The organism is Streptacidiphilus pinicola, from assembly GCF_003258295.1.
Classification (GTDB): domain Bacteria; phylum Actinomycetota; class Actinomycetes; order Streptomycetales; family Streptomycetaceae; genus Streptacidiphilus; species Streptacidiphilus pinicola.
The window spans coordinates 203-44,687 of sequence record NZ_QKYN01000128.1 but is presented as its reverse complement, the minus strand read 5'-3'; the positions used below and the strand labels follow the sequence as shown (position 1 = coordinate 44,687).

Below are 44,485 nucleotides of genomic sequence, written 5' to 3'. Positions count from 1 at the left end.
GACGCCGCCGCGCGCGGCGCGCGGCGGCGGGGGCAGGGGCGCGCCGTCCACGGGGGCCGGGCGCGCGCTGCCGGGGGTCCAGGCCTCCCCGTCCCAGTAGCGGACGAATCCGGGGATCGAGGGGTCGGGGTAGTAGCCGGGCGCGGGGCGCTCCGCGGGGGGCTGAACCGTCATAGAGTGCTTTCCCGCTTCATCCGCTTCGGGGGTGCCTGCCGGCGGCGCGTCCGCCGAGGGCGGCCAGCGGCACGCCCGGTCCGAACACGACGCGTCCTCGCCGTGTCACAAAGCGTAGTACCGCGCTCACGGAACTCACGTGAAAAACCTCGCGAAACCGGTGTAAGAGCGGGAAGCGATCGCTGTCTCTCCGTGTAGACCCCGCCCGCAGGGGCGTGCGCACGAACGAGAGATCGAGAGAGGGAGCCCCCCATGGCCGCCGCCGACCGCAACGAGCGTCACGACGACTACACCGCCGACCTCCGCGCCGAGCAGGCCGCGCACGCCGAGCGCGCGGAGCTGGACGGGCACGCCTGCGTGCAGCAGGAACTGACGGTGCACCTGGTGCTGTCCCCGGAGCGGAGCCTGCCGGTGCCGGCCCTGCTGGCGTACTGCTCGGAGGACCCGTACGCCGTCCACGTCACCTTCCACCTGGGGCAGGACTCCCCGGTGGCCTGGGTGTTCGCCCGCGAGCTGCTGGTCGAGGGGGTGTTCCGCGCCTGCGGCACCGGCGACGTGCGGATCTGGCCGACCCGCGCGGACGGGCGCAGCCTGATCTGCATGGCACTCAGCTCGCCCGCCGGCGAGGCCCTGCTGGAGGCGCCGGCCTCGACGGTCGCGACGTGGCTGGAGCAGACGCTGCGCGTGGTGCCGACGGGCACCGAGAGCGCCGCGATGGATCTGGACACGGAGCTGGAGGCCCTGCTGGGCAGCGCCTGAGGAGGAGGCTCAGCGCCGCGCCGTGGCGCGGGGCCGGTCGCCGGCAGCCGAGGCTCCGCGCCCCGCGGTCGCGCCCGTCGTCCCCTCGGGTGCGGCCCGGAGCCGGCGCAGCACCCGGACCGCGACCAGCGTCAGGAAGGCCAGCCCGAACAGCGGATACAGCGAGGCGAAGGGCTCGAACCAGTACGACAGCTTCACCACGCCCGACCAGGCCCGGTGCGGGACGAACCACATCGCGAAGGAGCAGAAGCACAGCGCCGTCGCACCGAGCACGACGCGCCAGCGGTGGCCGGCCCAGCCGGCCCGGCCGCGCCGTCGCTCGTCGCGTGCCTCGGCGCCGAACAGCACCAGGACGGGCAGGCACCAGACCCAGTGGTGGGTCCAGCTGATCGGGGAGATCAGCAGCATCGTGACGGCCACCGTCAGGCCCGCCCACGCGCGGGCCCGCGGCATGAGCGCGCGGTGGCCGAGCCGGTCGATCAGCACGGCCAGCGCGAGCCCGGCGACCGCGACGAACCCGACCAGCGCCATCGTCGAGAGGCCGGTGTGGGTGCTGTGCAGCAGCCGGTCCGTCATCCCGCGCAGGGACTGGTTGTCGACGATGTACTCCTTGCCCACGCGCGTGGTGTCGTACAGGTCCTTGGTCCAGAAGTCCCAGCTCGCGCCGGGCAGCACCAGCAGACCGATCAGCACGGTGGCCGCGCAGGACGCCGCGGCGGTCGCGGCGGCGCGGAAGCGGCGGGTGAGCAGCAGGTAGAGCACGAAGAAGCCGGGCGTGACCTTCAGTCCGGCCGCGAGGCCGATGCCGACGCCCTTGAGTCGGCTGCTCTCCGGCAGGCCGAGGTCCCACAGCACCAGGCCGAGGATCAGCAGGTTGATCTGCCCGTAGCGCAGCGTGGTCCACACCGGCTCCAGGAAGACGCCGAGACCGGTCATCAGGATCACGGCCGCGGGCCGCAGCGGGCGGCTCGGCCAGCCGACGAGCCGACAGGCGAGCGCGGCGACGACGGCCAGCTCGACGAGGTTGATCAGCGTGACGACGATCCGCAGCGCGCCGAAGGAGAGCAGCGCGGCGGGCGCGAAGAGCATCGCCGAGAAGGGCGGGTAGGTCGCCGGCAGCGCGTAGGCGCCGACGCGGAGCTCGTAGAGGTCACGGCCGTGCGCGACCGCGGCGCCCTCGGCCTGGTAGACCATCGCGTCGACCATGGAGACGTGCGAGAGGTGGCGCAGGACTGCGTAGACGAGCAGCCCCGCCAGCGCGATGACGGCCGCACGCCTGGTGGTGCGGCGCGGCGCCGCGCGCACGACGTCGATGACCCTGTTGACGGTGGTCACGCAAAACTCCCTTTTACCTACCTTGCGTGACACTAACCCAAGCACACGTCCTTCACAGGACGAGGCCGGAACGTCCCGAGTTCCCTCGGTCCGCTCCGGCCTCGCGCGCGCCGGCCGAGCCTGCTGTGGCTCAGCCCTGGTAGGCGCCGAACGCGCGGCTGAAGTCCAGCGGCTGCTGGGCGATGCTGCTGCAGGTGGCGTCGGCGTAGGACTTGGCGCCGCCGGAGCACTGCTGGTCACGGGTCGCGGACCACATGGACAGCCAACCCAGGTGCTTGCCGGTCGCGAACTGCGCCAGCTGGCTCGCGTCGGCGACGGTGAAGACCTCGGTGTTGGTGTCGTTGACGCCGATCATCGGGGTCACCGCGACGTGGTTCCACGCGGTGGCGTCGTCCCAGCCGAAGATGGACTTCACCTGGGCCTGGGTCGCGGTCGCGGCGTCGATCGCGTACTGGCCCATCTTGCCGCTGGGGCTCGGCGCCGCGCCGTCGCCGTAGTCCATCGCCATCACGTTGACGGCGGAGACGTTCACGCCCGCGCTCTTGGCGTTCTGCAGCAGGTCCGTGCCGGACTGCACCAGGCCGGAAGGCAGCACCGGCAGGGTGAAGGAGACGGAGAGCGACTTGCCGTTGGCCTTGGCCGTCTGCTGCAGCTGGGCGATCGCCTGGTCGCGGCGGGCTATGCCGGCGGTGTCGGAGGCGGCCGCGCCCTCGACGTCGAAGTCGATCTTCGTCAGCCCGTAGGCGTCGATCACCTTCTGGTAAGCCGCGGCGAGCGAGCTGACGCTGGTGCAGGACTCGGCGAGCTCGGTGCCGTTGGCGCCGCCGAAGGAGACCCGGACGTCCCCGCCCATCGCGCGCAGCGCGCCGATCTGGCCCGGCACGCCGTCGTTGGTCAGCGCCGAGACGCCGCCCCACTCGGGGTTGCAGCTGCCACTGTCGGTGATGAAGGCCAGGTTGAAGTTCTTCACGCCGGTGGCCTTGGCCGTGGCGACCATGTCATAGGCCGGGTACAGGGAGGTGTCCACGTAGGGCGAGAAGCCGGCTCCGGAGGCCGAGCCCGTGCTGGACGAGGACGGCGTCGGGGTAGGGGTCGGCGTCGTGGTCTTCGTCGCGCTGGGCGTGGGGGTCGGGGCGACCGAGTGCGACGGCGTCGGGGTGGCGGTGGTCGGCTGGCCCGACGGCGTCGGCGCGGAGCCGGTGGAGCAGTCGGCGCCGTTGATGGTGCAGTTGGTGGGCGCGCCGGAGCCGCTGACCACGAAGCCGACGACCGCGTGCTGGTTGGCCGCGAGGCTGCTGTCCCAGGACGCCGGGGTGACCGTGACGTGCTGGCCGCTGGCGGTGAAGGTCGCGTTCCACAGCGAGCTGATGTGGGCGCCGGCCGGCAGGTCGAAGGCGAGCTTCCAGTCGCTGATGGCGCTGGAGGTCGGGTTGCTGACGTCGTACTGACCGCTGTAGCCGCTCCCCCAGTCGCTGGTGGTCGAGTACACGGCGCCCACGCCGGCCGCGTTCGCGCTCACCGCGAGGGCGGTCACTCCGCCGGCGAGCAGAACGGTGGCGACGGCGGAAGCACCGAGGACCGCGCGACGGCGCGGGGCTCGGCGGGAACGGTGGTTCGACATGCGGGGGCACCTCCACGACGGGGACATCTCTCGATGGATCGCGGCCCGGTGCCTCAGCGGAAGCCCTCGGGTTGACACCCGGTCACCACCGGCCCCGCGATCCGTCGCCGAGGACGCTAGCCCCTTCCCGGGGAGGGAAGAGCCCTGCTCAGACGGAGGTAGAACCCCCTTATGGCCCACTTAAGGAAGACGCCCCTCCGGACCCCGCCGGGAAGTCGCACGCCCCCAGGGCGCGAGGAACTGCGGGAGCATCAGTGACCGTCGCACCCAGGCGGCGGAGCCGCACATCGGCAGAGCCCCGCGCCCCTCAGGTCACTGCCTGGCTCGGCGCCGTTGGCGAGGCACGGAGTCCCGCTTGTGCAACAAGCGGACGCGGACTTCCGTGCCGCCCAGCACGGATCTGCCGACGGCGACGTCGCCGCCTGTGCCTTCGGCGACCCTGCGGACGATGTCGAGGCCGAGGCCGGTCGAGCCGTCGCGTTCGGCGCCGACGCCGCGGCGGAGGGCCAGCTCGGGATCGGCGATGCCGGAGCCCGCGTCGGAGACCATGACGATGACGCCGTCGGGCGTGCCGTGGACGTCGATGGCGAAGGCCGTGCCCTCAGCCGTGTGCCGGAACACATTGCCGAGCATCGCGTCCAGCGCCGCGGCCAGCTCGGGGGCGGCGACGGGGACGGTGACCGGGCGCTCCGCGCCCGCGAGCTGCCAGGGGCGGGACTCGTCCTCCGCCAGCGCCGACCAGAACTCGGCGCGGTCGCGGATCACCTCCGCCGCGTCGCAGGAGACGGGGGCGGCGTCGGCGGGGGCCGACGCGGCCCCGCGGCCGCGCACCGCGCGGATGATCTGGTCGACCTCGCGTTCCAGCTGGGCGACCGCGTGCCGGGTCTGCTCGGCGGCGTCGCCGTGGCCGAGGGACGCGGCGTTGAGGCGCAGCACGGTCAGCGGCGTGCGCAGCCGGTGGGAGAGGTCCGCCGCGAGCTCGCGCTCCGCGGCCAGCAGCCGCACCACGCGGTCGGCCATCGCGTTGAACGCCTCCGCGGCGTCCCGCAGCTCGCGCGGGCTGTCGTCGACCTGCGGGACCCGGACGGCGAGGTCACCCTCGCCGAGCGCGCGGGACGCGCTCGCGAGGCGGCGGGCCGCGCCGACGATCCGGGTGCCGAGGCGGTCGGCGACGGCGATGGAGATGAGGACCAGGACCAGCGCGACGCCGCTCAGGACCAGCCAGGCCGAGGCGACCCCGCGGGTCAGCTCCGCGTCGGGGATGAAGACCTCGATGACGGCCACCCGGCCGTCGTTGACGGCGACCGGCTCCAGGTAGGCGTAGCCGCCGCCGACGCCGGTGGTGCCGCTGCGGCCGTTGGTCGCGGCGGCGGCGAGTGCGGAGGCGCCGACGCGTTCGCGCCCGAGGGTGTCGAAGCCGCCGCCCGCGCGCGGCAGGTGGATGGCGATCAGACCGGCGGCGCCGTCCTGCGTGCTGGCGAGGGCGCGTTGCAGCGCCTGCTGGTCGGTGGTGATGGCCAGGGCGGGGCCCAGCGTCGCGGCCTGCCGCTCGGCGGCGGTGAAGGCGCGCTCGCGGGCGGTCTCCTTGACCATGAGGCCGAGCGGGATCAGAAAGGCCAGCGCCACCATCGTGGTGACGGCGACGCAGACCTTGAACAGGGCGCCTCTCACGAGCCGGCCCCGCCCGGTTCCGCCGCCGGGATGTCCAGCCGGACGCCGACGCCGCGCACGGTGTGCAGGTAGCGCGGCTGCGAGGCGGTCTCGCCGAGCTTGCGGCGCAGCCAGGACAGGTGCACGTCGATGGTCTGATCGGTGCCGTAGGGCTGGCGCCAGACCTCGGCGAGCAGCTCGCGGCGGGAGACGACGACGCCGGGGCGGGCGGCGAGGTAGGCGAGCAGGTCGAACTCGCGCCGGGTCAGGTCGAGCTCGCGGCCGTCCAAAGTGGCCTCGCGGCGCTGCAGGTCGATCCGCAGGCCGCCGGTCTGCAGCAGCTGGCCGGCCGGGCCGGCGGAGCCGGCCCGGCGCAGCACCGCGGCCATACGGGCGGTCAGGTGCTCCACCGAGAAGGGCTTGACCAGGTAGTCGTCGGCGCCGTCGTTGAGCAGGCGGATGATCTCCGCCTCCTCGTCGCGGGCGGTGGAGATGATCACGGGGGTGTCGGTGAGCCCGCGGATCATCTTCAGTGCCTCGCCGCCGTCGAGGTCCGGCAGGCCGAGGTCGAGGATCACCAGGTCACAGCCGACCTGCGCGACCTCGCGCAGCGCCTCCAGCGCCGTACCCACGCTGCGGACGGCGTGGCCGGCGTCGCTCAGGTGACGAATCAGGGCGGACCGAACAAAGGGATCGTCCTCGACCACGAGCACTGTTGCCATGGCCGTGACGGTAGCCCATCCGGGCCAGTGGTCTGTACCTCCCGGGCGTGCATACTGGCCCGGTGCGAAGAGTGCTGGTTCAGACGGCGGCCTGGGCCGCGGCCACCGGGGCGGCGGTCGGGGTGTCCTGGTACGGCGTGCACCGGGTGCTGTCCGTCGACGGCTACCAGCAGCCCAGCACCCTCGCCCTGAACGTCGCGGGGTCCGTCTCCACCACCCCCGCCCCGCTGCCGTCGACGGCCGGCTCCGCGTCGCAGGCGCCGCTGCCGCCCGCCACCGCGACACACCGGCCCTCCCCCAGCCACAGCCCCAGCGCCTCGGCCTCGCCGGGCCCGACCGGCGACGTGCACAGTTACACGCCGACCGGCGGCCGGATCGTCGTCTCGATGGGCCAGAGCTCCGCGGACCTGGTCTCCGCCACGCCCGACAGCGGCTGGTCCATGCACGTCTACACCGGCGACCAGTGGCTCCGGGTCGACTTCACCCAGGGCACCACGGACTCGATCTTCTACGTCACCTGGAACGGCCACGCGCCGATGGTGCAGACCTGGCTGACCCAGTAGCGCGCCGACGCGGTGACGCTCAGAACAGCTTGCCGGGGTTCATGATCCCGAGCGGGTCGAAGACCGCCTTGACGTGGCGCTGCAGCTCCAGCCCGACCGGGCCCAGCTCCCGGGCCAGCCACTCCTTCTTCAGCAGCCCCACCCCGTGCTCGCCGGTGATGGTGCCGCCCAGCTCCAGGCCGAGCGACATGATCGCGTCGAAGGAGGCGCGGGCGCGGGCCGACTCGTCCTGGTCGTGGCCGTCGAAGACGACGACCGGGTGGGTGTTGCCGTCCCCGGCGTGGGCGCAGACTCCGATGGTGAGGTCGAAGTCCTCGGCGATCCGGGCCACCCCGGCCAGCATCTCGCCGAGCCGGGAGCGGGGCACCGCCACGTCGTCGATCATCGTGGTGCCGAGCCGGTCCAGCGCGGGCAGGGCCAGCCGCCGGGCCTCCAGCAGCAGCTCCGACTCGCCGCTGTCGGCGGCCGGCACCACCTCCGTCGCGCCCGCCTCCCGGCACAGCTGGCCGACGGCCTCCAGGTCCGAGGTCGGGTCCAGGCTGTCGAAGCCGACCAGCAGCAGCGCGGCCGTCGAGTCCGGCAGCCCCATCTGCGCCATGGCGTTGACGGCGCGCACCGTCGTGGTGTCCATCAGCTCCATCAGGGACGGGACGTGCCCGGCGGCCATGATCGCGCAGACCGCCGCCCCGGCCGTGTCGGTGGAGGGGAACTCCGCCGCCAGCACCAGTTGTGGCGGCGGCGCGGGCCGCAGCGCCAGCACCGCGCCCACGACGACGCCGAGGGTGCCCTCCGCGCCGACGAAGAGCCGGGTCAGGTCGTAGCCGGCGACGCCCTTGGCGGTGCGGCGGCCGGTCCGCAGCAGCCGCCCGTCGGCGAGCACCACGTCCAGGCCGAGCACGTACTCGGCGGTGACGCCGTACTTGACGCAGCACAGCCCGCCCGCGCCGGTGCCGATGTTGCCGCCGACCGTGCAGGACTCCCAACTGGACGGGTCCGGCGGGTAGCTGAGCCCGTGTCGGCCCGCGGCACGGGACAGCTCCGCGTTGACCACGCCCGGCTCGACCACGGCGATCCGGTTGACCGGATCCAGGTCGAGGATCCGGTCCATCCTGGTCAGCGACAGCGCGATCGCACCCGCGACCGCGTTGGCCGCGCCGGACAGGCCGGTCCGCGCGCCCTGCGGGACGACGGGCACCCGCAGCCGCGTCGCGATCCGCAGGACGTACTGGACCTCCTCCACCGTCCGCGGGAAGACCACGACGGCGGGCGGTTCGGAGTCGCAGAACCCGGCCATGTCCTGCTGGTAGGCCGCGGTGACGTCCGGATCGGCCACGACGGACCCCTCCGGCAGGCCCTCGCGCAACAGGTCGACCAGATCGCTCATCCGCACGGCCCCCTCATCTGGTGCCTCACATCTTCGTCGGTTTCCCGGTGGAATACAGCCAGGTCGCGAAGAGCGGGTCCAGGTTCTTCCCGGACACGCGCGCGGCCAGCGCCTCGAACTCGGCGGTGGTGCCGTGGCCGTACTTGTGGGTCGCGGCCCACTGCTTGAGGATGCCGAAGAACGCCTGGTCGCCGACGGCCTCGCGCAGCTCCTGCAGGGTCATCGCGCCGCGCGCGTAGCTGGGCACGCCGAAGAGGTGCGCCAGGTCGGCCGGATGGCCCGGCGGGTAGGACCAGAGCTCGTCCGTGGCCGGCTTGGCGTACAGCTGCGCCAGCCGGTCGTGCGGGGCGGCGCCGCCGTGCGCGGCGTCCCACATCCACTCGGCGTAGGTGGCGAAGCCCTCGTTGAGCCAGATGTCCTGCCAGCGGGTGACCGTCACCGAGTCCCCGAACCACTGGTGCGCCGTCTCGTGCACCAGGGTGTCCATGTCCGGCGCCTCGTCGTACACCGGACGGGTCTGCGTCTCCAGGGCGTAGCCGATGTCCTTGTCGTGCATCACGATCGCCCCGGCGGCGTCGAACGGGTAGGGACCGAAGAGGCTCTGCTCCCACTTGATCACGGCCGGCAGCTGGTCCAGCACGTCGTCCGCGTCGGCCTTCTCGGCCGGGTCCACGGCGGTGTAGACGGGCAGCCTGCCGCTCCAGTACTGCCGTACGTCGAAGCGCCCGACACTGGCCGTGGCCAGGTACGCCGCCATCGGCGCGGTCTCGTGCCAGCTGAAGGTGGAGCGCCCGGCGGCGGTGTGCTGGGTGCGCAGCACGCCGTTCGACACGGCGGTGTACCCCTGCGGCACGGTCACGGTGATGTCGTAGGTCGACTTGTCGACGGGGTGGCCGTTGCAGGGGAACCAGGTCATCGCGCCCTGGGGTTCCCCGGCGACGAAGGCGCCCTGACTCCCCGGCAGCGCCGTCCACCCGTCGGAGGAACCGTCCGCGTCGGTGAGGGGATGCGGCGTGCCGCCGTAGTCGACGGCGACCTCGAAGTCGGTGCCGCTGGACACCGGGTGGCCGAGGCCGACCTCCAGCTTCTGCCCGCTGCGGTCGTAGCTGACGGGCATGCCGTCGACGGTGACCTGGTGCACGTCGAGCCCGGAGAGGTCGAGGTCGAACCCGGACAGGTCCTGCGTCGCGGTCGCGGACAGCACAGCGGTGCCGTCCAGCCGCCGGGCCTTGGGTTGGTATTTGAGCGTCAGCGCGTAGTGGCGCACATGCAGCCCTCCGTCCCCGGAGAGCGGCAACAGCGGGTCCCCGACCCCGGCGGTGCCCTTCGTCCCGACAGGCACCGCCGGGGCCGCGGCCCCGAGCGACCCGCCCACCGCGAGCAGGGTCGCGGCGGCGGTGGCGGCAAGAAACAGACGGTTCGTCACCTGACCAACCGTAAGTTGGACGAACCGTCACCGCCTCGGCAAAGTAGCCCAAAAGGTGACGGTTGTCACAAGCTGTCGCCCTACAGGTTGCCGCGACGCTCCTGCTCGCGCTCGATCGCCTCGAACAGGGCCTTGAAGTTGCCCTTGCCGAAGCCCATGGAGCCGTGACGCTCGATCATCTCGAAGAAGACGGTCGGCTTGTCCTGCACCGGCTTGGTGAAGATCTGCAGCAGGTAGCCGTCCTCGTCGCGGTCGGCCAGGATCTTCAGCTCGCGCAGCTCCTCCAGCGGGACGCGGGTCTCGCCGACCCACTCGCCCAGCGTGTCGTAGTACGAGTCGGGGGTGTCCAGGAACTCGACGCCCGCCGCGCGCATCGCGCGGACGGTGGCGACGATGTCGTTGGTCGCGAGCGCGATGTGCTGGACGCCGGGGCCGCCGTAGAACTCGAGGTACTCGTCGATCTGCGACTTCTTCTTCGCGATCGCCGGCTCGTTCAGCGGGAACTTGACCTTGCGGGTGCCGTCCGCGACGACCTTCGACATCAGCGCCGAGTACTCGGTGGCGATGTCGTCGCCGACGAACTCCTTCATGTTGGTGAAGCCCATGACCTTGTTGTAGAAGGTCACCCACTCGTCCATCTTGCCGAGCTCGACGTTGCCCACGCAGTGGTCCACCGCCTGGAACATCCGGGCGCCGGGCTCCACGATCGGGTTCCTGGCGACGAAGCCGGGCAGGTACGGGCCGTCGTAGCCGCTGCGGTCGACCAGGGTGTGCCGGGTCTCGCCGTAGGTGGCGATGGACGCCAGCACGACGGTGCCGTGCTCGTCCTTCAGCTCGTACGGCTCCTCGAGGCCGGTCGCGCCGTGGGCGACGGCGTACTCGTAGGCGTGGCGGACGTCCGGGACCTCGATGGCGAGGTCGATCACGCCGTCGCCGTGGGCCGCGACGTGGCGGTCGAGGAACGCGCCGCGCTCGGTCGAGGCCTTGATCACCGAGGTGAAGACGAAGCGTGCGCCGCCCGACGTCAGCACGTAGCTGGCGGTCTCGCGCTCGCCCGTCTCGGGGCCGGCGTAGGCGACCAGGCGCATACCGAAGGCCGTGGAGTAAAAGTGGGCGGCCTGCTTCGCGTTGCCGACAGCGAAGACGATGGCGTCCATGCCCTTGACCGGGAAGACGTCGGTCCGACTGCTCATGGTGGAACACCTCCGAGGGTGAGGCCCCGACGAGGCCCGCTGCGCGTACCGTCTCCCCGATCCATGAGCTGCGCAACCATGACCCCAGGCGCTGCGCAAGCTGTACACCTCACCCCCTCCGGGTGGGCTTCAGCTAGGCAGACTGCTCAGCAGGTGGGGTCAACACGAAGGGACGGACGCGCCGCCGTTCTGCAGCGCCTCCAGCGACTTCACCGCCTGGTCGAGCGTGGTGACCGGGACGAGCCGCAGGCCCTTCGGGGTGTTCACCTTCGCGTCCGAACACTCGCCCTGCGGGACCAGGAAGACGGTCGCGCCGTCCCTGGCCGCGGCCTTGGTCTTCAGGGCCACGCCGCCGACCGCGCCGACGTCGCCGCTGTCGTCGATCTCGCCGGTACCGGCCACGACGCTGCCGCCGGTGAGGTCGCCGGCCGCTCCCTGCTTGCCGGAGCCGTTGCCGTTCAGCTCGTCGATGATGCCGAGCGTGAACATCAGTCCGGCGCTGGGACCGCCCACGTCGGCCAGCTTGAGGTCGACCTTGACCTTGGCCGGGGACAGACCCAGGAAGCTGAGCGCGGCCGTGGTCGCGGACTCCTGCGACTGCTGCATGGCCTGCTGGTTCACCTGGTTCGCCTGGCTCACGGACTGCCCGGAGGGATAGACGGAGCCGCGCGGCACGACGGCCTTGTTCGGGTCGCCCCAGGCGCCGACGACCTCCGACAGCGGCGGGCTGTAGTTCGGCAGGGTGGCCGCGATGGTGGTCATCCGCAGCTGACCGTCGGTCTGCCGGGTCGGATGGCCGGTGATCGTGATCACCTGACTGCCCTGGTAACTGCCGAGCGTGTTCACCGAGATCCCGGGCTGGAGCACGGTGAACGGCAGCGGCACGGCCGCGGCCACCGCGATCGGGGCGACGACCAGCGCCGCGCACAGGATCAGCCGGTTACGGCGCGGGGCGAGCCAGGACGGAGAGGAGGGCACGCCCGAATTCTAGGCAGAGGGCCTGTGCATCCGGGCAAAGGCGCAGCTCCGGAGCACCCTCGCGGGGCTACCGCAGTGCCTCGGAGACCTCCGTCGCGGCTTCCACGACGCGCGGGCCCACCCGCTCGGGCGTGGCGCCCAGCATCAGCACGCCGACGCTGCCCTCGATGCCGATCAGGCCGCGCAGCGGGGCCGCCACGCTGTTGGCGCCGGAGCCCTGCTCCGCGGCGCCGCCGACCCACTCGGGCTCGGGGCGCGGCTGCCCGTACGGGGTGGCCCGGGCGGCCAGGATCGCCTGCCCGGCGGCGTTCTCGGCCAGCGAGTGCCGCACGCCGGTGCGGTAGGCGACGTGGAAGTCGGTCCAGGTGGGTTCGACGACCGCGACGACCAGCGCCTCGCTGCCGTCCACCAGGGTGAGGTGCGCGGTGGCGCCGAGGTCCTCGGCCAGACCGCGCAGGGCCGGCAGCGCCGCCTCGCGCAGCAGCGGGTGCACCCGGTGCGAGAGCCGCAGCACACCGAGCCCGACCCGGGCCCGTCCGCCGACGTCGCGCCGGACCAGCCCGTGCTGCTCCAGCGTCGCCAGCAGGCGGTAGACGACGGTCCGGTTCACTTCCAGCCGGGCGGCGAGCTCGGTGACGGTCAGCCCGCGCTCGGCGTCCGCGAGCAGCTTCAGCACGCGCACGCCGCGGTCGAGCGTCTGCGAGGTCTCAGCGGTCACGCGCGTCTCCTTCCACGAAGCATCCGTGCGGGTTCCGTGAGGCGTCGTTGCGGCGCGGTCCAGCTCGGTCGAGTGCGAGGAACGTAATGAGCCTGCACCGCTCTGCGGAAGTCCTCGTCCAGATTTCGGTCACCATTCGTTATGCAGCGGCGCCGCGGAAAAGGACGAATCAGGAAATACTCAGCCCAGTCGCAGCAGACCCTCGCGCACCGCCATGGCGACGGCGGCGCCGCGGGTGTCGACGCCGAGCTTGCTGTAGATGCTGGCGAGGTGCCCCTTGGCCGTGGCCTCGCTGATGTAGAGGCGGGCCGCGATCTGCCGGTTCGGCAGGCCCTCGCCGAGGAGTTGGAGCACCTCCACCTCGCGGGCCGAGAGCGTCGGCGCGTTGCCGCGGACCCGGCGCACCGCGGCCGCGCCGAGGACGGTCTCGCCGCGGGCGGCGGCGCGGATGCCGGCCAGCAGGGCCTCCGGGTCGGTCTCCTTGCCGAGGAAGCCGACGGCCCCCACGTCGATCGCCGCGAAGATGTCGGGGTCGCTGCTGTACGCGCTGAGCACCAGCACGGCGGGCGGGGTGGTCGTCCACGACCAGGACCCGGGATCTGCCGGCGGGCGCTGGTCCACGCACTGCCACTTCCGCATCAACTCCTCAGCCCTGTTTGGTCGGCACAGTCTGGAGGGCAGCCTTCCGGCACCGCAGACCCATGGTTGGTTTCGGCCACTTACCAGTTGCGGCAGAGGCTTGTCCACGTTCATTCGGTTGGTTTTTCTGCACCCTTTCAGCCCGGTTTGATCCATGCGAAGGGGGGATGAACCTTCGTGACCGATCAGTGATCATCAGATCGGGCCGGGCGACTCAAAGGTCACCGGGGGTACCTTCGAAAGGTTCGGGCAAGCACGATGAACAGCACGCTACGCGGCCAGATCACCATGGAATTGGCCACCGAGGCCGGGCTGAGCTACCAGATCCAGGTACGGCTGGCGTTCCATCAAGCCACCCCGTGGGTGATCGAGCTGACGTTTCTCCTGCCCGGCGACGAACCGGTCCGCTGGACCGTCTCCCGGGAACTGCTTCTCGACGGACTGAGCACGGTCGCCGGAGAGGGCGACATCCACGTCCGGCCGCTGGAATGGCACGACGGTGAACTCGTCGCCATCTCGCTGCGTTCACCCGAGGGCGAGGCGGAGTTGATCGCGCCGCTGACCGCGCTGCACGCCTATCTGCTGCGGACCGACATGATGACGCCTTTCGGCGAGGAATTCAGCGACGAATGGCTCGACCGCGGCATCACCCGGCTGCTGGACGACGCGGAACAACACCAGTGAGCCGACCGCTGAGTCAGGCCGTCAGCCGGGCCGGCCCCGCCAGCGGCAGGACGACGGAGACGATCGTGCCGCGGCCCACCCGGGAGGAGAGCTCGAACGCGCCGCCCACGCGCTCGACCCGCTCCCGCATCGCGTCGAGGCCGACGCCGCGCGCCGACGCCGGCCGGTCCGCCCCCGCGACCACCCCGGGCGGCAGCCCGACCCCGTTGTCGCGCACCTCGCCGTTCAAGCGCTCCGCGCCGTAGTCCAGGCCTCGCGCTCCTCCAGCCTCCGCACCTCGCCGATCCGGCGCAGCTCCGCGACCAGCGCCTGATCCCGCCGGCGCAGCACCCGGATCTGCCCCAGGCAGCGGGCCAGCCACAGCGCGAGACCCGCCGCGACCAGCAGGCCCAACGTCGCCACCGGGTGCGGCGGCTGGCGCACGACCGTCCGCATGAACAGAGCGGCCGTGGTCAGCCCGCCCACGAACAGCCACGGCGGCGTCGGCAGCACCAGCAGGTAGACGAAGTAGAGCGGCACCACCAGGATCTCGAACTCCACCGCAGCGCGGCCATCGAGAGCCAGAGCGCGGTCAGCGCGGTCAGCCACAGCGCCGCCGCGGGCACGATCCGTCCGGCCGGCGTCCAACCGCGCACGTCGGCGCCGGAGCGACGGACCACCTCGGGCGCGAGCAGGTACACCCCGGCGAACGCGGCGCTGAGCGCGAGCGCCGGGCCGCGCGCACGGCCCGGGTCGAAGAAGTGCTGATGCAGCAAGACCATGACCAACAGCCCGAGCATGGCGGCGTGCAGGGGCGTTCTCAGTTCCCGGAGCGTTCGCGCGACCTGTCTCTGGAACCCCCCAGGTCAGTCCATCTTCGTGGCCCACTCGCGGATCTTGCCGATCCGGGCCTGCAGCTGATGCGCCGTCGCCTGAGCCGTCAGCGGCCCGCCGCACAGGCGGCGCAGCTCGTTGTGGATGGTGCCGTGCGGCTGACCGGTGCGGTGGTGCCAGGCGCCGACCAGGCCGTTCAGCTCCTTGCGCAGCTCCAGCAGCTGCTGGTGGGTGACGACCGGCCGCTTCTCGGCCTCCATCTCCAGCAGGTCCGCCTGCTCGGCAGGCTTGTCCTTGCTCCGCTGGATCTGCCGGGTCTGCCGGCGCTGCAGCAGCAGCCGCACCTGGTCCGGCTCCAGCAGCCCGGGAATGCCGAGGTAGTCGGACTCCTCCTCGGAGCCGGCGTGCGCCTGCATGCCGAACTCGGCGCCCTCGTAGAGCACCCGGTCGAAGACCGCGTCGGACTCCAGCGCCTCCCACGGCAGGTCGTCGAGCCCCCCGTCGCCCTCGTCCTGGGCCCGCTCGGCCTCCGCCAGCAGGGCGTCCTCCTCGCCGAAGAGGTCGTCCTCCTGACCCTTCTTCTGCTTGTCGAGGATGTGGTCGCGCTGCACCTCCATCTCGTTCGCGAAGGAGAGCAGCGTCGGCACCGTCGGCAGGAAGACCGACGCGGTCTCGCCGCGCCGCCTGGCGCGCACGAAGCGGCCGACGGCCTGGGCGAAGAAGAGCGGCGTGGAGATCGAGGTCGCGTAGACGCCGACGGCGAGCCGCGGCACGTCGACGCCCTCGGACACCATGCGGACCGCGACCATCCAGCGGTCGGTGGACTCGGAGAAGTCGGTGATCCGCTGTGAGGCCTCCGCCTCGTCGGACAGCACCAGGGTCGCGCCGTGGCCGGTGATCTCCCGCAGCATCTTCGCGTAGGCGCGGGCCGACTCCTGGTCCGAGGCGATGACGAGCGCCCCCGCGTCCGGGATCGACTTGCGCACCTCGGTCAGCCGCTGGTCCGCGGCGCGCAGCACGTTCGGCATCCAGTCGCCGTGCGGCGACAGCGCGGTGCGCCACGCCTGGGCGGTCGCGTCCTTGGTCATCGGCTCGCCGAGCCGCGCCGCGACCTCGTCCCCCGCCTTGGTGCGCCAGCGCATGTTGCCGCTGTAGGAGAGGAAGATCACCGGGCGCACGACGTGGTCGGCGAGCGCGTTGCCGTAACCGTAGGTGTAGTCGGCGATGCTGCGGCGGATGCCGTCGCCCCCGGCCGCGTAGCTGACGAACGGGATCGGGTTGGTGTCCGAACGGAACGGCGTACCCGTCAGCGCGAGGCGCCGGGTGGCGGGCTCGAAGGCCTCCAGGCAGGCCTCACCCCACGACTTGGAGTCACCCGCGTGGTGGATCTCGTCAAGGATGATCAGCGTCTTGCGGTTCTCCACCCGGTTGCGGTGCAGCATCGGGTTCACCCCGACGCCCGCGTAAGTGATGACGACGCCGTGGTAGTCCCGGGAGAGCGGCCCGCTGCTGTACGCCGGATCCAGCCGGATCCCTATCCGCGCGGCGGCCTCGGCCCACTGCTTCTTCAGGTGCTCGGTCGGCGCCACGACGGTGACCTGCTGCACGACGTGGTTGTGCAGCAGGTACGACGCCAGCGTCAGCGCGAAGGTGGTCTTGCCTGCGCCCGGCGTCGCGACCGCGAGGAAGTCGCGCGGCTGCGCCTCGACGTACTTCTCCATCGCGGCCTGCTGCCAGGCGCGCAGCTTTCCGGCCGTGCCCCAGGGGGCACGGCCGGGGAAGGCGGGCGACAGGTGATGCGGTGCGTGGGAGGAGCTGACGGTACTCACGGTCTCCGGGCGGGGTCGACGTCACGGGCGGCGCGGCCGAGCCCAGGGGCTCGAGTCCGACAACCCGGCAAGCTTACCGGCGCCACCGCCGGGGGTCCGGGAGCCTTGACTGTTCGCGCGTTCGGGTCGTTGCAACCCCCAGGGGCGCGCGGAACCCACCCCGGTCGCGCCTACGCGGCGGAGCCGCGAATCGGCAGGGCCTCGCGCCCCTGGGGGGTCACTCGTCTGCACACCAGCGTTCCACCCAGCATCACCAAGGCCATCGACCCGAAGACCGCGACGAAGCCCGCGGTCGTGCCCGTGCCGAGGGAGGTGAAGAGGAGGCCCCCCAGCGCCGTGCACACGATGTTGCCGAGGGCGTCGTTCACCTGCAGGCTCGCGGAGTTGACCCCTGCCTCCTCCGGCTCCGAGAGATTGAACAGCAGGACGCTGATGCTGGCGATCGCCAGCCCCATGCCGCAGCCGCCCAGGGTCCACGCCGAGGCGACCAGCAACGCCGGGGCGGACGGCGTGGCCGCGACGCCGACCAGGGCGATGGCGACGGTCGCCGCCGCGAGGCCGAGCTGGACGAGGCGGAGCCGGTGGCGCTCGGCGAACGGGCGCCCCTGCAACCAGCTGCCGACGGCCCAGAAGACACCGCCGCCCGCGAGCGAGAGGCCGGCCATCGTCGGGGAGTAGCCGTGCTGCGTGACCAACATCAGCGGGATGAACGCCTCGGCGGAGATGAATCCGCCGGCCGCGATGCCGCGCAGCAGGATCACGGTTGGCAGGCCGCGCTCCGCGCGGAAGGTGCCGCGCGGCAGCAGCCGCAGGGCGGCCGGCACCAGCAGCGCGGCTCCCGCCGCGGCCGGCACCAGGGACCACAGGTCGAGCCGCTGGGTGGCGTACTGCAGCAGGCCCGCGCCCGCCGCGAGGCCGAGGGCGAGCCGGAGCCGGCGCCGGTCCAGCGGCTGACCGGCCGCCTCTCCCGCGTTCAGGCCCCGCAGCTGCGGCAGCATCAGCGCCAGCGGCGCGATGATCAGCACCGGGATGGAGAGGAAGACCCAGCGCCAGCCCACGTGCTGGGTGACCGTCCCGGAGACCAGCGGGCCGACGACCGAGGGCAGCACCCAGGAGGCGGCGAAGGCCGCGAACACCTTGGGCCGCAGCCGCTCCGGATAGCGCAGGCCGACCACGACGTAGAGCGCGACGATGACCAGCCCGCCGCCCAGCCCCTGGGTGACCCGGCCGGCGACGAAGGTCCACATCGTGGTGGCCGTCCCGGCCAGCACCAGCCCGGCGCCGAAGACCGCGATGCCCGCGCCCAGCGGCACCAGCGGCCCGCGCTTGTCGCACCACTCCCCCGACACCACCATCGCCAGCAGGCTGGAGGTGAAGAACCCGGTGAACGCGAACGCGTAGAGCGAGACCCCGTGCAGGGCCCGCGCGGCGACGGGCATGGCGGTGTTGACCGCGGTCGCCTCGAAGGCGATCAGCAGCACGCACGCCACGATGCCGACGGTGAGCATGCGGTAGGGGCGGGTCAGGATGCCGGCGGTCTCGTCTGTGTCGCTGAGTCCGCTCGCGCGGGCGAGGGTGGTCACCGACCCCATGGTAAGGGGTCGATCGCAAGTTCGCCCCTGTCAGTCGGGGCCGGTTCGTGGCCCCGCGTTTCGCTTCCGTTGCACCCGATGAACACTCCCCCGCCTTCGTTGACGGCCCTCGGGGCCCGGCCCGTAACGTCATCCGCAGAGCAATTCCCGCCCGTGTGCCCGAGTGGTTGAGGGAACCGCCTGCAAAGCGGTTTACGCCGGTTCGATTCCGGTCATGGGCTCTGTTCTCGCAGTGCAGCGTCCCGCTGCGTGCGCCTCGAATTCCTCCGGGAACGTGGCGAGCGCACTCAGCAGCAGTCGCGCCGCGGCGTGCGTGGCCGCGTCGTCGACGCGGACCGCGGACTGCGTGGACCACCGCACCACGGCGTCGAAGGCGCCGGGTGCCGAGAGGTCGTCGAGTGCCGCCGCCATCTGCGCCACCCTGCCGCGGCAGCGGGGCGCGGCCAGCCGCAGCAGCCGGTTCGTCTCCGCGACCCCGCAGTGCCCTGCGGGCAGCACGGCGATCACCCGCGCGCCCTCGCCCTGCGGCTCCCAGCGCGCCTCCAGCGCGCGGTGGGCCGGCAGCCAGACGCCGGTGACCCCGCCCAACAGCACCGCCCGCGCGGCGCGCGCGTCCTCCCCGCGCAGCAGCGCCCGCACCGGCGTGCCGACGGCCGTCTCCACGACCTGCGGCAGACCGCTACCGGTGTGGACGGTGCACAGCACGCTGCCGGGCGCCTCCGGCGTCCCGATCGCCCGGAACCACGCCGCGCCGTAACGCGCGATCAGCGCGATCTGCCCGAGCGCCTCCGCGGACACGGCCAACGGCCGTGCGGACGAGGAGCGACGCAGCACCGTGTCGAGGTGCCCCAGCCCCTCCTCCACGAGCCGGGGCGCGCGGCGCAGCACGGTCTCGTTGTTGTGACAGGTCGGATCCCCGTCACCACTGATCACCAGCACCCGGCTCGCCGGCCGACCGAGCTCCGCGGCGAGCTCGGTGAGACCGGCGTCGCCGAGCAGTCCACGCAGATCCGCGGGGACGGGCGGCGGCCCCTGCACGGCATCCTGCGCGAGCAACCGGGGAAGGGTCAGCCGGTGGACGGCTGTCGTGGACACGGGCCCACTACTTCTTCCGCGCGACCACGACGGTGCCGGCCTTCGGCGAGAGCCTCCGCAGAGGGGCTTCGCCCGGACGCTTGCTTGCTGCGGTGAGGATCATGTCGTTCTCCCGTCGTCGTGCCTACGGGATCAAAGGTGCGGCCCCGTCATGAGAGGGCGATGAACGGAGAGTCCGTTTTGCCCTAAAGAGCAGGCTGCACTGAGGTCACACCGCAGCGTCGTCCGGTTGGATCGGGAGGCGGGTGACCGGCATGCCCGTCGCCGCGCGCACCGCGGCGGCGATCGCCGCCGGGGCGACGACCGCTGGGGCCGCGCCGACGGCCTTCGCGCCGAAGGGGGCGACGACGTCGCGGTCCTCGATCAGGGCCGCGACGCGGATGTCGGGGGCGTCCAACGCAGTTGGCAGGCGGTAGCCGACGAAGGAGGGGGCGAGGACGTGGCCGTCGGTGACGGTCATGTCCTCCATCAGGGCGAGGCCGAGGCCCTGCGTGACGCCGGCCTCGATGCGGGCCTCGATCTGGCGCGGGTTGAGGGCGCGGCCCACGTCCTGGGCCGCGGTGACCTCGACGACCCGCACGGTGCCGAGGTCGATGTCCACGTCCACGACCGCGCGCAGCGCGCAGAAGCCGAGGCCGACGAAGGCGTCGCCCTGGCCGGTCTCGGGATCCAGCGGCTCGGTCGGGTGGGGGCGGCACTGCGCCGTGGCCCACAGGTCCTTGCCCTCCAGTGCCTCCAGCACCGGCATGCCGAGCACGCCGTCGTACGACGTGATCCGGCCGTCCTTGATGCTGAGCAGCTCCGGCGACATCGCGAAGCGCGCCGCCAGCGGCTGCAGCAGCTGCTGGCGGACCATCAGCGCGGCGCGCTCGATCGCGCCGCCCGCGACCCACGTCTGCCGGCCGCGCGCCGACGGGCCGGCGGCCGGCTGGTCGGTGTCGACGGGGGCGATGTAGACGTCCTCGACGCCGAGGATCTCCTGGACGATCTGCTTGGCCAGCGTGGCGAAGCCGGTGCCCGGGTCGACGGCGGCGCAGATGACGGAGGCCTGCGAGCCGGTGACCCGCACCGAGGCCGTGGCGACCTCGTCCGCGCCCTCGATGCCGAGCATCGGGACCATCCCGACGGCGTAGCCGATGCCGCGGCGGACCGCGGCCGGGTCGCCCGCGCAGCCGGGGCCCTCGGGGAGCAGCCACTCGGCGTCCGGCTGGTCGACGGGGAGCGGCGGCAGCGGCTCCTCCGCGACGGCGTCGAGCAGCTCGCGCACGGGGGCGGGGCAGGTGACGGCCTGTCCGGTGGGCAGCAGGTCGCCGGTCGTCATGACGTTGCGGCGGCGCAGCTCCAGCGGGCTCAGGTCGAGGGCCGCCGCGAGGCGGTCCAGCTGGGACTCGTAGGCGAAGCAGGTCTGCAGCGCGCCCTCGCCGCGCATCCGGCCCGACGGCGGGTTGTTGGTGCGCACCGCCCAGGCGTCGACGAAGACGTGCGGGACGACGTAGGGGCCGGCGGACATCGCGGCCGCCCTGGCCAGCACCTCGCTGGAGACGTCCGCGTAGGCGCCGCCGTCCAGCAGGATCTGCGCCTCGACCTTGACCAGGCGGCCCTCGGCGTCGGCGTGGTGGCGATAGCGCAGCAGCGCGGGGTGGCGGTGCGGGTGGGTGAGGAAGGACTCCTCACGGGTCAGCACCATCTTGACCGGGTGGCCGGTACGGGCGGCGAGCAGCGCCAGCGTCGCCTGGAAGCCCAGGTCGTCGCGGTCGGAGGTGGCGCCGGGGATGCCGCTGACGACGAGCCGGACCCGGTCCGGCTCGATGCCGAGGCAGGAGGCGATCCGGTCCCGGTCGTTGTGCGGGTCGGTCGTGGCGACGTGGAGTTCGACGCCGCCGTCCGGACGCGGCACGGCCAGCCCGGCCTCCGCGCCGATGGGCGCCGGGTCCTGACGGCCCACCTGGTACATGCCCTCGACGACGACCTCGCCGACGACCTCCGGGTCGCCGAAACGGATCGGAAGCTGGCGGAAGACGTTGCCGTCCGGGTGCAGCGGCGGGGCTTGGAAGGCCTGGTCGGGGTCGGTGAGTGCGGGCAGCGGCTCCCACTCGACCAGGATCGAGGCGGCGGCCAGCCGGGCGGTGTCCGGGTGGTCGGCGGCGACGGCCGCGAAGGGCTCGCCGTGGTGGCGCACCACGCCGGCGGCGAGGATCGGCCGGTCGGCGAGGTAGGGGCCGGTGGGCGCGCCGTTCGGCGTCCCGTCCGGGCCGGGCGGCAGGTCGTCGGCGGTCAGCACGGCGTAGACGCCGGGGAGAGCGAGTGCGGGCCGGGTGTCGACGGAGACGATGCGCGCGTGCGCGTAGGGCGAGCGGGCGAGCGCGCCCCACAGCAGGCCCTCCGCCCACAGGTCGGCGGCGTAGGGGTAGACGCCCATCGCCTTCGTGGGCGCGTCCTCGCGCAGGGCGGACACGCCGATCCCGGAGCGCTGCGCCCGGATCGCCGCGGCGGCCTCCGTGCCCGGCGTGGAGGCGGGCGCGGGCGCGGTGGCCGTCGCGGTCAGCAGCCCTCCCAGGGCCGCGCCGGTGGCGCTGCCGGGGGCGCCCTCGCGCACGGTGGCGAGGTTGGTCAGCGTCGTCTCGCCCGAGCCCGGGTTTCCGGTGGTGTCGGTCGAGTCGGAGGGGGTGGTCACGAACCGGACTCCTGGCCGTGCTGGTGGGGCAGGACGTACACACCGGTCGCCGGGTCGAGCCCACCGGGCACCCCGGTCGCACCGTCGTAGGGCAGGTCGGCCGGCACGCCCGCGTCGACGCCGCCGTGGTCGGCGAGAGTGCCGACATGGAACGAGCCCGTGGTGTCGGCGGGCACCGAGAGCGTGCCCACGTGGAAGGACCCGGTGACGTCGGTCGGGAGCCCGGCGGCGCTGGTCGCCGCGCCGCCGAAGGAGGTCGGGGCCGTCGCGGTGGTGGCCGTGGCCGTCGCGGTCGCCGCGGTCGAGGCGGGGGCCTCGGCCAGCCGCCGCGCGGCCGCCTGGGCCCGCATGCCGGCCCCGAGGCCGGCGCCCAGCCCCGCGGCCAGCCGCAGCTCGCCGGTCTGGGTCAGCGCCTCCGCCTGCCCGGCCTGGCCGCCCTGTTCGGGCACGCTCGGCATCGGGTACTCGCCGGTGGCGTACTCCTGGTGCGCGTAGTCCGCACCGGCTCCGGCGTAGTCGACGACCGGGAACCGGCCCGTCGCGAACTGGTCGCTGGCGAACTGCCCGGTGTCGAACTGGCCTGTGGCGTACTCGCCGACGTGGAACTCGCCGGTCGGGTACGGGCCCGTGCCGTAGTCGGGGTGGTACTCCCCCGCGCCCGGATCCCGCGGGCCGACCGCCTCGCCGGCGGCGCCGTCCGACTGGGTAGGGAAGCGCCCGCCGAACGGGCCGCCCGGATAGGGGCCCTCCCCCGGCGACGGCTCGTGCGGCTGCTCGTACGGCTGGTCGTAGGTGCCGGTGGCGTACCCCTGCTGCGGATAGCTCTCCTGCTGCGGGTAGCCGGGCGTCTCGTAGCTCTCGTAACCCCCGTGCTGCGGCGGCACGTCGACGTAGACGGGCAGCTCCGCGTCCACGTCGTAGCCGTCGTCGGCGATCGCGTCCGCGCCGTCGAGGGCGTCGTAGTCGTACGGGTCGACGTGCTCGGCCTGGGCCGGGACGAGCTGCTCGGCCGGAGCGGTCGCCTCGATCACGCCGTCGCCGAAGAACGGGGTCGGGGCGACGTCGTCGTCCGACGACTCCTCGACGTCCGCGCGGGCCGCGGCGACGGCCTGGACGGCGGCGAGCGCGCCCCGGTAGCCGGTGCAGCGGCAGAGGTTGCCGCACAGCGCCTGACGGGACTCCAGCTCGCTGGGGTGGTGGTTGCGCTCCAGCAGGTCGTGCACGGCCATCGCCAGGCCGGGCGCGCAGTAGCCGCACTGCACCGCGCCGCTCTCGGCCAGCGCCTGCTGCACGTCGGAGGGCACGCCCTCCTCGGCCAGGCCCTCGACGGTGCGGACCTCGACGCCCTCCGCGAGCGCGGCCGGGACCAGGCAGGCGGCGGTCAGCTGGCCGTCCACCTGCACCGAGCAGGCGCCGCACTCGCCCTGCTCGCAACCGCCCTTGGCACCCGCGAGGCCGAGCCGCTCGCGCAGCACGTAGAGCAGGCTCTCGCCGATCCACGCGTCGGCGACCGGGCGCTCCACGCCGTTGACGCGCAGGGTGTAGGAGGTGCGCGGTGAGTCGTCCGCGCCGAACCCCTGTGGGGAAGTCAGAAAGTCCGTCACTTCAGCGCCCTCCCGAGTGCGCGGCGGGCCAGTACGGACACGGTACGCCGGAGCCGTGCCGCCGTGGGTGCGGCATCCGTTCTAGCAGCTCCGCCCTCGGTCCCGGCGTCGGGTACGCACGCGGAGGCGACGTACTCGCCGAACGCCTGCGCCACCCCCGGGTCGACGGTACGCTCCCCGTCCCAGTCGATGCAGCCGGCCACCCACTGCTCGGCCTCCAGCGGCCGCAGCGGGACCGGCGCGACCGCGCCGACCGCGCAGCGCACGGCGCGGCGGGCCGGGTCCAGCACCAGCGAGACGGAGGCGACGGCGCGGGAGGGGCCGGTGCGACCGCCGGCCTTGAGGAAGACCTGGGGCGCGTGCAGCAGCGGAACTCGGACATATGCCAGCAACTCGCCCGAACGCAACGGGTCCAGGCCGGTCAGCAGGTGACTGACCGCCACCTCCCGGCCACCCTCCGGACCCACCAGCGTCACCGTGGCCTCCAGCGCGGCCAGCACCGGCAGGGTGTCGCCGGCCGGGTGGGCGCTGACGATGTTGCCGCCGAGCGTGCCGACGTTGCGCACCTGCGGCGGGCCGACGGTCGCGGCGGCCTCGGCGAGCGCGGGGATCAGTGCGGCGAAGTCCGGGCGGGCCATGCGGGCGTGGGTGAGCCCGGCGCCGAGCAGCGCCGCGCCGTCCTGGTACTGCCAGCCCCTGAGTTCGGTGACCCGACCCAACCCCAGCAGCGCCATCGGGCGCAGCAGCCCGGCGTTGACCGCCCCCATCAGGTCGGTCCCGCCCGCGACCGGCACCGCGCCAGGCGACTCCGCCATGGCGCTGACGGCCTCGTCCAGCGAGGCCGGGAGCATGATCGTCTGGTTCACTCGTGTCCCACCGTGCTCGGGCTGCTCACACCGCCACCCTCCTGGCCGTACGGTACGTGGAAACGCACCTGCCGCGCACCCTCCTGTTTGTGGCGTGGAAGCACAACCATTGCACACGGGATGTGAAGACCCGGGCGGGGGCCCGGATGTGACAACTGCCCCTTTTGCGCGGAAGGTCAGGGTCGTCCGTCGACCGGCCGGCCCAGCACCCCGGGACGGCGCTGCCAGGGACGGGGCCCGTCGGGGTGCCGGTACTCCACGCCCATGGCGTCGAGGCGGGCGTAGTGGGCCGTCATGCGCTCCGCGAAGCCGGCGTAGTCCCGCGCCTCGGGATCCTGCGGCAGGTCCGACCAGGCCACCTCGGCGAACGCGGCGAGCCGCGGGAAGGCGTGGTAGTCGACGGACCGGACATCGTCCATGAACTCCGTCCAGACGTTCGCCTGAGTGCCGATCACGTGCCGGGCGGCCGCCTCGTCCTGACGCAGCTCCGGCGGCAGCGGCTCGTAGCGGTAGACGTCCTCCAGCGTCCGTACGTACCCGACCGGGATCGGCTCCTCCGCCAGCGCGGACTCCCGGTGGTCGAGGTACACGTGCTGCTCGGGACACATCACGACGTCATGCCCTGCCCGCGCCGCCGCGATTCCGCCCTCGTACCCCCGCCACGAGGAGACCGCGGCACCGGGGGCCAACCCGCCCTCCAGGATCTCGTCCCACCCGATCAGGCGACGGCCGCGCGCCGCGAGCCAGCGGTCGAAGTGGCGAATGAACCAGCTCTGCAGCCCGTCCTCGTCGGCCAGGCCCAGCTCCTTGATCCGCGCCTGCGCGGACGCGCTCGCGCGCCACTGGTCCTTGGGGCACTCGTCCCCGCCGAGGTGGACGAAGGCGGACGGGAAGAGCTCCAGCACCTCCTCCAGGACGTGCTCGTAGAAGCGCAGCGTGCCGTCCTCGACGTTCAGCACGTTCGGGTTGACGCCCCAGTCCGTGAAGGTGGCCAGCGCGGCGGTGTCGACGACGTCGTGGTTGCCGAGCTCGGGGTACGCGGCGATCGCGGCCTGGGAGTGGCCGGGGATGTCGATCTCGGGGACGACGGTGATGTGCCGGGCCGCGGCGTAAGCGACGATCTCGCGCAGGTCGTCCTGGGTGTAGTAGCCGCCGTGCGGGCGGTCGTCGCGGCGGCCGCCGTCGCGGAAGCCGACCATGGAGCGCTCGCGCCAGGAGCCGGTCTCGGTGAGCCGGGGGTAGCGGCGGATCTCCACGCGCCAGCCCTGGTCGTCGGTCAGGTGCAGGTGCAGCACGTTGAGCTTGTGGGCGGCGATGAGGTCGACGTAGCGCAGCACGTCCGCCTTGGGCAGGAAGTGCCGGGCGACGTCCAGCAGCATGCCGCGCCAGCCGAAGCGCGGCGCGTCCTCGACGGTGACGTGCGGCAGCGCCCAGCCGTCCGTCCGGACCGCGCCGCGGCGGTACGCGTCAGGACCGAGCAGTTGGCGCAGCGTCTGCGCGCCCCAGAACAGACCGGCTGCGCTGCCGCCGCTCAGCCTGACCCCGCCCGCGTCCACCACCAGGCGGTAGCCCTCCGCCGCGAGGCTGCCGTCGAGGTCGAGCCGGATGCCGCCGGAGCCGGGCGGCAGCGGCAGGCCGGCGGCGGCGCCCAGCTCGGCGCGGAGCCAGGCGGCGACGGACTCGGCGCCCGGGCCGCCGTCGAGCGCGGTGGTGGCGGTGAGGGGGAACGTTCCGGCGGGCCGGGCGAGGGACAACGGCGCGGGGATGAGGTCCATGGCCTCATCCTGCCCCGCCGCCCCCAGGAAGGACTAGACCATTGCCGGCCGCGTCGGAGATCGACGAGGGAGGGTTACTTGCCCTTGCCCTTGTCGTCGTCCCCGCCGTCCATGCCCTCCCAGATCTCCTTGCACAGGGGACAGACGGGGTACTTCTTCGGGTCCCGGCTGGGCACCCACACCTTGCCGCAGAGCGCGACCACGGGCGTGCCGTTCAGCGCGCTCTCCATGATCTTGTTCTTGTCGGCATAGTGCGCGAAGCGCTCGTGGTCGCCGTCGCCATGGGAGGTCTGCGGGACCTCCTCGATCAGGGTGCCGGTTCCGGTCGCGCGCTCGGGCTCAAGGGTGCTCATGCCGGCCAAGTCTAGTTCGGGGCGGTGCGGAACCGTCCAGCCCCGCTCACACGGTCGCATCAGTTCAGGCTCGGGTCGTCCGCGTACGTCGCCACCAGGGCCAGCTCGCCGCGCTGCCGGCGCAGCACCGCCCGCCACAGCCGCTCCGGCGCCGGGGCCGAGACGTCGCCGGGCTCGGAGTCCACCACGAACCAGGCGCCCTCCTTCAGCTCGTCCTCCAGCTGACCCGGCGCCCACCCCGCGTAGCCGGCGAAGACCCGCAGCGCGCCGAGCTCCCCCGCCAGCAGCTCCGGCGGCGCCTCCAGGTCCACCAGGCCGATCGCGCCGTGCACCCGGCGCCAGCCCAGCACCTCCTCCTCGCCCTGCTCCCCCGGGACGACCGCCAGCGCCAGCGCGGAGTCCAGCCCCACCGGACCGCCCTGGAAGATCACCGGCGGCTCCCCGGCGAAGTCGGCCCACGGCTCCAGCACCGCGCCGACCTCGACCGGCGTCGGCCGGTTCAGCACGACGCCGAGCGAGCCCTCCGCGTCGTGGTCCAGCAGCAGGATCACCACGCGGTCGAAATTGGGATCGGTCATGGCCGGCGTGGCCACGAGCAGACGTCCGGTGAACGAGACGGGCTCCGTCATGCCAGACATGATCCCGCACCAGGCCCGCCGACGGCATTCGAACGCGCAGGTACGCCTGCCACTCGCCGTCCCCGGCCGGTTTGGCGTGACCTTGCCCACAGGGTCCAACCCCCGAACTCCCGCCCGGCCAGGGACGAAGCGAAACGGGGGCGGTCAGGAACCGTGGACACGACCATTACCATCTCTCAGGATGCGTGCACCCTTGCGCATCTTGACCATCCGACTCCACCGACCTCCCCAGGATCGCGAGAACATGACCGACGACGTCCTGATCGTCCACGGCGGAACGCCGCTGGAGGGTGAGATCCGTGTCCGCGGCGCGAAGAACCTCGTGCCCAAGGCCATGGTGGCGGCCCTGCTGGGTCACGAACCGAGCCGACTGCGCAACGTCCCGGACATCCGCGACGTCAAGGTCGTCCGCGGCCTGCTGCAGCTCCACGGCGTCACCGTGCGCGCCGGCGAGGAGGAGGGCGAGCTGGTGCTCGACCCGACCTACGTCGAGAGCGCCAACGTCGCCGACATCGACGCGCACGCGGGCAGCTCGCGGATCCCGATCCTGTTCTGCGGCCCCCTGCTGCACCGGCTCGGCCACGCCTTCATCCCCGGCCTCGGCGGCTGCGACATCGGCGGTCGCCCGGTCGACTTCCACTTCGACGTGCTGCGCCAGTTCGGCGCGGTCATCGAGAAGCACCCGCAGGGCACCGTGCTGAACGCGCCGCAGCGGCTGCGCGGCTGCAAGATCGAGCTCCCGTACCCCTCGGTGGGCGCGACCGAGCAGGTCCTGCTGACCGCGGTGCTGGCGGAGGGCGTCACCGAGCTGCGCAACGCGGCCATCGAGCCGGAGATCGTCGACCTCATCTGCGTGCTGCAGAAGATGGGCGCGATCATCTCCATGGGCACCGACCGCACCATCCTGATCACCGGCGTGGACCGCCTCGGCGGCTACAACCACCGGGCCATCCCGGACCGCCTGGAGGCGGCCTCCTGGGCGTGCGCGGCGCTGGCGACGCAGGGTGACATCTACGTGCGCGGTGCCCGCCAGCTGGAGATGATGACCTTCCTGAACACCTTCCGGAAGGTCGGCGGCGCCTTCTCGGTCGACGACGAGGGCATCCGCTTCTGGCACCCCGGCGGCGAGCTCAAGGCCATCGCGCTGGAGACCGACGTCCACCCCGGCTTCCAGACCGACTGGCAGCAGCCGCTGGTCGTCGCCCTGACGCAGGCCTCCGGCCTCTCCATCGTCCACGAGACGGTCTACGAGTCCCGCCTGGGCTTCACCTCCGCGCTGAACCAGATGGGCGCGCACATCCAGCTCTACCGCGAGTGCCTCGGCGGCACGCCGTGCCGCTTCGGCCAGCGCAACTTCCTGCACTCCGCGGTGGTCTCCGGCCCGTCCAAGCTCCAGGGCGCCGAGCTGGTCATCCCGGACCTCCGCGGCGGCTTCTCCTACCTGATCGCCGCGCTGGCGGCCCAGGGCACCTCGCAGGTCCACGGCATCGACCTGATCAACCGCGGCTACGAGAACTTCATGGACAAGCTCCGCGCCCTCGGCGCCCAGATCGAGCTGCCGGCTGCCTAGGCACTACGTCCGTGTGAACACGTGCATACGCCCGGCGGGGACGAAACCCCGCCGGGCGTACCAGTGCTGGGGCCAGTCGGCGGGGTCGGCGACGAGGAAGAAGAGCTCCGCGTCCGCCGCGTGGTGGAGAGCCGTGGCGAGGACGGTCGTGGCGTGGCCCTGGCGGAGATGGGTCTCCGCCGTGACGAGATCCTCCAATTGGGCTAGGCCCGACACCCGGTCGTAGTAGAGGTCACCCCAGGCGGCGACGGCGCCGGCTTCGTCGCGGGCGGCGAGGAAGTGGACCTCCGGCGCGCCGCGCAGACGCGCGGCACGGCGGTCGACGAGGTGACGGAGCGTCTCCTCGTCGGCGTCCGGCATCCAGCCGCGCATCCGGCCCGTGAGGGGCGTGCGCAGGTCGTCGACGGTCACCCGCACCGCACGCGCCGCAGGGGCGGGACGCGGGCCCTGGTGGACCATCACCACGTGGACCCGGTGGTCGTATCCGGCCGCCGCCAGCGCCGGCGCGCAGTCCTCCCCCACCGCCTCCGACAGCACGGTGATCTGCGGCCGCTGGAAGGCCGCCAGCAGGGACGGATCGGTCTCTCCCTCGACGACCAGCTGGTTGTGCTCGTGCGAGCGCGCGTAGGCGTCGTCGCGGACCGCGAAGCCGCCCGGGAAGTCGGTCGTCCCGGCGGCCTGTCGGCGGGCGAACGCGGACAGGAACGACACGATCCGGTGATCGATCTCGGCGGATGACATCCGCTCAGTAAAGCAAGAGCCGACCGCCCCGCGGGTAGCGGAACGGCCGGCTCTGCCATGCGTTGTGCACGCCAGGGGCTCACTTGCCCTTGGCGGACTCCTTCAGCTTCGAGCCCGCGGAGACCTTGACGCTGTAGCCGGCCGGGATCTGGATCGGGTCGCCGGTCTGCGGGTTGCGGGCGGTCCGAGCCGCACGGTGGGTGCGCTCGAAGGTCAGGAAGCCGGGGATGGTGACCTTCTCGTCGCCCTTGGCGACGACGTCGCCGACGATCTCGGCGAAGGCCGAAAGGACGGCGTCGGCGTCCTTGCGGGTCACCTCGGCGCGCTCGGAGAGCGCGGCCACCAGCTCGCTGCGGTTCATGTGTACTCCATTGTGGTCTGTCGCGTTGCGATCCTCGGCTGCCCCGGAGGACCGCCGCCTCGGCTGCCGAGCCGAGCCATCGAGCAGCCTGCGCTGGCTGCGATGGCGACCCGGCAGACGATAGGGGCTGTGCCTGAGCACGAATCCTGCCCCCATAGCCGCCGGGAAAGCGAATCCGGCACCCGCGAGAGTCACACGAACAGCAGCACGCTCCCGCGTGCGCTTATGGGACTCCCGCCGGTCACTCTAGGCGGACGTTTCCCGAAGTGTCGTAAACGACGCGCCGGGGCACACCGTATCGGTTGCGGTCGGGTGGCCCCAAACGCAGGTCAGCGCCGGGGTGCGCGCTGCTCCACCAGGGTCGGGTGAACGCTCGCGGAACGCTCAGTCCTGCAGGTGCGGGAAGGAACCCGTCTCGCCGGTGGAACCCGTCGTCACCTGCGCCGTACCGGCCGCCACGGCGGCCTCGCGGACCGCCGCGGCGACGGTCTTGGCCACGTCGGCGTGGAAGACGGAGGGGATGATGTAGTTGGCGTTGCGCTCCTCCGCACCCACCGTCGCGGCCAGCGCCCGCGACGCGGCCAGCATCATCTCGGTGTTGACGGTGCGGCTCTGCGCGTCGAGCAGGCCGCGGAAGACACCCGGGAAGACCAGCACGTTGTTGATCTGGTTGGGGAAGTCGCTGCGGCCGGTGGCGACCACCGCGGCGGTCTGCCGGGCGACGGCCGGGTCGACCTCGGGGTCCGGGTTGGCCAGCGCGAAGACGATGGCGTCCTCGGCCATGGCGGCGATGTCCTCGCCGTCCAGGACGTTGGGGGCGGAGACGCCGATGAAGACGTCGGCGCCGCGCACGGCCTCCTTGAGCGAGCCGGTGCGGTTGCTGCGGTTGGTGTTCTCGGCGATCCAGCGCAGCGACTCGTTCAGGTCGTCGCGGCCCAGGTGGACGACGCCCTTCACGTCCGCGACGGTGGCGTGCCGCACGCCCGCGGCCATCAGCAGCCGCAGGATCGCGGTGCCGGCCGCGCCCGCGCCGGACATGACGACGCGGACGTCGCCGATGTGCTTGCCGACGACCTCCAGCGCGTTCATCAGCGCGGCGAGGACGACGATGGCGGTGCCGTGCTGGTCGTCGTGGAAGACGGGGATGTCGAGGGCCTCGCGCAGGCGCGCCTCGATCTCGAAGCAGCGCGGCGCGGAGATGTCCTCCAGGTTGATGCCGGCGAAGCCGGGCGCGATCGCCTTGACGATGGCGACGATCTCGTCGGTGTCCTGGGTGTCCAGGCAGAGCGGCCAGGCGTCGATGCCGGCGAAGCGCTTGAACAGGGCCGCCTTGCCCTCCATGACCGGCAGCGCGGCCTTGGGGCCGATGTTGCCCAGGCCCAGCACCGCGGAGCCGTCGGTGACCACGGCGACGCTGTTGCGCTTGATGGTGAGGCGGCGGGCGTCCTCGGGGTTCTCGGCGATCGCCATGCAGACGCGGGCGACACCCGGGGTGTAGATCATCGAGAGGTCGTCACGGTTGCGGATCGGCAGCTTGGAGGACATCTCGATCTTGCCGCCGAGGTGCATCAGGAAGGTCCGGTCGGAGACCTTGCCGATGCTGATGCCCTCGATGGTGCGCAGCTTCTCGACGATCTCCTCGGCGTGGGCCACCGACACGGCCGCGATGGTGACGTCGATGCGCAGCGACTCCATGCCGGAGGCGGTGACGTCGAGACCGGTGACGGTGCCGCCGGCGGACTCCACCGAGGTGGTGATCTGGCTCACTGCGTTGCCGCGGGCCGGGACCTCCAGGCGCACCGTGATCGAGTTGGAGACACTGGGAACCGCCGTCATCGACGTTGCCTTCTTCCTGTACCGCACGCTGTGCTTCACCAACATGGAGTCGCTCTGATCGTCGCACCTACTTGTCGGTAGGCGGAAATATAGTTCCACAGCGGACTTCCTCGGCCGGGGGGAATGCGTTCCAGGAGGCGTTTGTTACTCTGGCTGTGCGACACCGGCTCGATCCAAGCCCCCGGGCCCAACCTTCGTCCCTCAGAGGGACCACTTGCCGCGAGGCGAGCATGGCGGGTCGGTGTCGTACTAGACGGAGCATCAAGTGAGGCTCCCCACCGCACCGGTGGGGAGCCTCTCTCGTCTGGCGCCGCGTCAGCCGTGCAGCAGCGCCGGGACGCCCGCGGAGTCGGGCAGGTCCAGCGGACCGCTCAGCACGGTGAGCCGCTGCGTGGCGCGCGTCAGCGCGACGTAGAGGACGCGCAGGCCCGCCTCCGACTCCCCCGCGATCCCCGACGGGTCGGCGACCACGGTGGCGTCGTACTCCAGGCCCTTGGCCTCCAGGCTGCCGAGCGCGACCGCGCGCTCGCCGAGGCCCGCGATCCAGCCGCGCGCCTCCTCGCGCCGGTCCATCGGCACGACGATGCCGACCGTGCCCTCGACCTCGTCCAGCAGCCGTCGCACCTCCGCGCGGGCGGCCGCGCCCAGCTCCCCCTCGGCCGCGACGGCGGCGAAGCGCGGCTCGACGCCGGTCGAACGCACCGCCACCGGCGGCTCCGTCCCCGGCGCGGCCTGGGCCAGGATCCGCGAGGCGACCTCGGCGATCTCGGCCGGGTTGCGGTAGTTGGTGGTCAGCGTGAACCGCCGGCGCGGCTTCCCGGCCAGCGTCTCGTCCATCGCGGCCTGCGCCTCGGCCGGGTCGATCCACGAGGACTGCGCCGGGTCGCCGACGATGGTCCAGGTGGCGTTCCGGGCGCGGCGGCCCACCATGCGCCACTGCATCGGGGTCAGGTCCTGGGCCTCGTCCACGATGACGTGCGCGTAGTCGCGCCGCTCGGCGGCGGCCGCGGCGCTGCGCTGCTCCTGCTCGCGGCGCTGGCGGTCGCCGAAGGTGGTGACCTCGTCCAGGCCGGTCAGCAGGTCCATCGGGTCGACCTCGCGCACCCGCGGCTTGTACGGCTCGCCGAGCAGCGTCTGCAGCTCGTCGAGAAGCGCCACGTCGGCGACGGAGACCCCGCCGCGGCCCCGGCGGTCCAGGTGCCGCCACGAGTCGGAGAGCATCCGCAGCTCGGCGCGGCTGAACGCGCCGCGGGCCAGACCGCCGAGCCGGCGCTGGTCGGCGAGGACGGCGAGCACCCGGCGCGGGGTGACCGCGGGCCACCAGGCGTCCAGGAAGTCGAGGAACACGTCCTCGTCGGCCACGTACTCGTCGAAGCTCTCCCGCTGGCGGGCCTGCTCCTCGCGCTCGTAGCGGTCGGCGGGCGCCGGACGGCCGCGCTGCAGCCGGGTCCAGAGCGCGTCCAGCAACATCCGGCGGGCGCGCGGACGCAGCAGGTTGACGGGCGTGGTGCCGCCCAGCACCGTGCGGCGAAGGTTGCGCAGCGCGTCCGCGTCCAGCCGCAGCACCTCGCCCTGAGCGACGACGCGCAACTGCGAGGGGGTGTCCGGGCCGTCCAGGCCGGCCCGGGCCGCGCGGCGCAGCAGCGGCAGCATCCGCGAGGAGCCCTTGATCCGGGCCGTCTCGGGGGTGTCGTAGCGGTCGGCGTCCTCGCCGTCGAGCAGGCCGCCGATGGCACGGATGGCGACCTGGCCCTCCTCGCCCAGCGCGGGCAGCACGCCCTCGGTGTAGGAGACGAGCAGCGCGGTCGGGCTGACCACGAGGATGCCGCCCGCGTAGCGGCGGCGGTCGTGGTAGAGCAGGTAGGCGGCGCGGTGCAGGGCGACGGCGGTCTTGCCGGTGCCGGGACCGCCGGTGACCAGCGTGGCGCCGGCGGCCTGGGCCCGGATGACCTCGTCCTGCTCCTGCTGGATGGAGGAGACGATGTCGCGCATCGAGTGGCCGCGGGCCCGCCCGAGCGTCGCCATCAGCGCGCCGTCGCCGACGACGGCGATCGGCTCGCCGGAGAGGCGCGGCTCCAGGTCGGGGCGGAGCAGGTCGTCCTCGACGCCGAGCACCTTGCGGCCGCGCGAGCGGATCACCCGGCGGCGCAGCACGCGTCCCGGCTGGCGCGGGGTGGCCCGGTAGAACGGCGCGGCGGCGGGCGCGCGCCAGTCGATGACCAGCGGGCCATACTCGGCGTCGAGCACGCCCATCCGGCCGACGTGCAGGGTCTCGGCGATGTTCGGGTCGGCGGGGTCGAGCGGGGTCTGCGAGGGGAAGCCGTCCTCCTCCGGACGGTCCGGCTGCTGCAGGTCGATCCGGCCGAAGAGGAAGTCCTCGAACTCGTTGGTGAGCCGCTGCAGGTGGCGTCCGGCCTGGTAGACCTGCGCGTCGCGCTCGGCCAGCGCGCCGGGGGTGCCGGCGTGGGACTTGCTGTTGGCGTCGTCGAGCAGGAACTCCGCCTCGGCGAGCTTCTCGCCGAGGCGCCGGTAGACCGTGTCGAGGTGTGCCTGCTCCACCGCGATCTCGCGGTCGATCAGTGACTCGTCGGCTCTGTGATCGGACGGACGGGTGGGCGAGGCCAAGAGTTCCCCTCGGGTGAAACGTGGGCTGGTGCGGCTCCCTCCCGGAAAAGGGAACTGTTGATCCTACGCCCTGGACCCCCTCTCAGTGGAGGCGGACGTCGCCTGTCGACGCCTGCGGCGCGAGGAAAGTCAGCAGGTCGGCGGCCTCGGCCTCGATCGCGGCGCGCTCGGCGGCCGACCGGGGGCCGAAGAGCTCGACGTCGAGGACGGCCGGCTCGCCCTTGCGCCCGGGCCGGGCGAAGGACCAGGTCCCACCGACGCGGCCGTCGAGCAGCAGCGCGGGCCGATAGCCGTTGTTGTTGGCGAACAGCCGCACCCGCGCCTCCTCGTCCAGCACCCGGGCCCGGTTCTCGTGCCCGATCAGCACGTTGTCGTAGTCCGGCAGGAAGCGCGGCGGCGCCGGGGTGTCCGGGTCGGGACGCGGCGCGTCGGGCAGGTCGAACAGCTCGCGGCCGGTGGTCGCGTCGGCGAAGACGGCGAGGCGGGGCCGCAGCCGCTCGAAGACCTCGGCGAGCCGGGTCACCCCGCACCAGTGCTGCATGTCCGCCACGCTCGCGGGCCCGAAGGCGGCCAGGTAGCGCAGCACCAGCGCCTCGACGGCGGCCGCGTCCGGCACCCGCTGCGGGCGGCCGAGCCAGGCCTCGACGGTGGTCAGCGTCGCCGCCTGGCTGCGCCCCCACTCCCCGCGCGGGGTCACCTGCACCAGGGACAACTTGTAGCGGACGGCCGTGCTGAGCGCGCTCGGCTCGTAGCCCGGGTAGCGCTCGGCCAGCACCTTGCCGAGCGCGGCGGGGGTGCGCGGCGTCTCCTCCAGCAGCGTGCGTCCCGCCTCCCACAGCTGCTCGGGCTCGATGCCGGCGAGCTGCTTGCGGAAGACGACCTGCTCCCCGAACGGCGTCGCCTCGTGCACCCTCTGGCAGAAGGCGCGCAGCAGCAGGGCGTCCTCGACGTCGTGCAGGTGGATCGTCCCGCGCAGCGTGGACAGGCGCACCGTCTCGCGGGCGGCCAGCAGGGCCGACGCCGACGCCGCGTCGAAACCGTCGGCGCGGGACCAGAGGGCGGTGTAGGGATTCTGCGGGATCTGGGACTGCATCCCGACGAGGTGCCGGACCAGCTCCAGCGGCGCGCGCCGCTCGCGGGCCAGCAGGACCTGACGTGCCATCAAGGCCCGGCTGAGGGCACGGTCGTCGAGCTTGCGAATCCCCATGGAACCACCCTACTCACAATGCCAGTAGTTGACAGTGAACTAGTTTCAATGCAACTATCAATCCATGGACACCACGACTGGCAAGGTTCGCTCCGCACCGGTCATCGGCGGTGGTATCGCCGGCCCCGTCACCGCGATGGCCCTCCAGCGGGCAGGCATCGAGGCGACGATCTACGAGGCGTACGACGGCCCCGCCGAGAACGTCGGCGGGGGCATGGGCCTCGCCCCCAACGGCTTCCAGGCCTTCGACGCGATCGGCGTCGGCGACGCGGTCCGCGCGGTCAGCACCGCGACGAGCGGCCTCGTCCTGCACAGCTGGAACGGCAAGAAGCTGGCCGAGTTCGGCACCCTGCCCGGCATCGACCCGACCCGCTTCGTGATGCGCGCCGAGCTGTTCGGCGCCCTGCGCCAGGCCGCCGAGGAGCGCGGGGTCCCCACCGTCTACGGCAAGCGCATCGTGCGGGCGACCGAGGACGCGGACGGCGTCACCGCCCACTTCGAGGACGGCACCACCGCCACCGCGGACGTGCTGATCGGCGCCGACGGCGTGCGGTCCACGGTCCGCCGGCTGATCGACCCGAACGCCCCCGAGCCCCAGTTCGCCGGCACCGCCGGCTTCGGCGCCATGGTCACCGTCGCCGACGTGTCGCCCACCAAGGGGTGGATGCACATGACCTTCGGCAAGCGCTGCTTCTTCGCCTGGCAGGTCTTCGACGACGGCACCGGCATCTGGTTCGTCAACCTCCCCGTCCCGCAGGCGCTCTCCGTGGGCGAGCAGCGCGAGCGCGGCGCCGCCTACTGGATCGAGCACCTGCGTCAGCTCTGCTCCGAGGACGACACCCCGGCCGAGCAGATGCTGGCCGCCACCGACCCGAAGACGATGCTCTTCGCGGGCAGCACGGAGAACATGTCGCCGGACGTCACCTGGAGCCGGGGGCGCATGGTTCTCACCGGCGACGCCGCGCACGCGCCCTCCTCCAGCTCCGGCCAGGGCGCCTCGCTGGCCGCCGAGAGCGCGGTCGAGCTCGCCCGCTGCCTGCGGGACCTGCCGCTGCCGCAGGCGCTCGCCCGCTACGAGGAGCTGCGCCGCCCGCGGGTCGAGAAGATCATCAAGGAGACAGCCCGGACCAACGCCCGCAAGGCGGCTGGCCCGGTCGCCCGGGTGATCCGCGACGCGCTGCTGCCGATCATGTTCAAGCTGGCGAAGCCCGAGAGCCGTCTCTGGCAGTTCCGCTACCCGATCGACTTCGACGCCCCCGTGGCCTGACGGTGCGGTTGCGGGACGCACGCGTTCCGGGGTTGGGTGAACGGCATGACAGGCGACCAACCCGTCCTCTATCTCCTCGGAACCGGCGCGCAACCCGTGCTGACCGTCACCACCGCAGTCGAGCAGGCGCAGGCCGACGGCTGGCGGGTCTGCCTCGGGCTGACCCCCACCGCGGCGCGCTGGCTCCACCCCTACCTCCCCGGCCTGGAGGCGCTCACGGGCGCCCCCGTCCGCTCGCACTACAAGCTCCCGGGCCAGGACGACGTCTGGCCGAGCGCCGACGTCGTCCTGCTCGCCCCGGCCACGTTCAACTCGATCAACCGCTGGGCTCTCGGCCTCACCGACTCGTTCGTGATCGGCTACGCCTCCGAGGCCCTCGGCCGCGGCATCCCGACCGTCACCCTCCCCTGCGTCAACTCCGCCCTCGCGGCGCATCCGCAGTACGCCCGCTCCCTGGAGACCCTCCAGCTCGCCGGCGCCCGCGTCGTCCTCCCGGGCACCACCACCGCCCCGGGCCAGGACGGCACCCCGGGCTTCGACTGGAACCTGGCCCTCCGCGAGGCGAACGCAGCACGCACTCCGGCCCTGTGAACGCGAAAGAGCCGCCTGGCAGGCCAGGCGGCTCTTTGTGCACATGGTGGTGGAGGTGGCGGGAATCGAACCCGCGTCCTGTGGTGCGGAACCAGAGCTTCTCCGAGCGCAGTCTGCTGTGCTTTTCTCGGCCCCGGCAGTCACGCAGACAAGCTATCGACGGGCCCAGTCACTGTTTGGTTTTCCGCACGACCCCGTGACCGGGTCGAACGGTGGAGTCCCCTAAATTATGCCAGGATCCGGGACGGGGACGCGCCCGGTCTGACACCTTCGAGGCTCGCTCAGACGGCGAGCGCGAAGGACTCGCGCTTAGAATTGGCGATTATTTTTTTGCGACACATGGTTAACGAGATCATTGCCGCGTTCCTCGGCTCGCTTCCTCTGCCTCGACATCCCCAGTCGAAACCGATCACCCCCATGTGGGGTGTGCTGTTCAGTTGTCAAGGCCTCTTCGAGGCCGCTCGCGGATGGTGGGGACCACCCTGAGCAGGCTCCATAGTACGGCCACGCCGAGGCGGTGGTCCACTTCTTTAACCCTGGCGTCGCCGGGCGGCCGCCAGCGCACGAGCCGTCTCGCGGGTGTCCTGCTTCTCCCGCAGGGTCTGCCTCTTGTCGTGGAGCTTCTTGCCCTGGGCCAGCGCGAGGTTGATCTTCGCGCGGCCGTCCTTGAAGTAGATGGAGAGCGGGACCAGGGTGTAGCCCGTCTCCTTCAGCTTCTGCTCCAGCTTGTGGATCTCCCACCTGTGCAGCAGCAGCTTGCGCTTGCGGCGTGCCGCGTGGTTGGTCCAGGTGCCCTGCGCGTACTCCATGATGTGCACGTTGTGCAGCCAGACCTCGCCGCCGCTCACCTCGGCGAAGCCGTCGACGAGCGAGGCGCGGCCCTGGCGCAGGGACTTCACCTCGGTGCCCATGAGCACCATGCCGCACTCGTACTCGTCGATGATGTTGTAGTCGTGCCGCGCCTTCTTGTTGGAGGCGATGAGCTTGTTGCGCGGGTCGTCTTTCTTCTTCGCCATAGTGCCGGACATTCTCGCACTTCGGCCGACCCGTCGGCACGGCCTTATCGGCGCCCGCTACTGCCCGTCGCCGCCGGTGAGGTCGTCCAGGACGGTCAGCGCCGTGGTCTCCGCCTGCTGCGGGCTGTCGCCCGGCGGGACCACGATGTCCGGCTGGATGCCCTGGCCCTCGGGGGAGGCGCCGGAGGGCGTGAGGTAGTGGCCGACGGTGTGCTCCTGCACCACGCCGTCCGTCAGCGCCTGCGGCTCCTGCACCGCGCCCTTCCCGAAGGTGGGCTGCCCGACGACGACCGCGCGCCCGCGGTCGTGCAGCGCGCCCGTCACCAACTCGGCCGCGCTCATGGTGCCGCCGTCGACGAGCACCACCAGCGGCGTCGTGACGTCCCCGTTCGGGGCGGCCTGCAGCACCTGTTCGGGGCCGTCGCCCTCCGGGCGGTAGCGGGCGACCGGGCCGCCGTCGAGGAAGACCGAGGCGGTGGCCACCGCCTCGGCCACCAGACCGCCGGAGTTGCCGCGCAGGTCGAGCAGGATCCCGCGGCCGCCGCCGGCCGGGTGCAGCCGCGCCTGGTGGACGGCGGCCTGCACCTGCTCGGAGACGCCGACGGTGAAGGCGTCCATGCTGATCCGGGTCACCCCGGCCTCGGGATGGTCGACGCGCACGCCGTCCTCGTCGAGGACGGCCCGCCGCAGCGCCACCGTCCATTGCTGTGCGCCGCGTTGGAGCAGCAACGTCACCGCCGAGCCGACCCGCCCCGCGGCGCCGCCGCGCAGCAGCGCGACGACCTGGGTGACCGGGCGGCCGTCGACCTCGGTGCCGTCGACGGCGCTGAGCCGGTCGCCGGCCTGGAGGTGCGCGAGGGCGGCGGGACTGTCGGGCAGCGTGCGTGTGACGGTCACCACACCTTGCGGCGATCGCGCCAACCACAGCCCGACACCGACGTAGTGGCCGTCGAGTTCCTGGCTGTAGGCGGCGAACTGCTGGGCCGTGTAGTCGGCCGTCCAGCGGTCGCCGACGGCGTCGCCGACGCCGCTGTGGCGCGGCGCGGAAGCGCTGACGGCGCCACCTTCGCTGCCCCAGGCGCCCGTTCCGGCGCCCACCGCGCAGACAGCGGCGAAGAGCAGCGCCAGCGCGAGCTGGACGCGGATCGCGCGGCGGCTTGGGGACATGGCAGAACAGTTTAGGGGCGACAGCCCGTCACACCAGCCCCCACTCGACGAAAGGCCCCGGAAGCAGTAGTGCTTCCGGGGCCTTTGACGTCGTGCGATCAACGCATCGTCAGACCTTCAGGTACTTCTGCAGGGTCAACACGGCCGCCAGCGCGGACATGCCGACACCGATGACCACCAGCAGCGGCATCACCGAGATCACCGGACCCCAGCCGATAAAGCTGATCAGGGTGATCTGCTTCTTCAGCACCATGTCGATCAGCACGTACTTGCCGACCGCGATCATGCCGGAGGCCAGCACCGCGCCGACCGCGGCGGCGAAGGCCGCCTCCGCGATGAACGGCATCTGCACATAGAAGTTGGAGGCGCCGACCAGTCGCATGATCCCGGTTTCGCGCTTCCGGCTGAACGCGGAGACGCGGACCGTGTTGACGATCAGCAACAGCGTCACGCCGAACATGATGACCATGATGGCGAGGGCCACCCACTGGGCCGTGTTCATCAGGTTGAACAGCGGCTTGAGCACGGCGCTCTGGTCGTCGACCTTGGCCACGCCGGGTTGTCCCTCGACCTGGCTGGCGACTTCCTGGTACAGCGCCGGGTTGGTCAGCTTGACGCGCAGCGAGTTGTTGAAGGAGCTGGCGGTGACGTACGGAGCCAACGGCGAGTCGGGGAACTGCTTCTTGAAGTTCACGACCGCCTGGTCGGGCGTCTCCGTGTAGACCTTCTGCACCAGCGGGTTCTTGTCCAGCTGGCCGTGCACGGTGTCGATCTGCGCCTGGGTGGCCTCACCCGAGGCGCAGTTGGGGGTGGTCTTGACGTCCTTCTGGTCGCTCTTGTTGCAGAAGTAGATCGACACCTCGACCTTGTCGCCCCAGTACCCCTTCATCTGGTTGACCTGGGAGTTCAGCAACATGGCCGCACCGACCAGGGAGAGCGACAGGGCGACGCTCACGATCACGGCGATGGTCATCGTCAGATTGCGTCGGAGACCGATCCAGATCTCCGCCATGACGAATTGGGCTCGCATTGATATGTCCTAACTCAGTGCTGGTAGCCGTAGACGCCGCGGGACTGGTCGCGGACCAGGTGCCCCTGGTCCAGCTCTATGACGCGCTTGCGCATCTGGTCGACGATGGCCTGGTCGTGCGTGGCCATCAGCACGGTGGTGCCGGTCCGGTTGATCCGGTCCAGCAGCTTCATGATGCCGACGGAGTTCTGCGGGTCGAGGTTACCGGTGGGCTCGTCCGCGATCAGGAGCATGGGGCGGTTCACGAACGCGCGGGCGATGGCCACACGCTGCTGCTCACCACCGGACAGCTCTCCTGGCATGCGGTCCTGCTTGCCGGCGAGGCCGACCAGCTCGAGCACCTCGGGCACCACCTTCTTGATGGTCCCGCGGGGCTTGCCGATCACCTCGAGCGCGAAGGCCACGTTCTGGCCGACGGTCTTGTTGGGCAGCAGGCGGAAGTCCTGGAAGACGGTCCCCAGCTGACGCCGCATGTGCGGCACCTTCCAGTTGGAGAGCTTGGCCAGGTCCTTGCCGAGGACGTGAACCTCGCCCGTACTCGGACGCTCCTCGCGGAGGATCAGGCGCAGGAAGGTCGACTTGCCGGAGCCGGAGGATCCGACCAGGAAGACGAACTCACCCTTCTCGATCTCCAGCGAGACGTTGTCCAGCGCCGGACGGTTCTGCTTGGGATAGGTCTTGGTTACGTTGTCGAATCTGATCACGGCTGCATCACGGTGGGCCAGTGTAGGCGGACAGGGCTTGGCCGACCTTACGCGAAGCCCACACACGCCCGCAGGTTTGAGCCTGGAATCGTGGGGGAGTTCACGGACAGTAATGGGCAAACCGGGACAAGGGGCAGCCGGAACGCGCGTGACGTGGCACAGTGGAGGGAACCCACCCCGTGGGTTGCTGCGTTGTGCACATCAGAGGAGGAGATCGCGATGACGCTCGACCGCCTGGTGTGCGCCAACTGCTCGGGTCCCGTCAGCGAGGGGCGCTGCCCCACCTGCCGGGCCAGCCGGGCACGCATGATGGAACAGCAGGGGTTCTTCGCCTCTCTGTCCCCCGCGACGCTGATCGCGCTGCTGGCCGCGCTGATCGCCTGCGTGGTCATAGCACGCCACGCCTTCGCCTGAGGCGCCCACAGCAAGCACGAGGGCCCGGGTCCGATCAACTGATCGGACCCGGGCCCTTTTCGTCACTCAGCGTGACTCAATGCTTACGGCTGCTCGCCGCCCGCGGCCCGAAGCGGAAGACGACCCCGCCCAGCACGAAGGTGAGCCCGCCCGCGAGAATCATCGGGGTGCTGCTGGAGCTCCCGGTCTCGGCCAGCTGGGTCCGACCCGGCGGCGGTGAGGACGGCATACCCCCGTCGCCCCCCGCGCCGGACGGCGAGGCCGAGGCGCTGACGCTCGCGCCCGCCGAGGCGGATGCGGATCCGCTCGCGCTGCCGGAGGCCGACGCGGACGCCGACCCCGACGTCGAGGTGGACGGCACGGCCGAGGGGCTCGTGCTCGCCGAGCCCGAGGCGCTCTGCGAGGGAGACGCGCTCCCGGAGCCGTCGCCTCCGCTGCTGTTGTCGCCGCCGTCGCCGCCCCCGAGGAGCCCGACGCTCACGCTGACCCCCGGGGTGGAGCTGTCTCCGGAGCCGTTGTCGTACGCGGTGCCCGGAACGACCGACGAGTCGCCCGGTCCGTCGACGACCTTCGCGCTCGCCACACCCGCCACCGTCAAGCCGGCGCCCGCCAGTGCCAACGCGACACCGGCGATGCGTATGCCGCTGCCCTTTCTGCGGTGTCCCCGTGCCACACCCGCCCCTTCCGTTCTGCCCCCACTCAGGTCCGGGCCAGCATGGTGCGGCAAGGGCCCGGCGGTCAACTTCCGACCACCGGGCCCTCACTGATGCCACGAAGCGTGTTCCGCCGCTTACGCCTCGGCCTTCTCCTGGGCCTTGCGCCAACAGATGCCGGCCTCGATGCTGCGCCGATTGTTCACCTCAGCCGGCATCTACGCCTCTGCCTTCTCCTGGGCCTTGCGCCAGCGGATGCCGGCCTCGATGAAGCCGTCCAGATCGCCGTCGAGCACGGCCTGCGGGCTGCCCACCTCGTACTCGGTGCGCAGGTCCTTGACCATCTGGTAGGGGTGCAGCACGTACGAGCGCATCTGGTTGCCCCAGGAGCTGCCGCCGTCCTTGAGCGCGTCCATCGCGGCGCGCTCCTCCAGGCGGCGCCGCTCCAGCAGCTTGGCCTGGAGGACGTTCATCGCCGAGGCCTTGTTCTGGATCTGCGAGCGCTCGTTCTGGCAGGAGACCACGATGCCGGTCGGCAGGTGCGTGATGCGCACCGCGGAGTCGGTCGTGTTGACACCCTGTCCGCCCGGGCCGGAGGAGCGGTAGACGTCGATGCGCAGCTCCTTCTCGTCGATGTCCACGTGGTCGCTGGACTCGACGACCGGCAGCACCTCGACACCGGCGAAGGAGGTCTGACGACGGCCCTGGTTGTCGAAGGGCGAGATGCGCACCAGGCGGTGCGTGCCCTGCTCGACCGAGAGGGTGCCGTAGGCGTAGGGGGCCTTGACGGCGAAGGTCGCCGACTTGATGCCGGCCTCCTCCGCGTAGGAGGTGTCGTAGACCTCGGTCGGGTAGCCGTGGCGCTCGGCCCAGCGCAGGTACATGCGCATCAGCTGCTCGGCGAAGTCGGCGGCGTCGATGCCGCCCGCCTCGGCGCGGATGTTGACCAGCGCCTCACGCGCGTCGTACTCGCCGGACAGGAGGGTACGGACCTCCATCTCCTGCACGGACTTGCGCACGGAGTCCAGCTCGGTCTCGGCCTCGCTGCGCGCGTCGGCGTCGCCCTCCGCCTCGGCCAGCTCGAACAGGACCCCGAGGTCGTCGATCCGGCTGTGCAGGGTCTCGATCTTGCGCAGCTCACCCTGGAGGTAGGAGAGCCGGGAGGTGACCTTCTGGGCGTTGTCCACGTCGTCCCAGAGGGACGGTGCGGCGGCCTGCTCCTCGAAGACCGCGATGTCGGACCGGAGCCTGTCCAGGTCGACGACTGCCTCGATCGACTGCATGGTCGACTCGAGCGACTTGAGCTCTTCGGAAGGATCAATGGCTGCCACAGGCCAAGCCTAATGCAGCGAGCGAGCGGACAGGCGCGCGGCTACTTTCCGTGCGTGAACTGCAGGCCACCGGCCGGCGTCACCCGGAACAACGTGATGCCGCCGCCGTCGCCGTAGGCGCCCGGGCCGTAGGACGAGGCGGGGCCGGACGGCAGGGTGCCCTGGATCCAGCTGGCGCCCGAGGCGCTCGCCGCGTAGCCGGGGCCGGTGGAGAAGACGTAGATCTCGCCGGTGGGGAGCTGGACCGCCTCGGGCCGGGTCGGACCGGAGACGCCGCTCACCGAGCGGTAGGTGTGCCACAGGCCGTCCGCCAGCTGCGTGTGCTGGACCGTTCCCGCCGCGGCGGCGACGAACGCGTCGACCTTGCCGCCGTTCGCCGCGGCGAGCCCAGGGTCGCCGGCGACCTGGCCGACCGTGGAGACCGCGGCCCACGCGGTCCACGCGCCGCCCGTGTAGGACGTGGTCGCGAGGTCGTTGCCGATCCGGGCGACCAGATCGATCCGGTCCCCGGTGGCGACGGCGGCCGGCGGGGAGTCGACATGGGTGCGGCCGTCGAGCTGACTCCACGGCGTCCACGCGCCACCGCTGTAGTCGCGTTGGTAGATCAGGCCGTCGGTGCCGGTGGCGAAGAGCCGCAGCACACCGCCGGGCAGCACGACCGGCGCGGGCTCGCCGCTCACGTGTATCCCGGTGAGCTTGCCCCAGGGCCCGAACGAGCCGCCGGTGCGGGTGAGGTAGCGGATCGCACCGGTCGCGTCCGTGCCGAAGACGTAGGCGGTGCCGCCCATCCGGATCGCCCGGACGCCGCTGACCAGCGGCGCGGGGACGGCGGGGGCATCGGTCCAGGACGCCCAGACGGGCAGGTGCGCCGCGCCCGCGGCCGGCGC

At 72.2% G+C, this 44,485-nt stretch carries 41 protein-coding genes, 1 tRNA gene, 1 other RNA gene and 1 pseudogene; 9 read left to right on the top strand and 35 right to left on the bottom strand.

The genetic code is table 11. The annotated features are described in order from the left end of the window. Positions 1–174: DUF2510 domain-containing protein (locus DN069_RS29965; RefSeq protein WP_133260081.1), on the bottom strand; the 174-nt coding region annotated here is incomplete at its 3' end. Positions 175–426: 252 nt separating this feature from the next. On the opposite strand from DN069_RS29965, the gene DN069_RS29960 reads away from it, so the two are divergent. Beyond that, on the top strand, positions 427–933 hold the full coding sequence (locus DN069_RS29960) for an SsgA family sporulation/cell division regulator (protein ID WP_111506270.1): 507 nt from the start codon (positions 427–429) through the stop codon (positions 931–933). 9 nt (positions 934–942) lie between these two features. On the opposite strand, the gene DN069_RS29955 is transcribed toward DN069_RS29960, so the two are convergent. The 4 genes from DN069_RS29955 to DN069_RS29940 all read right to left on the bottom strand — a co-directional run bounded on the left by DN069_RS29955 (position 943) and on the right by DN069_RS29940 (position 6,261). After that, positions 943–2,268 carry a glycosyltransferase 87 family protein gene (locus tag DN069_RS29955; protein ID WP_111506268.1) on the bottom strand — a complete coding sequence of 442 codons (1,326 nt, stop codon included), beginning with the start codon at positions 2,266–2,268 and terminating at the stop codon, positions 943–945. 130 nt (positions 2,269–2,398) lie between these two features. Next, positions 2,399–3,889, bottom strand: coding sequence for a cellulose binding domain-containing protein (locus DN069_RS29950; protein WP_111506266.1), 1,491 nt, complete (start codon positions 3,887–3,889; stop codon positions 2,399–2,401). Between the two features lie 312 nt (positions 3,890–4,201). Beyond that, positions 4,202–5,560 carry a sensor histidine kinase gene (locus DN069_RS29945; RefSeq protein ID WP_111506264.1) on the bottom strand — a complete coding sequence of 453 codons (1,359 nt, stop codon included), beginning with the start codon at positions 5,558–5,560 and terminating at the stop codon, positions 4,202–4,204. Further along, entirely contained in the window at positions 5,557–6,261 is a 705-nt protein-coding gene (locus DN069_RS29940; protein ID WP_111506262.1) for a response regulator transcription factor, read from the bottom strand. The genes DN069_RS29945 and DN069_RS29940 overlap by 4 nt, the downstream gene beginning before the upstream one ends. A gap of 62 nt (positions 6,262–6,323) precedes the next feature. Here DN069_RS29940 and DN069_RS29935 point away from each other — a divergent pair, with 62 nt between their 5' ends. After that, the gene (locus DN069_RS29935) at positions 6,324–6,824 is read left to right on the top strand and encodes a hypothetical protein (protein WP_111506260.1); all 501 of its coding nucleotides are present in this window, start codon (positions 6,324–6,326) and stop codon (positions 6,822–6,824) included. A 19-nt stretch (positions 6,825–6,843) separates the two neighbouring features. Here the strand turns inward: DN069_RS29935 and DN069_RS29930 are convergent, their stop codons facing one another. The 6 genes from DN069_RS29930 to DN069_RS29905 all read right to left on the bottom strand — a co-directional run bounded on the left by DN069_RS29930 (position 6,844) and on the right by DN069_RS29905 (position 13,162). Then, the gene (locus DN069_RS29930; RefSeq protein WP_111506258.1) at positions 6,844–8,208 is read right to left on the bottom strand and encodes an FAD-binding oxidoreductase; all 1,365 of its coding nucleotides are present in this window, start codon (positions 8,206–8,208) and stop codon (positions 6,844–6,846) included. A gap of 25 nt (positions 8,209–8,233) precedes the next feature. Then, a complete protein-coding gene (locus DN069_RS29925) occupies positions 8,234–9,634 on the bottom strand; it encodes a M1 family metallopeptidase (protein ID WP_111506256.1) in 1,401 nt (466 codons plus the stop codon). Positions 9,635–9,714: 80 nt separating this feature from the next. Beyond that, positions 9,715–10,827, bottom strand: a complete 1,113-nt coding sequence (gene hppD / locus DN069_RS29920) for a 4-hydroxyphenylpyruvate dioxygenase (protein ID WP_111506254.1) — start codon at positions 10,825–10,827, stop codon at positions 9,715–9,717. A 159-nt stretch (positions 10,828–10,986) separates the two neighbouring features. Beyond that, the gene (locus tag DN069_RS29915; protein ID WP_165845701.1) at positions 10,987–11,805 is read right to left on the bottom strand and encodes a S16 family serine protease; all 819 of its coding nucleotides are present in this window, start codon (positions 11,803–11,805) and stop codon (positions 10,987–10,989) included. 67 nt (positions 11,806–11,872) lie between these two features. Beyond that, the gene (locus DN069_RS29910; RefSeq protein WP_111506252.1) at positions 11,873–12,523 is read right to left on the bottom strand and encodes an IclR family transcriptional regulator; all 651 of its coding nucleotides are present in this window, start codon (positions 12,521–12,523) and stop codon (positions 11,873–11,875) included. Between the two features lie 180 nt (positions 12,524–12,703). Beyond that, positions 12,704–13,162 carry a response regulator transcription factor gene (locus tag DN069_RS29905; protein ID WP_243639914.1) on the bottom strand — a complete coding sequence of 153 codons (459 nt, stop codon included), beginning with the start codon at positions 13,160–13,162 and terminating at the stop codon, positions 12,704–12,706. 258 nt (positions 13,163–13,420) lie between these two features. Between DN069_RS29905 and DN069_RS29900 the strand changes: the two genes are divergently transcribed. Then, positions 13,421–13,846 carry an SsgA family sporulation/cell division regulator gene (locus DN069_RS29900; protein WP_111506248.1) on the top strand — a complete coding sequence of 142 codons (426 nt, stop codon included), beginning with the start codon at positions 13,421–13,423 and terminating at the stop codon, positions 13,844–13,846. A 13-nt stretch (positions 13,847–13,859) separates the two neighbouring features. Here DN069_RS29900 and DN069_RS41970 read toward each other — a convergent pair whose 3' ends face one another. The 5 genes from DN069_RS41970 to DN069_RS29880 form a co-directional block, all read right to left on the bottom strand. After that, positions 13,860–14,075 carry an ATP-binding protein gene (locus DN069_RS41970; RefSeq protein WP_243639912.1) on the bottom strand — a complete coding sequence of 72 codons (216 nt, stop codon included), beginning with the start codon at positions 14,073–14,075 and terminating at the stop codon, positions 13,860–13,862. Then, positions 14,072–14,386 carry a hypothetical protein gene (locus DN069_RS41965; protein WP_243639911.1) on the bottom strand — a complete coding sequence of 105 codons (315 nt, stop codon included), beginning with the start codon at positions 14,384–14,386 and terminating at the stop codon, positions 14,072–14,074. The genes DN069_RS41970 and DN069_RS41965 overlap by 4 nt, the downstream gene beginning before the upstream one ends. Further along, a complete protein-coding gene (locus DN069_RS29890) occupies positions 14,299–14,607 on the bottom strand; it encodes a hypothetical protein (protein ID WP_133260080.1) in 309 nt (102 codons plus the stop codon). The genes DN069_RS41965 and DN069_RS29890 overlap by 88 nt, the downstream gene beginning before the upstream one ends. A gap of 84 nt (positions 14,608–14,691) precedes the next feature. Then, positions 14,692–16,488: a DEAD/DEAH box helicase gene (locus DN069_RS29885; protein WP_111506242.1), complete on the bottom strand. Its 1,797-nt coding sequence runs from the start codon at positions 16,486–16,488 to the stop codon at positions 14,692–14,694. A gap of 170 nt (positions 16,489–16,658) precedes the next feature. Next, positions 16,659–18,080, bottom strand: a complete 1,422-nt coding sequence (locus DN069_RS29880) for an MFS transporter (RefSeq protein ID WP_111506240.1) — start codon at positions 18,078–18,080, stop codon at positions 16,659–16,661. A 149-nt stretch (positions 18,081–18,229) separates the two neighbouring features. On the opposite strand from DN069_RS29880, the gene DN069_RS29875 reads away from it, so the two are divergent. Further along, a tRNA-Cys gene (locus DN069_RS29875) sits at positions 18,230–18,301 on the top strand. On the opposite strand, the gene DN069_RS29870 is transcribed toward DN069_RS29875, so the two are convergent. The 7 genes and pseudogenes from DN069_RS29870 to DN069_RS29840 form a co-directional block, all read right to left on the bottom strand. Then, the gene (locus tag DN069_RS29870) at positions 18,273–19,175 is read right to left on the bottom strand and encodes a hypothetical protein (protein WP_133260079.1); all 903 of its coding nucleotides are present in this window, start codon (positions 19,173–19,175) and stop codon (positions 18,273–18,275) included. The two genes, DN069_RS29875 and DN069_RS29870, sit on opposite strands and share 29 nt — an antisense overlap. Positions 19,176–19,383: 208 nt before the next feature. Next, on the bottom strand, positions 19,384–21,723 hold the full coding sequence (locus DN069_RS29865; RefSeq protein ID WP_424556341.1) for a xanthine dehydrogenase family protein molybdopterin-binding subunit: 2,340 nt from the start codon (positions 21,721–21,723) through the stop codon (positions 19,384–19,386). A 1,216-nt stretch (positions 21,724–22,939) separates the two neighbouring features. After that, positions 22,940–23,414 (bottom strand): annotated as a pseudogene (locus tag DN069_RS29860) ((2Fe-2S)-binding protein); the annotation flags it as partial. 35 nt (positions 23,415–23,449) lie between these two features. Further along, a complete protein-coding gene (locus DN069_RS29855; RefSeq protein WP_111506276.1) occupies positions 23,450–24,304 on the bottom strand; it encodes an FAD binding domain-containing protein in 855 nt (284 codons plus the stop codon). Between the two features lie 191 nt (positions 24,305–24,495). Beyond that, positions 24,496–26,094, bottom strand: a complete 1,599-nt coding sequence (locus DN069_RS29850) for a beta-N-acetylhexosaminidase (protein ID WP_111506236.1) — start codon at positions 26,092–26,094, stop codon at positions 24,496–24,498. A 74-nt stretch (positions 26,095–26,168) separates the two neighbouring features. Further along, a complete protein-coding gene (locus DN069_RS29845) occupies positions 26,169–26,447 on the bottom strand; it encodes a DUF3039 domain-containing protein (protein ID WP_111506234.1) in 279 nt (92 codons plus the stop codon). Between the two features lie 59 nt (positions 26,448–26,506). Then, entirely contained in the window at positions 26,507–27,085 is a 579-nt protein-coding gene (locus DN069_RS29840; RefSeq protein ID WP_111506232.1) for a YqgE/AlgH family protein, read from the bottom strand. Between the two features lie 244 nt (positions 27,086–27,329). Here DN069_RS29840 and murA point away from each other — a divergent pair, with 244 nt between their 5' ends. Further along, on the top strand, positions 27,330–28,655 hold the full coding sequence (murA, locus tag DN069_RS29835; protein ID WP_111506230.1) for a UDP-N-acetylglucosamine 1-carboxyvinyltransferase: 1,326 nt from the start codon (positions 27,330–27,332) through the stop codon (positions 28,653–28,655). A 3-nt stretch (positions 28,656–28,658) separates the two neighbouring features. Here the strand turns inward: murA and DN069_RS29830 are convergent, their stop codons facing one another. From DN069_RS29830 to DN069_RS29810, 5 genes are all read right to left on the bottom strand, one after another. Continuing rightward, entirely contained in the window at positions 28,659–29,396 is a 738-nt protein-coding gene (locus tag DN069_RS29830) for a GNAT family N-acetyltransferase (RefSeq protein WP_111506228.1), read from the bottom strand. Positions 29,397–29,475: 79 nt separating this feature from the next. Then, positions 29,476–29,757 (bottom strand): HU family DNA-binding protein, encoded by a 282-nt coding sequence (locus DN069_RS29825; protein WP_111506226.1) that lies wholly within the window; start codon positions 29,755–29,757, stop codon positions 29,476–29,478. 384 nt (positions 29,758–30,141) lie between these two features. After that, entirely contained in the window at positions 30,142–31,593 is a 1,452-nt protein-coding gene (locus tag DN069_RS29820) for an NAD-dependent malic enzyme (protein ID WP_111506224.1), read from the bottom strand. A gap of 315 nt (positions 31,594–31,908) precedes the next feature. Continuing rightward, positions 31,909–34,218, bottom strand: a complete 2,310-nt coding sequence (locus DN069_RS29815; protein WP_243639908.1) for a HelD family protein — start codon at positions 34,216–34,218, stop codon at positions 31,909–31,911. Positions 34,219–34,300: 82 nt separating this feature from the next. Then, on the bottom strand, positions 34,301–35,425 hold the full coding sequence (locus tag DN069_RS29810) for a winged helix DNA-binding domain-containing protein (protein WP_111506222.1): 1,125 nt from the start codon (positions 35,423–35,425) through the stop codon (positions 34,301–34,303). Between the two features lie 64 nt (positions 35,426–35,489). On the opposite strand from DN069_RS29810, the gene DN069_RS29805 reads away from it, so the two are divergent. Continuing rightward, positions 35,490–36,692, top strand: a complete 1,203-nt coding sequence (locus tag DN069_RS29805) for an FAD-dependent oxidoreductase (RefSeq protein ID WP_111506220.1) — start codon at positions 35,490–35,492, stop codon at positions 36,690–36,692. A gap of 45 nt (positions 36,693–36,737) precedes the next feature. Further along, positions 36,738–37,283 (top strand): flavoprotein, encoded by a 546-nt coding sequence (locus DN069_RS29800; protein WP_111506272.1) that lies wholly within the window; start codon positions 36,738–36,740, stop codon positions 37,281–37,283. Positions 37,284–37,330: 47 nt separating this feature from the next. Here the strand turns inward: DN069_RS29800 and ssrA are convergent. The 5 genes from ssrA to ftsE all read right to left on the bottom strand — a co-directional run bounded on the left by ssrA (position 37,331) and on the right by ftsE (position 41,200). Beyond that, positions 37,331–37,700, bottom strand: a transfer-messenger RNA (tmRNA) gene (gene ssrA, locus DN069_RS29795). 113 nt (positions 37,701–37,813) lie between these two features. Beyond that, positions 37,814–38,299: an SsrA-binding protein SmpB gene (smpB, locus tag DN069_RS29790; RefSeq protein WP_111506218.1), complete on the bottom strand. Its 486-nt coding sequence runs from the start codon at positions 38,297–38,299 to the stop codon at positions 37,814–37,816. Between the two features lie 57 nt (positions 38,300–38,356). Then, positions 38,357–39,466: a S41 family peptidase gene (locus tag DN069_RS29785; protein WP_111506216.1), complete on the bottom strand. Its 1,110-nt coding sequence runs from the start codon at positions 39,464–39,466 to the stop codon at positions 38,357–38,359. A gap of 109 nt (positions 39,467–39,575) precedes the next feature. Next, positions 39,576–40,496 carry a permease-like cell division protein FtsX gene (ftsX, locus tag DN069_RS29780; protein ID WP_111506215.1) on the bottom strand — a complete coding sequence of 307 codons (921 nt, stop codon included), beginning with the start codon at positions 40,494–40,496 and terminating at the stop codon, positions 39,576–39,578. Between the two features lie 14 nt (positions 40,497–40,510). Further along, on the bottom strand, positions 40,511–41,200 hold the full coding sequence (ftsE, locus tag DN069_RS29775) for a cell division ATP-binding protein FtsE (RefSeq protein ID WP_111506214.1): 690 nt from the start codon (positions 41,198–41,200) through the stop codon (positions 40,511–40,513). Between the two features lie 219 nt (positions 41,201–41,419). Between ftsE and DN069_RS29770 the strand changes: the two genes are divergently transcribed. Beyond that, on the top strand, positions 41,420–41,614 hold the full coding sequence (locus DN069_RS29770) for a hypothetical protein (protein WP_111506213.1): 195 nt from the start codon (positions 41,420–41,422) through the stop codon (positions 41,612–41,614). 167 nt (positions 41,615–41,781) lie between these two features. Continuing rightward, positions 41,782–42,381, top strand: a complete 600-nt coding sequence (locus DN069_RS40445; RefSeq protein WP_165845700.1) for a hypothetical protein — start codon at positions 41,782–41,784, stop codon at positions 42,379–42,381. 104 nt (positions 42,382–42,485) lie between these two features. Here DN069_RS40445 and prfB read toward each other — a convergent pair whose 3' ends face one another. Both prfB and DN069_RS40440 read right to left on the bottom strand, forming a co-directional pair. After that, positions 42,486–43,598: a peptide chain release factor 2 gene (prfB, locus tag DN069_RS29760; RefSeq protein ID WP_111506211.1), complete on the bottom strand. Its 1,113-nt coding sequence runs from the start codon at positions 43,596–43,598 to the stop codon at positions 42,486–42,488. Between the two features lie 41 nt (positions 43,599–43,639). Further along, positions 43,640–44,485 (bottom strand): DUF8189 domain-containing protein (locus tag DN069_RS40440; protein WP_481557187.1); only part of this gene is annotated, 846 nt, incomplete at its 5' end.

Coding starts and splice junctions, on each gene's coding strand:
- DN069_RS29960 (WP_111506270.1), top strand. CDS start 427: ATGGCCGCCGCCGACCGCAACGAGCGTCACGACGACTACACCGCCGAC.
- DN069_RS29950 (WP_111506266.1), bottom strand. CDS start 3,889: ATGTCGAACCACCGTTCCCGCCGAGCCCCGCGCCGTCGCGCGGTCCTC.
- DN069_RS29940 (WP_111506262.1), bottom strand. CDS start 6,261: ATGGCAACAGTGCTCGTGGTCGAGGACGATCCCTTTGTTCGGTCCGCC.
- DN069_RS29930 (WP_111506258.1), bottom strand. CDS start 8,208: ATGAGCGATCTGGTCGACCTGTTGCGCGAGGGCCTGCCGGAGGGGTCC.
- hppD (WP_111506254.1), bottom strand. CDS start 10,827: ATGAGCAGTCGGACCGACGTCTTCCCGGTCAAGGGCATGGACGCCATC.
- DN069_RS29905 (WP_243639914.1), bottom strand. CDS start 13,162: ATGCGGAAGTGGCAGTGCGTGGACCAGCGCCCGCCGGCAGATCCCGGG.
- DN069_RS29900 (WP_111506248.1), top strand. CDS start 13,421: ATGAACAGCACGCTACGCGGCCAGATCACCATGGAATTGGCCACCGAG.
- DN069_RS29890 (WP_133260080.1), bottom strand. CDS start 14,607: ATGGTCTTGCTGCATCAGCACTTCTTCGACCCGGGCCGTGCGCGCGGC.
- DN069_RS29880 (WP_111506240.1), bottom strand. CDS start 18,080: ATGGGGTCGGTGACCACCCTCGCCCGCGCGAGCGGACTCAGCGACACA.
- DN069_RS29855 (WP_111506276.1), bottom strand. CDS start 24,304: ATGCTCCCGGCCTCGCTGGACGAGGCCGTCAGCGCCATGGCGGAGTCG.
- DN069_RS29850 (WP_111506236.1), bottom strand. CDS start 26,094: ATGGACCTCATCCCCGCGCCGTTGTCCCTCGCCCGGCCCGCCGGAACG.
- DN069_RS29845 (WP_111506234.1), bottom strand. CDS start 26,447: ATGAGCACCCTTGAGCCCGAGCGCGCGACCGGAACCGGCACCCTGATC.
- DN069_RS29840 (WP_111506232.1), bottom strand. CDS start 27,085: ATGTCTGGCATGACGGAGCCCGTCTCGTTCACCGGACGTCTGCTCGTG.
- murA (WP_111506230.1), top strand. CDS start 27,330: ATGACCGACGACGTCCTGATCGTCCACGGCGGAACGCCGCTGGAGGGT.
- DN069_RS29830 (WP_111506228.1), bottom strand. CDS start 29,396: ATGTCATCCGCCGAGATCGATCACCGGATCGTGTCGTTCCTGTCCGCG.
- DN069_RS29825 (WP_111506226.1), bottom strand. CDS start 29,757: ATGAACCGCAGCGAGCTGGTGGCCGCGCTCTCCGAGCGCGCCGAGGTG.
- DN069_RS29820 (WP_111506224.1), bottom strand. CDS start 31,593: ATGACGGCGGTTCCCAGTGTCTCCAACTCGATCACGGTGCGCCTGGAG.
- DN069_RS29810 (WP_111506222.1), bottom strand. CDS start 35,425: ATGGGGATTCGCAAGCTCGACGACCGTGCCCTCAGCCGGGCCTTGATG.
- DN069_RS29805 (WP_111506220.1), top strand. CDS start 35,490: ATGGACACCACGACTGGCAAGGTTCGCTCCGCACCGGTCATCGGCGGT.
- DN069_RS29800 (WP_111506272.1), top strand. CDS start 36,738: ATGACAGGCGACCAACCCGTCCTCTATCTCCTCGGAACCGGCGCGCAA.
- smpB (WP_111506218.1), bottom strand. CDS start 38,299: ATGGCGAAGAAGAAAGACGACCCGCGCAACAAGCTCATCGCCTCCAAC.
- DN069_RS29785 (WP_111506216.1), bottom strand. CDS start 39,466: ATGTCCCCAAGCCGCCGCGCGATCCGCGTCCAGCTCGCGCTGGCGCTG.
- ftsX (WP_111506215.1), bottom strand. CDS start 40,496: ATGCGAGCCCAATTCGTCATGGCGGAGATCTGGATCGGTCTCCGACGC.
- DN069_RS29770 (WP_111506213.1), top strand. CDS start 41,420: ATGACGCTCGACCGCCTGGTGTGCGCCAACTGCTCGGGTCCCGTCAGC.